General features: G+C 38.2%; 57 protein-coding genes, 8 tRNA genes, 2 pseudogenes and 1 riboswitch (1 of these 68 running past the window's edge). Of the genes and pseudogenes, 51 read left to right on the forward strand and 16 right to left on the reverse strand.

Translation table 11 applies throughout. The features are described from left to right. On the forward strand, positions 1-350 hold the 3' end of the coding sequence (locus R4Z10_RS01410; protein WP_338471465.1) for an ABC transporter substrate-binding protein. The gene continues 724 nt to the left of window position 1, outside the view; only the last 350 of its 1,074 coding nucleotides appear in the window; its start codon lies beyond the left edge, outside the window; its stop codon occupies positions 348-350. A 179-nt stretch (positions 351-529) separates the two neighbouring features. After that, on the forward strand, positions 530-811 hold the full coding sequence (locus R4Z10_RS01415) for a divergent polysaccharide deacetylase family protein (RefSeq protein WP_338471466.1): 282 nt from the start codon (positions 530-532) through the stop codon (positions 809-811). A 142-nt stretch (positions 812-953) separates the two neighbouring features. Here the strand turns inward: R4Z10_RS01415 and R4Z10_RS01420 are convergent, their stop codons facing one another. The 3 genes from R4Z10_RS01420 to mgtE form a co-directional block, all read right to left on the reverse strand. Then, positions 954-1,409: a DNA starvation/stationary phase protection protein gene (locus tag R4Z10_RS01420; RefSeq protein WP_338471467.1), complete on the reverse strand. Its 456-nt coding sequence runs from the start codon at positions 1,407-1,409 to the stop codon at positions 954-956. Between the two features lie 183 nt (positions 1,410-1,592). Then, complete coding sequence (locus R4Z10_RS01425) at positions 1,593-2,798, reverse strand: FtsW/RodA/SpoVE family cell cycle protein (RefSeq protein ID WP_338471468.1); 1,206 nt, start codon at positions 2,796-2,798, stop codon at positions 1,593-1,595. A 165-nt stretch (positions 2,799-2,963) separates the two neighbouring features. Continuing rightward, positions 2,964-4,322, reverse strand: coding sequence for a magnesium transporter (gene mgtE, locus R4Z10_RS01430; RefSeq protein ID WP_338473137.1), 1,359 nt, complete (start codon positions 4,320-4,322; stop codon positions 2,964-2,966). Between the two features lie 779 nt (positions 4,323-5,101). Here mgtE and R4Z10_RS01435 point away from each other — a divergent pair. From R4Z10_RS01435 to R4Z10_RS01505, 15 genes and pseudogenes are all read left to right on the forward strand, one after another. Then, on the forward strand, positions 5,102-5,872 hold the full coding sequence (locus R4Z10_RS01435) for a hypothetical protein (RefSeq protein WP_338471469.1): 771 nt from the start codon (positions 5,102-5,104) through the stop codon (positions 5,870-5,872). Positions 5,873-5,982: 110 nt separating this feature from the next. Further along, positions 5,983-6,172, forward strand: a riboswitch (cobalamin riboswitch). Positions 6,173-6,316: 144 nt separating this feature from the next. Beyond that, positions 6,317-7,285: an ABC transporter substrate-binding protein gene (locus tag R4Z10_RS01440; RefSeq protein WP_338471470.1), complete on the forward strand. Its 969-nt coding sequence runs from the start codon at positions 6,317-6,319 to the stop codon at positions 7,283-7,285. Further along, entirely contained in the window at positions 7,251-8,309 is a 1,059-nt protein-coding gene (locus R4Z10_RS01445) for an iron ABC transporter permease (protein ID WP_338471471.1), read from the forward strand. Before R4Z10_RS01440 ends, R4Z10_RS01445 begins: the two co-directional genes overlap by 35 nt. A 2-nt stretch (positions 8,310-8,311) precedes the next feature. Further along, positions 8,312-9,787, forward strand: a complete 1,476-nt coding sequence (locus R4Z10_RS01450) for an adenosylcobinamide amidohydrolase (protein WP_338471472.1) — start codon at positions 8,312-8,314, stop codon at positions 9,785-9,787. Beyond that, positions 9,784-10,764, forward strand: a complete 981-nt coding sequence (cbiB, locus tag R4Z10_RS01455) for an adenosylcobinamide-phosphate synthase CbiB (RefSeq protein ID WP_338471473.1) — start codon at positions 9,784-9,786, stop codon at positions 10,762-10,764. Before R4Z10_RS01450 ends, cbiB begins: the two co-directional genes overlap by 4 nt. Next, positions 10,721-11,806: a threonine-phosphate decarboxylase CobD gene (gene cobD / locus R4Z10_RS01460; protein ID WP_338471474.1), complete on the forward strand. Its 1,086-nt coding sequence runs from the start codon at positions 10,721-10,723 to the stop codon at positions 11,804-11,806. The genes cbiB and cobD overlap by 44 nt, the downstream gene beginning before the upstream one ends. Continuing rightward, positions 11,776-12,357: a bifunctional adenosylcobinamide kinase/adenosylcobinamide-phosphate guanylyltransferase gene (locus R4Z10_RS01465; RefSeq protein ID WP_338471475.1), complete on the forward strand. Its 582-nt coding sequence runs from the start codon at positions 11,776-11,778 to the stop codon at positions 12,355-12,357. Before cobD ends, R4Z10_RS01465 begins: the two co-directional genes overlap by 31 nt. Then, positions 12,354-13,088, forward strand: a pseudogene (locus R4Z10_RS01470) (cobyric acid synthase); the annotation flags it as partial. The gene R4Z10_RS01465 and the pseudogene R4Z10_RS01470, both read left to right, overlap by 4 nt. 221 nt (positions 13,089-13,309) lie before the next feature. Continuing rightward, a complete protein-coding gene (gene cobS, locus R4Z10_RS01475; protein ID WP_338471476.1) occupies positions 13,310-14,101 on the forward strand; it encodes an adenosylcobinamide-GDP ribazoletransferase in 792 nt (263 codons plus the stop codon). Continuing rightward, positions 14,059-14,682 (forward strand): histidine phosphatase family protein, encoded by a 624-nt coding sequence (locus R4Z10_RS01480; RefSeq protein ID WP_338471477.1) that lies wholly within the window; start codon positions 14,059-14,061, stop codon positions 14,680-14,682. Before cobS ends, R4Z10_RS01480 begins: the two co-directional genes overlap by 43 nt. Next, positions 14,634-15,071, forward strand: a complete 438-nt coding sequence (locus tag R4Z10_RS01485) for a bifunctional adenosylcobinamide kinase/adenosylcobinamide-phosphate guanylyltransferase (RefSeq protein ID WP_338471478.1) — start codon at positions 14,634-14,636, stop codon at positions 15,069-15,071. The genes R4Z10_RS01480 and R4Z10_RS01485 overlap by 49 nt, the downstream gene beginning before the upstream one ends. Before the next feature lie 14 nt (positions 15,072-15,085). Continuing rightward, on the forward strand, positions 15,086-15,700 hold the full coding sequence (locus tag R4Z10_RS01490) for a cob(I)yrinic acid a,c-diamide adenosyltransferase (protein ID WP_338471479.1): 615 nt from the start codon (positions 15,086-15,088) through the stop codon (positions 15,698-15,700). After that, positions 15,672-16,163, forward strand: a complete 492-nt coding sequence (locus R4Z10_RS01495) for an ECF transporter S component (RefSeq protein ID WP_338471480.1) — start codon at positions 15,672-15,674, stop codon at positions 16,161-16,163. Before R4Z10_RS01490 ends, R4Z10_RS01495 begins: the two co-directional genes overlap by 29 nt. Next, a complete protein-coding gene (locus tag R4Z10_RS01500; protein WP_338471481.1) occupies positions 16,160-16,888 on the forward strand; it encodes an ATP-binding protein in 729 nt (242 codons plus the stop codon). Before R4Z10_RS01495 ends, R4Z10_RS01500 begins: the two co-directional genes overlap by 4 nt. A gap of 210 nt (positions 16,889-17,098) precedes the next feature. After that, positions 17,099-17,767: a histidine phosphatase family protein gene (locus R4Z10_RS01505; RefSeq protein ID WP_338471482.1), complete on the forward strand. Its 669-nt coding sequence runs from the start codon at positions 17,099-17,101 to the stop codon at positions 17,765-17,767. A gap of 504 nt (positions 17,768-18,271) precedes the next feature. On the opposite strand, the gene R4Z10_RS01510 is transcribed toward R4Z10_RS01505, so the two are convergent. Next, entirely contained in the window at positions 18,272-19,117 is an 846-nt protein-coding gene (locus R4Z10_RS01510) for a nuclease-related domain-containing protein (protein ID WP_338471483.1), read from the reverse strand. 460 nt (positions 19,118-19,577) lie between these two features. Here R4Z10_RS01510 and R4Z10_RS01515 point away from each other — a divergent pair, with 460 nt between their 5' ends. The 5 genes from R4Z10_RS01515 (at position 19,578) to R4Z10_RS01535 (ending at position 26,208) form a co-directional block, all read left to right on the forward strand. After that, on the forward strand, positions 19,578-20,654 hold the full coding sequence (locus tag R4Z10_RS01515) for a D-alanine--D-alanine ligase (protein WP_338471484.1): 1,077 nt from the start codon (positions 19,578-19,580) through the stop codon (positions 20,652-20,654). A 37-nt stretch (positions 20,655-20,691) separates the two neighbouring features. Then, entirely contained in the window at positions 20,692-22,068 is a 1,377-nt protein-coding gene (gene murF / locus R4Z10_RS01520) for a UDP-N-acetylmuramoyl-tripeptide--D-alanyl-D-alanine ligase (protein WP_338471485.1), read from the forward strand. A gap of 392 nt (positions 22,069-22,460) precedes the next feature. Continuing rightward, a complete protein-coding gene (locus R4Z10_RS01525; protein ID WP_338471486.1) occupies positions 22,461-23,933 on the forward strand; it encodes a DEAD/DEAH box helicase in 1,473 nt (490 codons plus the stop codon). Positions 23,934-24,299: 366 nt separating this feature from the next. Beyond that, on the forward strand, positions 24,300-24,782 hold the full coding sequence (locus R4Z10_RS01530; RefSeq protein ID WP_338471487.1) for a PH domain-containing protein: 483 nt from the start codon (positions 24,300-24,302) through the stop codon (positions 24,780-24,782). Beyond that, entirely contained in the window at positions 24,775-26,208 is a 1,434-nt protein-coding gene (locus tag R4Z10_RS01535) for a PH domain-containing protein (protein WP_338471488.1), read from the forward strand. The genes R4Z10_RS01530 and R4Z10_RS01535 overlap by 8 nt, the downstream gene beginning before the upstream one ends. 26 nt (positions 26,209-26,234) lie before the next feature. Here the strand turns inward: R4Z10_RS01535 and R4Z10_RS01540 are convergent, their stop codons facing one another. Next, a complete protein-coding gene (locus R4Z10_RS01540) occupies positions 26,235-26,825 on the reverse strand; it encodes a rhomboid family intramembrane serine protease (protein WP_338471489.1) in 591 nt (196 codons plus the stop codon). 341 nt (positions 26,826-27,166) lie between these two features. On the opposite strand from R4Z10_RS01540, the gene acpS reads away from it, so the two are divergent. From acpS to R4Z10_RS01570, 6 genes are all read left to right on the forward strand, one after another. After that, positions 27,167-27,517, forward strand: coding sequence for a holo-ACP synthase (gene acpS / locus R4Z10_RS01545; RefSeq protein WP_338471490.1), 351 nt, complete (start codon positions 27,167-27,169; stop codon positions 27,515-27,517). A 138-nt stretch (positions 27,518-27,655) separates the two neighbouring features. Beyond that, a complete protein-coding gene (locus tag R4Z10_RS01550; protein WP_338471491.1) occupies positions 27,656-28,666 on the forward strand; it encodes an outer membrane lipoprotein carrier protein LolA in 1,011 nt (336 codons plus the stop codon). Positions 28,667-28,833: 167 nt separating this feature from the next. Further along, the gene (gene alr / locus R4Z10_RS01555; protein ID WP_338471492.1) at positions 28,834-29,991 is read left to right on the forward strand and encodes an alanine racemase; all 1,158 of its coding nucleotides are present in this window, start codon (positions 28,834-28,836) and stop codon (positions 29,989-29,991) included. Between the two features lie 271 nt (positions 29,992-30,262). After that, positions 30,263-30,544, forward strand: a complete 282-nt coding sequence (locus tag R4Z10_RS01560; RefSeq protein WP_338471493.1) for a YlcI/YnfO family protein — start codon at positions 30,263-30,265, stop codon at positions 30,542-30,544. 4 nt (positions 30,545-30,548) lie between these two features. Beyond that, complete coding sequence (gene ndoA, locus R4Z10_RS01565) at positions 30,549-30,899, forward strand: type II toxin-antitoxin system endoribonuclease NdoA (protein WP_019156408.1); 351 nt, start codon at positions 30,549-30,551, stop codon at positions 30,897-30,899. A gap of 1,363 nt (positions 30,900-32,262) precedes the next feature. Then, complete coding sequence (locus tag R4Z10_RS01570; protein WP_338471494.1) at positions 32,263-34,440, forward strand: Tex family protein; 2,178 nt, start codon at positions 32,263-32,265, stop codon at positions 34,438-34,440. A 51-nt stretch (positions 34,441-34,491) separates the two neighbouring features. On the opposite strand, the gene cmpA is transcribed toward R4Z10_RS01570, so the two are convergent. Beyond that, the gene (gene cmpA, locus R4Z10_RS01575) at positions 34,492-34,608 is read right to left on the reverse strand and encodes a cortex morphogenetic protein CmpA (RefSeq protein WP_338471495.1); all 117 of its coding nucleotides are present in this window, start codon (positions 34,606-34,608) and stop codon (positions 34,492-34,494) included. Positions 34,609-34,711: 103 nt separating this feature from the next. Here cmpA and R4Z10_RS01580 point away from each other — a divergent pair, with 103 nt between their 5' ends. The 14 genes from R4Z10_RS01580 (at position 34,712) to tsaD (ending at position 41,107) form a co-directional block, all read left to right on the forward strand. After that, positions 34,712-35,188, forward strand: a complete 477-nt coding sequence (locus tag R4Z10_RS01580) for a SprT family protein (protein WP_338471496.1) — start codon at positions 34,712-34,714, stop codon at positions 35,186-35,188. A 200-nt stretch (positions 35,189-35,388) separates the two neighbouring features. Beyond that, positions 35,389-35,463: transfer RNA gene (locus tag R4Z10_RS01585), tRNA-Asn, on the forward strand. Between the two features lie 3 nt (positions 35,464-35,466). Then, a tRNA-Ser gene (locus R4Z10_RS01590) sits at positions 35,467-35,557 on the forward strand. A gap of 11 nt (positions 35,558-35,568) precedes the next feature. Next, a tRNA-Glu gene (locus R4Z10_RS01595) sits at positions 35,569-35,640 on the forward strand. A 143-nt stretch (positions 35,641-35,783) separates the two neighbouring features. Beyond that, a tRNA-Asp gene (locus R4Z10_RS01600) sits at positions 35,784-35,860 on the forward strand. Positions 35,861-35,874: 14 nt separating this feature from the next. After that, positions 35,875-35,949: transfer RNA gene (locus R4Z10_RS01605), tRNA-Gln, on the forward strand. A gap of 109 nt (positions 35,950-36,058) precedes the next feature. Next, positions 36,059-36,141 (forward strand) — tRNA-Leu (locus R4Z10_RS01610). 48 nt (positions 36,142-36,189) lie between these two features. Continuing rightward, positions 36,190-36,263: transfer RNA gene (locus R4Z10_RS01615), tRNA-Gly, on the forward strand. Positions 36,264-36,278: 15 nt separating this feature from the next. Continuing rightward, positions 36,279-36,352 (forward strand) — tRNA-Met (locus R4Z10_RS01620). 211 nt (positions 36,353-36,563) lie between these two features. Beyond that, positions 36,564-38,357: a DUF4153 domain-containing protein gene (locus tag R4Z10_RS01625; RefSeq protein WP_338471497.1), complete on the forward strand. Its 1,794-nt coding sequence runs from the start codon at positions 36,564-36,566 to the stop codon at positions 38,355-38,357. Between the two features lie 104 nt (positions 38,358-38,461). Beyond that, complete coding sequence (gene tsaE, locus R4Z10_RS01630; RefSeq protein WP_338471498.1) at positions 38,462-38,914, forward strand: tRNA (adenosine(37)-N6)-threonylcarbamoyltransferase complex ATPase subunit type 1 TsaE; 453 nt, start codon at positions 38,462-38,464, stop codon at positions 38,912-38,914. Then, positions 38,911-39,612, forward strand: a complete 702-nt coding sequence (gene tsaB, locus R4Z10_RS01635; RefSeq protein ID WP_338471499.1) for a tRNA (adenosine(37)-N6)-threonylcarbamoyltransferase complex dimerization subunit type 1 TsaB — start codon at positions 38,911-38,913, stop codon at positions 39,610-39,612. The genes tsaE and tsaB overlap by 4 nt, the downstream gene beginning before the upstream one ends. A 17-nt stretch (positions 39,613-39,629) precedes the next feature. Beyond that, the gene (gene rimI, locus R4Z10_RS01640; RefSeq protein WP_338473138.1) at positions 39,630-40,079 is read left to right on the forward strand and encodes a ribosomal protein S18-alanine N-acetyltransferase; all 450 of its coding nucleotides are present in this window, start codon (positions 39,630-39,632) and stop codon (positions 40,077-40,079) included. Beyond that, a complete protein-coding gene (tsaD, locus tag R4Z10_RS01645; protein WP_338471500.1) occupies positions 40,079-41,107 on the forward strand; it encodes a tRNA (adenosine(37)-N6)-threonylcarbamoyltransferase complex transferase subunit TsaD in 1,029 nt (342 codons plus the stop codon). Before rimI ends, tsaD begins: the two co-directional genes overlap by 1 nt. Positions 41,108-41,468: 361 nt before the next feature. Here tsaD and R4Z10_RS01650 read toward each other — a convergent pair whose 3' ends face one another. Both R4Z10_RS01650 and R4Z10_RS01655 read right to left on the reverse strand, forming a co-directional pair. Continuing rightward, positions 41,469-41,663: a hypothetical protein gene (locus R4Z10_RS01650; protein WP_338471501.1), complete on the reverse strand. Its 195-nt coding sequence runs from the start codon at positions 41,661-41,663 to the stop codon at positions 41,469-41,471. 54 nt (positions 41,664-41,717) lie between these two features. Beyond that, the gene (locus tag R4Z10_RS01655) at positions 41,718-43,643 is read right to left on the reverse strand and encodes an ABC-F family ATP-binding cassette domain-containing protein (RefSeq protein ID WP_338471502.1); all 1,926 of its coding nucleotides are present in this window, start codon (positions 43,641-43,643) and stop codon (positions 41,718-41,720) included. Between the two features lie 181 nt (positions 43,644-43,824). Between R4Z10_RS01655 and moaC the strand changes: the two genes are divergently transcribed. Together moaC and R4Z10_RS01665 are read left to right on the forward strand one after the other, a co-directional pair. After that, a complete protein-coding gene (moaC, locus tag R4Z10_RS01660) occupies positions 43,825-44,319 on the forward strand; it encodes a cyclic pyranopterin monophosphate synthase MoaC (protein ID WP_338471503.1) in 495 nt (164 codons plus the stop codon). 26 nt (positions 44,320-44,345) lie between these two features. Next, the gene (locus R4Z10_RS01665) at positions 44,346-45,011 is read left to right on the forward strand and encodes a redox-sensing transcriptional repressor Rex (RefSeq protein WP_338471504.1); all 666 of its coding nucleotides are present in this window, start codon (positions 44,346-44,348) and stop codon (positions 45,009-45,011) included. Between the two features lie 16 nt (positions 45,012-45,027). Here R4Z10_RS01665 and R4Z10_RS01670 read toward each other — a convergent pair whose 3' ends face one another. Beyond that, a complete protein-coding gene (locus tag R4Z10_RS01670) occupies positions 45,028-45,234 on the reverse strand; it encodes a YdiK family protein (protein WP_338471505.1) in 207 nt (68 codons plus the stop codon). A gap of 38 nt (positions 45,235-45,272) precedes the next feature. Continuing rightward, positions 45,273-45,950 (reverse strand): type II CAAX endopeptidase family protein, encoded by a 678-nt coding sequence (locus tag R4Z10_RS01675; protein ID WP_338471506.1) that lies wholly within the window; start codon positions 45,948-45,950, stop codon positions 45,273-45,275. Between the two features lie 244 nt (positions 45,951-46,194). Here R4Z10_RS01675 and groES point away from each other — a divergent pair, with 244 nt between their 5' ends. After that, the gene (groES, locus tag R4Z10_RS01680; protein ID WP_338471507.1) at positions 46,195-46,476 is read left to right on the forward strand and encodes a co-chaperone GroES; all 282 of its coding nucleotides are present in this window, start codon (positions 46,195-46,197) and stop codon (positions 46,474-46,476) included. A gap of 50 nt (positions 46,477-46,526) precedes the next feature. Then, a complete protein-coding gene (gene groL / locus R4Z10_RS01685; RefSeq protein WP_338471508.1) occupies positions 46,527-48,155 on the forward strand; it encodes a chaperonin GroEL in 1,629 nt (542 codons plus the stop codon). A gap of 114 nt (positions 48,156-48,269) precedes the next feature. Here the strand turns inward: groL and R4Z10_RS01690 are convergent. The 4 genes and pseudogenes from R4Z10_RS01690 to R4Z10_RS01705 form a co-directional block, all read right to left on the reverse strand. Beyond that, a pseudogene (locus R4Z10_RS01690) lies at positions 48,270-48,422 on the reverse strand (site-specific integrase); the annotation flags it as partial. 798 nt (positions 48,423-49,220) lie between these two features. Then, on the reverse strand, positions 49,221-49,454 hold the full coding sequence (locus tag R4Z10_RS01695) for a hypothetical protein (RefSeq protein ID WP_338471509.1): 234 nt from the start codon (positions 49,452-49,454) through the stop codon (positions 49,221-49,223). A 100-nt stretch (positions 49,455-49,554) separates the two neighbouring features. Continuing rightward, on the reverse strand, positions 49,555-50,463 hold the full coding sequence (locus R4Z10_RS01700) for a glycine betaine ABC transporter substrate-binding protein (RefSeq protein ID WP_338471510.1): 909 nt from the start codon (positions 50,461-50,463) through the stop codon (positions 49,555-49,557). 593 nt (positions 50,464-51,056) lie between these two features. Further along, positions 51,057-51,248, reverse strand: coding sequence for a hypothetical protein (locus R4Z10_RS01705; RefSeq protein WP_338471511.1), 192 nt, complete (start codon positions 51,246-51,248; stop codon positions 51,057-51,059). Between the two features lie 363 nt (positions 51,249-51,611). On the opposite strand from R4Z10_RS01705, the gene R4Z10_RS01710 reads away from it, so the two are divergent. The 5 genes from R4Z10_RS01710 (at position 51,612) to R4Z10_RS01730 (ending at position 53,497) form a co-directional block, all read left to right on the forward strand. After that, complete coding sequence (locus tag R4Z10_RS01710) at positions 51,612-51,872, forward strand: hypothetical protein (RefSeq protein WP_338471512.1); 261 nt, start codon at positions 51,612-51,614, stop codon at positions 51,870-51,872. Next, on the forward strand, positions 51,873-52,004 hold the full coding sequence (locus tag R4Z10_RS01715) for a hypothetical protein (RefSeq protein ID WP_338471513.1): 132 nt from the start codon (positions 51,873-51,875) through the stop codon (positions 52,002-52,004). A gap of 278 nt (positions 52,005-52,282) precedes the next feature. After that, positions 52,283-52,507 (forward strand): hypothetical protein, encoded by a 225-nt coding sequence (locus R4Z10_RS01720; protein ID WP_338471514.1) that lies wholly within the window; start codon positions 52,283-52,285, stop codon positions 52,505-52,507. Positions 52,508-52,936: 429 nt separating this feature from the next. Beyond that, a complete protein-coding gene (locus R4Z10_RS01725; RefSeq protein ID WP_338471515.1) occupies positions 52,937-53,104 on the forward strand; it encodes a hypothetical protein in 168 nt (55 codons plus the stop codon). A 192-nt stretch (positions 53,105-53,296) separates the two neighbouring features. Continuing rightward, on the forward strand, positions 53,297-53,497 hold the full coding sequence (locus tag R4Z10_RS01730) for a hypothetical protein (RefSeq protein WP_338471516.1): 201 nt from the start codon (positions 53,297-53,299) through the stop codon (positions 53,495-53,497). Between the two features lie 1,007 nt (positions 53,498-54,504). Here R4Z10_RS01730 and gloB read toward each other — a convergent pair. Further along, positions 54,505-55,206, reverse strand: coding sequence for a hydroxyacylglutathione hydrolase (gloB, locus tag R4Z10_RS01735; RefSeq protein WP_338471517.1), 702 nt, complete (start codon positions 55,204-55,206; stop codon positions 54,505-54,507). Positions 55,207-55,549: 343 nt separating this feature from the next. Then, the gene (locus tag R4Z10_RS01740) at positions 55,550-56,956 is read right to left on the reverse strand and encodes a permease (RefSeq protein ID WP_338471518.1); all 1,407 of its coding nucleotides are present in this window, start codon (positions 56,954-56,956) and stop codon (positions 55,550-55,552) included. Positions 56,957-57,671 lie beyond the last annotated feature (715 nt).

The following is a 57,671-nucleotide window of genomic DNA, read 5'->3' on the forward strand; positions in this document are numbered from 1 at the left end:
ATATTATGTGGGAAAATGAAAAGTTGGATTACGTAGTCCCAGAGGAAGGGTCTAATCTTTGGTTTGATAATATGGTAATTCCAAAAACAGCAAAGAATGTTGAAGGAGCCCATCAATTTATTAATTTTATGTTGGATCCTGAAAATGCTGCCCAAAATACCGATTATGTTAGCTACTCTACTCCAAATAAGGCTGCACTTCAGTTTTTGGATGAAGAAGTAGTGAACGATGAACGATTTTATCCATCAAAAGAGTTAACCGAAAAGCTTGAGGTATATGAGGATCTAGGAAAAGAAATGCTTGCTTATTATAACGAACTTTATTTAAAGTTTAAAATGCATCGCAACTAATGAAAAGAGAGGGGATATTCACCTCTCTTTTTTTGTTTTTAAAATTTCGGTAAAAAAAATCGAGGGGGTGGGAAGGTATTGACCAGATTGTCGGTTAATTGCACCAAAACTAATCACATAGCCCCCCCATTTAGTGAAATAATACAAACTCATAATTTTGACGACTAATTAACCCAAACTTGAGGCAACTTAAAGCGGAAGAATTATCAATACCATATTTGGAAAACAATATTTTTTTTGATCATGTCTATACTGAACAGCATATATATAAACAAGCCTCCAGATTAATTGAAGAACTGGATGAAGATAAGAGCCTAATTGCGATTGGCCATGTTGGAATTACGGGTGATAAAGTTGTTACAGCCTTAAAAAGTTATATTCCTGAATATCAAAAACAGGCAGATATTGTACCGCTATCACTTTTGCTTCCTGGTGCTCAATTGCTAGAAAGCCCCTTATGATAAAGTGAAACTCCTTTAGTAGGGAGCGCTTATTACCGTTAATAATGTGGCAATCTTAGAGAACACAAAAAAGGAGTTGTGACTAATCTCACAGACTCCTTTTTTGAATTCCATTAAACTTATAGGAAGGGATTTCCAAGCATTATGCTTCTAAGTATGCATTAAGCATCCAAACATGCGTATCAATTTTTCCGATTAATCCGATAGCAAGATCGTTGGTGATGGTATCGCCTTCAGCATCTGTTAGTGCAGCCAATTCATTTAAGCTTTCTTTAATGGCTGTGTAATCTTTAACGAGTGTAGCAACCATTTCTACGGCTTTTGTTTCATTGGCTGATTCTTCGATTGTTGCTGCTTCTAAGTATTCTTTCATTGTAGCGATGGGCTGACCGCCAATGGCAAGTAGACGCTCAGCGACTTCATCAACTGTCAGTGCTGCTTCATTATAAAGTTCTTCAAATTTAGCGTGTAGTGTGAAGAAAGAAGGTCCTTTAACATACCAATGGAAACGGTGAAGTTTTGTATATAGAACGCTCCAGTTTGCAATTTGTAAATTTAATTCAGATTGAGTGGTTTTAGTTTGTACTGTCAAAGTCATGATTAATAACTCCTCCTTTGATATCTTATAGTCTTATTATATCAAATACTTTTTTAAAAATCAATACTAAATTATAATTATTTTAATTAAATTATTATTATAAATAAAAAAGAGAAGGCTGTCTCATAAACAAGGTGTTAAAACCTTATGAGACAGCCTTCTTCTTTTTAAACAAATGTTTGATTAGAAATTATGTTCGTGTGCCTTTGATTCTGTGTAAGTGTGATTTGATGAGAACATATAACTGCGATGATGGTAATGAATACTGTATACGAGCCCCATTGCAAACATGTTTCCCATAAGAGAGCTTCCCCCATAACTAATAAAGGGGAGGGGAATTCCAGTAATTGGCAATACCTGAATGGTCATGCCAACATTTTGAAATACATGAAACGCAATCATACTTATGATCCCAACGCAAATATACGTATTAAAAGGATCCTTTGTTTCTAATGCAGTTTTTGTTAGATGGTAAATGAGAAGAAAAAATAAACCTACAACAATGCTAGAGCCTAAAAAGCCATATTCTTCACCAATAACACTAAAAATAAAATCAGTGTGACTTTCAGGGATATACACTTTTCGATCCCCAAACCCTTTTCCGGTTAATTGACCTGAGCCAATAGCTTTTAACGAGTTAGATAAATGATAACCTGCGGCATGATTATTTGGATCAAGCCAAGCATAAATACGGTCAAATTGATAAGGCTTTACATTTAAGTATTTTTCTAAAATTTGTGGTGCCCAAATGACAAAATATAAAATAATCCCCATAAGGGCAATTCCTAATCCATAAATTGCCGTAATAATTTTCCATGAAATTCCTGAAACGAAAATGACTCCAGTCATAATTGCCAGCATGACAAGGGATGTTCCGAGGTCAGGCTGCATCATCACAAGAGCAATTGGAAGTCCTGTAACGAGTGCAATTTTGAAAAGTAATATAAAATCGGTCTTAAGTGTTCGATTTAGGATTTTCTCATTATGGCCTTGAACCGTTTTACTTAAGGCGATAATAAGAAAAACCTTCATAAATTCGGATGGTTGAATCGAGCCGATTGGAAGTTGAAACCAACTTTGAGCTCCATTTATTCTCGGTGTGAATGCAGTAACAGGGGAAACAGCCAAAATGAGCAATAGCAAGATGCCAAATCCGTAAATAATCCAAGTAAGCCCTTTTAATTGATCACTGTCAAAATACATCACGACCGCAATAATCCCTGCGCCAACTGCATACCAGAAAATTTGTTGGATCAAGAAGTTGGTCTCACCATATTGTCCTGAGGCTTGTCCGCTGTATATCGCAACACAACTTACTAGAAAAAATAAAAATAATAAAAGGGTTAAGGACCAATCGAATCTCTCAGCCACTTTATTTTTATTTTCCATAAATGTTCACCTATTTCTTCCCTAATCAAGGATAAAAATATAATCGTATGATTCTTATTAACAGACTAGCAGAGAATTCCTTTTTCGACAATATATTTAACGTTCTAACGACGCGTTAGGTTTCACTTTTATTAATAGAAAAAAAGACACAAATAGAATGTGTCTTTAAATTAAATAATAGATAAAAGCAGTTGCAATTCCAAAATAGATAATTAATGAGAAGATATCATTTAACGTAGTAATAAGTGGTCCTGATGCCACAGCAGGATCAATTTTCATTTTATAAAGACATACTGGGATAATCGTTCCGGCTAAGGTACCGATGATAAGAGTAAAGAATAGAGAGGCACCTACAACAAGGCCAAGGATCGCGTTTCCTTGCCACACATATGCAATAATCGAGATTAATATCCCGCAAGTTAAACCAATAATTAGCCCAACTTTGAACTCTCGCATGACAACTCGAAAAATGGCTTTTTTATCAAGATCGTCTGTTGCTAACCCTCGTACGACTACGGCCAATGATTGGGTACCCGTATTTCCAGTCATCCCTGAAATCATCGGCATGAAATAGGTAAGAGCAACCACTTGCTGCAATGTTTGCTCATAGCCACTTATGATACTTCCTGAGATGAGTCCGATAAATAATAACAAGATCAGCCAGGGGAGACGACGATAGGAAGCAACAAAGGCTTTTGTATCAAAGTCAATTGCTTTACCTGAAGCAGATAATTTTTCAATATCTTCATTTGCCTCTTGAATGACAACATCAATGATATCATCGACGGTAACAATTCCGACTAACACTTGTTCATCGTTAACAACAGGAATGGCAAGAAAGTCATAGCGTCCAATCAGCCTGGCGACTTCCTCTTGGTCAGCGATGTCAGGCACAGAAATAACCCGTTCGTACATAATGTTATGGATCCTCTGGTTGGCATCAGCCAACAGCAAGTCACGATAGGAGACAACGCCCACAAGCTTTCGGTGCTGATCGACTACATATAAATAATTAATCGTTTCAGCATACTCTGCAAAACTTTTTAGCTTTTCAACTGCATCTCTGACTGTATAATAATCACGGATCCACACAAATCGGTTTGTCATCATCCGCCCAGCTGTTTCAGGAGGATAGTTGAAAATGTCCTGAACGATTTGGGACTCTTCCTCTTTCATCCCGGATAACAAAGCTTCCATTTTTTCAGGTGATAATTCATCCAATAGGGAGGCTAAGTCATCGTTATCCATCTCATCAAGAACTTTATTTTTTCGATCAATCCCGAGACGATTTAAGACATTTAGCTGCTCCTCCGGACTTAACTCTTGGATGAAGTCGGCTAGGACATTGATCTTTAAGTGAAGGAGAAAGCGAGTTCGGTGCTTTTCGGGTAAGTCTTCATAGATTTGGGCAATGTCATAGGGGTGCAATTCTTCCAATATGGCATCTAAGTCTTTTTGTTTATTTTCTTTTAAAGCCTTAATAATTTGAAGTGTAATTTGATCCTCGGTTAAATTGTGAATCATAATACTTCTCACTCTCCTTCCACCGAAAAAAGTTTATTCCTAATCTAGTATAAACGTACAGTGCTTCATCGCTTATTATAATGAAAAAGTAATTTAATTTAAATGAAAGATTTTAAAGCTTTGTGAAAAAGTAAAGAACAGTTATATAAAATATGCATGTCTTTAATAAAGGGGACGTAATAAATACACATTTTTTTATTAATTATTACAAAGGAATAACATTATTCACAGATGTAAGATATTTTCCCTTTAATCTGCTATTATATAAGCATGATATAGTGAAAATAGAAATTTCTTTATAAAACTTCATTCAGCAAACTTTTTTTGTGCTGAGAGGCTGCGATAAACACAGGAGTCCCTATCTCGATTAATGGGGTGTAGAAAAGCTCTCTGATTTAGCAAGGTTCATATTTCGTCGCTGAATGAAGTTAAGCCTCCGGCGGATGCCTCGGATTTTTTAGTAATTTTCCGCGTCTTAACGGCAGTAATCCCCCTACCTCGAGTTAATCACATAGTGAAAGGTAGGAATTAAAACTGCCAGTAAAGATCCGAAAGTTTACACATGTCTATGTAACCAGCATTTCTGCTAGCCTCGATGTACCGTCACTGGGAAGAACCCACATGGTTGGGAGTTTCACTTTATTGAGCGTGCTCGGCGACGGGCAGGACGTCCTCCTAGTGAAGCTAGAAATAAGGATGTGGAGTTCTGTAGCGTGATAAAATTCGAGTGCAAATTCGACGGAGCGAATTTGACTTTAACGTATTCGGGGGTCCTGTTGTTGAGAAGGAATCGGAAACAAGATGTTATTTACGTCCATTTAAATGAAAAAAACCGTTTTGTTTTATCTTCAGGGATTTTTTTTAATGAATTTGTTCAAGCCTTGAATGAATCGATTAATCATATTCTTTTACTTAAACATCGGTTTGACGACGCTGATTTTAATCTACATACCTTGCTTGATTATATTCCCCAAAAACGGGTGATGAAACTTGCAGGTGAGGACGTGTCCCAATACGGTGATTTTTGCTGGATCGACTTTGAGGAGATGGAAGGGCTAGATGAAATTCCCGGACAAGTGTTAGCTGAATTGCTCTATCTTGGCCATATGAAGGAACCTCTACGTGCTCCGTTTTATAATTATTTAGGAAATCGTTTTACCTATTTAGCAATAGATGATGGATGGTTTAATAAAACGTATTACCGGAATTTAAATGATTTTTATCGATTGCTAGGCGAATTAATTCCGATGAAATTGGACGTAATTAAACCGGATAAAAGTCTCTTAGGGTTAAAAAGAAAAAAAGTCTACCCTGTAGTCGACCAGCACCTCCTTCATTCATTAAAGGGATACATGAGTGAAGGCATGGTCTTGTCCTTAAGAGAAATTGTTCAAAATCGTCATCGAATCGAGATTCCAATGTGGGTCATTGGTGACTTTTCCAACATGGATGATATGCATGAGGAATATGAAAAAAATCGTAAACGCTCATGTGATGCCAAACTGATTTTTGATAAAAAGTCAAATGAATGGAAAATTCGCTCTAGTTAATCCGACAAAATTCGAGCCGTTTTGAAAAAGCTACTACCTATTTTATTATAGCATGCTATAATGTTTAATAATGAACGAAACAATTTCATACGAAGAATTAGGTGTCTTTGGGAAAGGAGAGAGGCTTTGGCCTTTCTGCTTTTCTGTTCACAAGACTTAAAAGGGAAGTTGGTGAAACTCCAACGCGGTCCCGCCACTGTAATTGAGAGTAACCTGCATAACCACTGTACAAGCTGTATGGGAAGGAGCAGGGAACGATGACCAAGAGCCAGGAGACCTGCCTTATTCTTGCACCAGAAACAACCTACGAGGATAGGCAGGTGTATGAACGACTAATTATACATAACTATAGTCTTTCTGCATCTCCGATACGTTAGGGGATGCTTTTTTGTTTTTCAAAAATAAAAAGGCATGTAATAAATATTAAAAAAAGGGGAGAGTATTTTGAAGAAACTTTATGCACTATTATTCACATTCCTTCTGTCAATCGGTATCTTGGTTGGCTGTGGGACAGGAAATGAAGCAGAAACCAATGAAGGTAAACAAGAATCACAACAAGATCAACAGGAACAAACAAAAACTTCCGAGTTTCCGGTAACAATTAAAGATGCCTTGGATCAAGAAATTGTTATTGAAAAGAAACCAGAAAGAATTATTTCACTGATTCCGAGTAATACGGAGATTGCCTTTGAATTAGGACTTGGGGACGAAATTATTGGGGTAAGTAATTTTGATAACTATCCCGAGGAAGCAGCAAAAAAGGAAAAGATTGGGGACCAAACTCTTAACCTAGAGAAAATTTTTTCTCTTAAACCAGATTTAATTCTTTCACATCATTCAGCAATGGGTGTTTCTTCTGAGGTCATCCAGCAATTAAAGGATGCAGGTATTACGGTTCTAACTGTAAATGATGCGAAGACGTTTACTGAAGTGTATGATTCAATTGAATTAATTGGGAAATCTACAGGTACGAGTGAAGAAGCGGAACAATTAGTTTCCGATATGCAAACAAAACTAGAGGAAATCCAAGGGAAAACGGCTGATATTAAAGAGAAGAAAAAAGTTTATGTAGAAATTGACCCTACTCTTTTTGCTGCTGGTAAAAATACATTTATTGATGAGATGCTAACACTAATTAATGCAGAGAATATGGTAACAGAACCTGATTGGCCACAATTAGATCAAGAAGCCATTATCGCAGCTAACCCAGATGTCATTATTACTACCTATGGGGGATATATTGAAGGTGCAGGGGATCAAGTTTTAAGTCGTGAAGGCTGGCAGGATATTAATGCAATTAAAAATAAGCAGGTGGTTGATGTAGATTCAGACAAAGTGACCCGTCCTGGCCCTCGTATTGTTGAAGGAGTAGAGGAACTTGCAAAAGCAATTTACCCGGAAGTTTTTAACTAATAAATGGATTGCTTATCCCATTGCAGGAGCCATTTTCCTTGGCTCCATGCTATTAGCGATTTCAATTGGTACAGTTCAGGTACCGATTTTTGATATCATCCAAATTTTGGGTGCTGAAATTTTTCGTTATTCCACGAGTCACATTGACCCAATGTACACGAATATCGTTATGAATATTCGCTTACCACGAGTGATATTGGCTGGTTTAGTAGGGGCGTCTCTTGCAATTGCAGGGGCCGCCTTTCAAGGTTTATTAAGAAATCCTCTCGCTGACCCTTATACACTTGGTGTTTCATCAGGTGCATCTGTAGGTGCAGTGCTTACCATCTTCTTAAATATTTCACTACCCATCATCGGAGAATTTACATTGCCGTTTTTAAGTATCATCTTTTCCTTTTTAACGATTCTAATGGTTCTCCTATTTGCACAGAAAATTGAACGCTCTATGAAGGTAGAAACAATTATTTTAACTGGGATTATTTTTAGTTCATTTTTAGGGGCTTTTATTTCATTAATGATTGCGTTAACGGGTGATGAACTCCGTCATATCATTAGTTGGCTGCTAGGAAGTGTGTCGATGAGAGGTTGGGATTATATTAAAATCATTTTACCATTCTTTATCGTTGGCACGCTCTTGCTACTTGTAAATGCGAATGAACTAAATGCAATGTCGTTTGGTGAAGAACGGGCCCAGCATTTGGGGGTAAATGTTCAAAGACGTAAAATGCTTGTTTTAACGGCAGGATCTATTTTAACAGGCGCTGCAGTGGCGGTTTCAGGGGCAATAGGCTTTGTTGGTCTTGTCGTTCCACATTTAACTCGGATTTTATGGGGACCTGATCATAAGCATTTATTGCCTTTATCTTTGCTAACAGGAAGCGGATTCTTAATGTTAACGGATTTGGTAGCAAGAACGATCATTTCCCCTGTGGAACTACCCATCGGGGTCATTACCTCATTAATGGGAGCACCTGTGTTTGCAGCTATATTAATAGCACGTAAAAGAAAGGAAAGGAGGGGATGAGGATGATTGACATTCAACATTTGTCCGGAGGTTACGGAAATGAAAATGTACTTTCAAATGTGACATGTCAAATTCGAAAAGGTGAACTTTTTGGCATCATCGGACCAAATGGCAGTGGAAAAACGACCCTTTTAAAGATGATGAGTGGAGTCCAGGCTTTTAATGACGGAGAAATTTATGTGAAAGGTCAGTCTTTAAAAAAATACTCTGCTATAGGGCTCGCTAAGGTGATAGCGGTCTTGTCTCAACATAGCTCTGAATCTTTCTCCTATAGTGTCAAGGAGACCGTTTCATTAGGTAGGTACGCCCATCAAAAGGGATTCTTCAAAGAGTGGAGTAAAGACGATGAGGATATTGTTCAAGAGGTAATGAATTGGACAGGGGTTGCTTCCTTGCAGGACCATCCGATTCAACTTCTTTCTGGCGGAGAAAGGCAACGTGTTTTCCTTGCCCAAGCCCTTGCGCAGGAACCCGAAATTCTCCTTCTTGATGAACCAACCAATCACCTTGATTTATCTTATCAGAAAGAACTGCTTGATTTATTGAAAAAGTGGACCCGTGAAAAGTCATTAACGGTAGTTTCTATTTTTCATGATTTAAATTTAGCTGGTTTATATTGTGATCGGTTAATACTTCTTGAGAATGGCAAGATCAAGCGTTACGATGAACCGAATGAAGTGTTAAAGCAAGAAATTATTGAAGAAGTATACCATACAAAAATTGAAAAGCACCCCCACCCAAAGGTACCGGTACCACAAATGGTTCTTCTTCCAGAAAGTGGACTTATAGAGGGAGAGGAAAATATAAATGACACTTATTTAACGGTTACAACTGAATATATTGTTTTGAAAGCACCATCGCCCCTTCGAACCATGTCATCCGGTGTGATCGGCTCTGGAACAGGCTGGCATGACACTTTTGTCAATAGACATGTGGATAAAAACTATCACTGCAACAACCATCGAGAAGAAATGGCGAACTATTTAAGAAAAAGTGGCTTCGAACCATCCCAAACGGTCGGGATGATGACGGCAGTTGTAACAGAGGATGTTGTATCAAAGGTTTACGAGGAAAACGGCTGTTCCATACTAGTTGTGGTGACAGCAGGCGTGGGAAATGCGGTTGATGTATCTAAAAGTTATGAACAAAACTTTGACATCCAACAACCGGGTACCATTAATACTTGGGTATTTGTGAATGGAAACCTAACAGAAGAGGCTTTCATCCAAAGTATCATGACTGCGACGGAGGCAAAGGTAAAGGTGTTACAGAAACTAGAAGTAAAGGATCCGAGAACGGAAACGCTTGCTACTGGAACTTCAACAGACAGTATCCTTATTGCAGCCATTCAAAAAGGGAAGTCTTTTGAGTTTGCGGGTACAATCACACCCTTAGGTCGTTTAATTGGTAAAGGTGTCTATCAATGTACAAAAGAAGCCATTCAGAAAAGCAATCGTAGAAAAGAAGGCTTACGATGATTGGACACGTATTAGCAATCACACTAGCTCTTATCATTGATCGGTTCATAGGTGACCCACCTTCATGGCCGCATCCGGTTAAATGGATGGGGTCATTAATCTGTATTCTAGAGAAAAAGTGGAATCATGGTTGGAACCGTAAATGGAAAGGGATTATGATGGTTCTGTTTGTTTTACTTTCCATATTCTTACCTGCCATATTCATTTGTGCGATATCTTATAAGATTCATTTTGTCGTAGGAATACTTGTAGAGAGCATCCTTATTTCAACAACGATTGCCCATAGGAGTCTAAAGGAAGCAGCCATGGAGGTTTTTACCCCATTAAAGCAGACAGACATCGGGCAAGCTCGCCTTAAACTCTCTTATATTGTTGGTAGAGATACAGACCAATTAATGGAAAGCGAAATCGTCCGTGGGACCGTTGAAACGGTTGCTGAAAATACGAGTGATGGAGTCATTGCTCCTTTATTTTGGGCATGGATTGGAGGCGCCCCATTGGCTTTGCTTTATCGGGCTATTAATACTTGTGATTCAATGGTTGGCTACAAGAATGACCGCTATTCGGACTTTGGTTGGGCTTCTGCCCGTCTAGATGACTTTATGAATTTGATTCCAAGCCGATTAACCGGATTTGCGATGCTGCTGTCCAATCGTCCTTTTAATAATCGTACGAAACAAGCTTGGGAGATTCTGTTTCGGGATGCGAAAAAACATCCAAGCCCAAATAGTGGCTGGTGTGAAGCAAGTGCTGCTGCACTTTTAGGCGTTCAACTTGGCGGCATGAATACATATAAAGGGATCGTGTCAAATCGGGCATTAATGGGCGACCCTGTGATTTCTCTTAGTAGAGATCATATTCTAAAAATGAATCAGATCTTAACGCGAACAACATTAATGTGTTTACTATTCTTATGGCTTGGAGGTGTTTTGATTGTTATGGCCAGCACATGGATCAAATCCGCATTATTTATATGATGCAGCCGGACTAAAGCAACCAGATCGAGTCATTGATTTTAGTGCCAACATTAATCCGTTCGGTTCCCCAACTTCTGTTAAGGAAAACTGGGGAAAGTTATTTGAAGGGATTGAAACCTATCCTGATCCGCAAAGTACTTCATTGAAAAAGAAGCTTGCTCATTTTGTGAAGATCGATGAAAAGCAAATATTAATTGGAAACGGTGGCTCTGAAATCATCAGTTTGATTGGGAGATGGTTAGCCGGCAAAAAGGTGATGATTGTTCAGCCTGCTTTTTCAGAATATGAAAGAGTATGTGCAGGGAATGGTTGTGAGGTTTCCTATTTTCACTTAACAAAGGATTGGAAAGTAGACTTTGATTCTTTTAAGGATAAGTTGGTGGATATAGATGCCGTTTTTTTCTGTAATCCGAATAATCCAACGGGAGTATTTTTCAACAAGAAGATGATCGAGAGAATTTTAGGAGAATGTCAAAAACATGATTGTTATTTGATTGTTGATGAGGCTTTCTATGACTTTGTTGCCGATTACCAGTCGCTCGTACCTTTCCTCAAAGATTATTCAAATTTACTTTTAATTAGGTCGATGACGAAGATGTACGCCATCCCGGGCCTACGATTAGGGTATATGATGGCAAGTCCCGCTCTCGTTGAAACACTTTCAACCTTTCAATCCCATTGGAGTGTGAATAGCATGGCAATGAAAGTGGGAGAACTGTGTTTAGCGGAAGAAGAATATGTTCATCATGCGATTCGATTTATGGACTCACAGCGAGAGTACCTTTTTTCCTTTTATAAAAAGAATGGATTCCAAGTGACCGATTCGAAGGTAAACTTTTATTTGTTAAAAGATCTTGAGCTAGACGACCAAATCCCCTTGTTCCGATTTTTACTGGAAAAGGGAATCGTTCCCCGACATACATTCAACTTTCCCGGCCTAGAGGGAAGATGGCTGAGGTTCGCAATTCGGACAACGGAGGAAAATCAGCAACTTTTGGAGGCGATGCAAGAATGGCGCAGCATTCACCCATCATCTTCATAACGGGCGGGGTTCGAAGTGGGAAGAGCAGTTTCGCGGAAAAGCTAGCGGGGGAACAATCGAGGATGGAGCCTTTTGGGCAACTCCATTACATTGCCGCCATGCAGTCCTCGGATGAGGAAATGAAGCAAAGAATCCGCGTTCACCAAAATGAACGCTTGCACAGTGATCTTGTTTGGACAACGTGGGAAAAACCAACTTCTATCGGTGAGCTTGCCGGAAACTTTGGAGAGAAGGATGTCGTTTTGCTCGATTGTTTAACGACATGGCTGAATAATGAATTGTTTTTTGAAATGGATGGTTGGAGAGATGATGCTTATTTAAGCCAACTCTTTGAAACCATGTGGGATGAGATGATTTCCATTAGTCGGAAAGTGAAGACCTTCATTATTGTAAGCAATGAAGTCCTTTATGAACCGATCGAATCGAATGATCTTGTCTTTGTTTACAGTTCTTTGCTCGGAAAATTGCATCAAAAAATAGTCGCCCAAGCACGTCTTGCTTATTTAGTAGAGGGGGGGATTCCGATCGTAATGAAAGGAGATATAAAATGAAAGGTGTGATGATTCAAGGCACAGCTTCAGATGTTGGAAAAAGTTTAATTGTTACAGCGCTGTGCCGGCTTTTTTCTGATGAAGGGTTCAAAGTGGCACCCTTTAAATCGCAAAATATGTCCAATCATATTTATTTGACAGCTGAAGGTTTGGAAATTGGACTTGCCCAAGGGATTCAAGCAGAAGCCGCTCGAACGAAAGCAACGGTTTGGATGAGCCCGATTTTGCTAAAGCCTCGAACAGACCAGGTTTCAGAGGTGATTTTATTAGGAAAACCAATAGATTCCTTGTCTGGAAAAGGATATCGTGAATCCTTTTATGAAAAGGGGTTAGAGGTGATTGGAAAGGCAATCGAACAACTTAAAAAAGAGTACGAGCTATTGATTTTAGAGGGGGCTGGGAGTCCGGTTGAAATGAATCTGAAGGATCGAGAACTGGTGAATATGAAGGTTGCACAAATGGCAGATGTACCTGTGATATTAGTAGCGGATATTGATCGAGGGGGGATTTTTGCAAGCCTTGTTGGAACGTTAGAGTTGCTGACTCCTGAGGAACGCAGGAGAGTTAAAGGAATCATCATCAATAAATTTCGTGGGGACATAGAGTTGTTTAAAGATGGGGTAAGGTGGATTGAGGACAAGACAGGGATCCCTGTTGTCGGTGTCCTGCCTTATATTCATAACCACATGATTGATCCTGAGGATTCCTTTTCCATTGACGAGTTAGGAAGGGAAAGTTCAGCAAGTGCTTATCAAGCTTACAAGGATACGGTGGAGGCTCCCGGCGGAGGCCACAGATTTACGAAGGAAGCGGACTCGATCAAACCTGGGAGCAATTGCACCAAGGCGCATTTGATTGATAGTCGCTATGACAAACTAGCTACCGAAATGGGAGCCCACTTGGATTGGGCTGAAATTAAGCGGATCATTTGGGATGGGGAGATTCTTTCGTCATGAAGATGGTAAAAGGTCTTGTAATGTGCATTCAATTCTTCACGAGTATTCCCATTCCTTATGAAGTGCCAATGGATCGAATACATATCAATAAAGCAGTTAAAATGTTTCCGGTGCTAGGAGTGTTACAAGGAATCCTTTATAGTGCGTTCCTTTATGTTTTGTTACAATGGACCCCTCTTTCACCACTAGCCATCGCGTTTTTCGTTTGGTTAGCATTGATTATCATCACAGGTGGAATTCACCTAGACGGGTGGATGGATTGTAGTGATGCCTATTTTTCTTATCGTGATCAGCAGAAGCGGATTGAAATTATGGCAGATCCAAAAATCGGTGCGTTTGGTGTCCTATCCGTTATTGTGCTATTGAGTGCAAAGTTTTTATTTATATATGAAATTGTGTTGCGGTTTAATGATAATACTTTTTTACTGATTATCTTGATCCCGTTTTTAGGAAAAGTTGTAATGGGGATGTTGTTGTTGAACATAAAGTCTGCTAAAGAAGAGGGGCTTGGTTCCCTGTTTAAAGAAGCGGCATCACAAGGATCGCTTTGGATTTATCCAGTATATGTGGTCATGTTGGGCCTAATTATATTTTTGATAGGGTTAAAAGCGATGAGCGGATTTCTACTGTTAGTTCTGGCAGCTTTAGTATTTTTTATCGTGATCTCAAGGAAAATTGTTCGCTGGTTTGGTGGAATTACAGGGGATGTATTAGGCGCATCAGTGGAAGGGGTGGAATGCTTATTATGGATGACCGTGTGGTTGTGGCATTATTTCGTCACGGGTTAACCGAACTAAATAAACAGAAGACCTATATGGGGTGGACAGATGAACCGATTTGTGAGGAGGCTAAAGAAAGCTTAACCGCTTTACAACCAAATCCATACCAAGTTGTGGTCACAAGTGACTTAATTCGCTGTTTGCAAACGGCCGCTATTCTGTTTCCAGAAAAAGACCCCATCCCTTTTCTAGAGTTTCGTGAAATGAATTTTGGCCCTTTTGAAAGAAAACGGTATGAAGAGTTAGCAGGCGATCCGCGATATGAGGAGTGGATAAGCAGTCATTTTGAAAGCAACGTTCCAGGTGCCGAAACTTTTACCGATTTTACGCAGCGGGTCGAGAACGGCTGGACAAACCTATCCACTTTGGTAATGAGGGATAAGGTTGATTCATTGGCAGTTGTCACTCATGGAGGTGTTCTTCGATATTTATTATCAAAATTTGCACCGACTGAAAAGAGTTTTTGGGAATGGCGGGTTCCTCATGGAAATGGATTTGAATTTGTATGGCCAAATCGGGAGACTTTCAGGAGGGGTGAACGATGCACTTTGTTACGGGAGGTGCTTTTAACGGAAAATCAGCATGGGTAAGGGCATATAATCAATTAACCCAAGAGAATTGTCAGTGGTTTAGTGCCTATCACTGTGATCCAATTCCCGTTGATTTTGACCAAGTGACGACGGATTATCTCGTCTTAGAAGGGATTGAACGGTGGATTCGGGAAGGGTTACAAGGTAGCAGTGGTGACGAAGTTCAGGAAACGTGGCGTGGGCTTTTGAGGCAATTGGAAAATTGGGAAAGCATGGATGGAAAAGGAAGTGTTATTTTAATTGGAACGGATATAACAAAAGGAATTGTTCCGCTAGAGCGGGAAGACCGCTTGTGGCGTGATGTATGCGGTCGAGTTTTCCAAGCAGCAGTGTCAAGTTGTGGGCGGGTTGATGTAATTTGGTATGGATTAAATAAACGATTGAAGTGAAAGGGGCAAATGGGATGAAAATTTATACGCGTACTGGGGATAAAGGTCAAACAAGTATTATCGGAGGAAGAGTAGATAAAGATCATATTCGTGTTGATGCTTATGGGACGATCGATGAAGCCAATGGTTTTGTAGGGCAGGCCGTAACTCAGTTACAACCAGACCTCTTTCAAGATCTACTAGACGATTTGGAAAAGATTCAACATGAACTATTTGATTGTGGCGGTGACTTGGCCAATGTGACGAAAAAGCATATCCCAAAATTGACGGAAGAAGCCATTACTTACTTAGAAGAGAGAATTGATGCTTATACTACTGAAGCTCCAGAGTTGGAAAAGTTTATTTTACCAGGGGGAAGTCCTGCAGCAGCAACGCTCCATATTGCCCGAACAGTAACAAGAAGAGCGGAGAGGTTAGTGGTTACCTTGATGAAAGAGGAAGCTCAATTATCTGCTTTGCCACTGCAATATTTAAATCGATTATCGGATTACTTTTTTGCCGCAGCAAGGGTTGTTAATTTTCGCCAAGGAGTAAAGGATATCGAGTACATTCGCAGTGCATCGGTTTTTCGCGACCGAACTAGAAAGGATAACAAGGAAGATGAACATAAAGAAAATCAGTCTAATTAGTTTATTTATCGCCTTATGTGTGGCAGGTGCATCGATAAAGATACCTGCCGTTGTGTCGAGCGTTGCATTGGACATGGTTCCTGCATTAGTCGGAAGTGTGATGTTGGGGAGCCTTCCTGGTGCGACGATCGCTTTTATTGGACATTTATTGTCCGCTCTTTTTGGTGGGATGCCAATGGGACCGTTACACTTGTTAGTCGGTCTTGAAATGGCAGCGCTAGTTTGGTTATTTGCAATCTTTTATAAAAAAGGCTATCGATTATTAGCCAGTGTTTTATTTGTAACGGGGAATACAGTTTTTGCCCCTCTACCGTTTTTATTTTTAATAGGAAGCGGCTTTTATGTAGGTTTGATGCCATCCTTATTCATTGGTTCTGTATTTAATACAGGGATTGCGCTGATTTTAGCACCGCGTTTAGCCCGTTTTTATGAAGGTCGGTTTCAAAAGGAAGCGGTAAGATGAAACGGGATGTTTCGCTCGTTCCATTTAGTGATGAAGCGATCCTTGTTATTGCTGCTGATAATAGTGGTGGAATCGGTTTGAAAGAACAGGATGCTGTTAGGACTCCATATGAAGTCGTTTCATATTACAATTTCAGAGTTGCAGCTATGGAGTGTCTAGCGGCAGGCGGGCAGCCCTTTTCGGTTGTGATTCAAAACTTTTGCCATGAGGATGCATGGGATGCTGTGGTGGCGGGGGTTGATAAAGGGTGTACTGAGATTGGGTTAGATGATGTAATGGTTACAGGAAGTACAGAAAGCAATTTTTCATTACATCAATCCGCACTTGGAATGATTGTCATGGGGAAACGGGTGACGTCTTATCAGGAACCAATCGTTACCTTAGAAGGGTGGAAACTAGCAGTCATTGGTTTACCGTTAGTTGGGAATGAGGTTTTAGAAACACCGGAAAATATTGTGCCTCTTTCCCTTTTTTATGAGTTAAGTCAGTTGGATGATGTAGTTCTGTTACCAGTCGGATCAAAAGGCATTCTATATGAGCTGAAAAATATGCTTGATGATAACGATTTGGCGGCAGATCAATTAAAATGTGATATGGATGTGGAGAAAACGGGAGGGCCATCAACCTGTGTACTTATAGCTTTTCGTCCTGAACTTGAATCTCTCTTGATGGAAATGTGTGAAGAGCTCTATCATTCAATTGAAATTGTTTTATCCGACTCTTAACGGGGGGAAAGCTTTCACCTCCATGAGTTGGTAGTAGATAGAAGATAGTAGGAGATCTAACTGTCGTAAAGATCCGGAAGTTGAACATAGACTTAATACGCCTTCAGAAATATCTGTGGGACCAGTGTGCTGTAGGCCTCAACATAACCAAGGTGGAGATTAAAAAAACCGGCCACTATGGAAGTTTCGTTATTAAGAGGAGGGTGTAGAATGCTAACTTTATATATTGTGCGCCATGGGGAAACGGAATGGAATCAAGAAGGTCGAATTCAGGGTCGCTTGAATTCTCCGCTAACAGAAAAAGGAAAGCGGTATGCGCAGTTACTTGGAGAGCGCTTGAGGAATGTGGAGTTTGCAGAGGTGATTACGAGCCCAAGTGAGCGAACCCTTGAAACGACAGAGATTATCCTTCAAGGTAGAGACCTGTTGTACCAAAAGGATGGGACGATCATGGAAATGGATATGGGTCCATGGCAAGGCCTGACAAAGACAGAGATAGTAGAAAAGTTTCCAGATGATTATGATTGCTTTATGTTACGGCCAAACCTTTATCAGAATGAAGGGGCAGAAACTTTCATAGAAATGTATAAGCGGGCAGAGAATTTTCTAGATACGGTGAAAAAAAGGGAAGTGACTGGAAATCTATTAGTTGTCTCACATGGTTTGTTTATTAAATCATTGTTTTTAGTCATAAAAGGAATTCCAATCAAGGATTTCTGGACAGAACCAACTGTTAATGGAACCAGTCTATCGGTTGTTAAGATAGAAAGTGCGAAGATGGAGATTGTGTTTAAAGGGGATATGAGCCATATTAAGGAAAAGAGCGACCGTAGTCCCAATCGTGAGCACATACGGACAGAAGTGGTGTCAAAAGAGTGATTGTAGTCCGAATCGGGGTCTCATATGGACAGAAGTGGTGGCAAAAGAGTGATTGTAGTCCGAATCGGGGTCTCATACGGACAGAAGTGGTGTCAAAAGAGTAATTATAGTCCGAATCGGGGTCTCATACGGACAGAAATGGTGGCAAAAGAGTGATTGTAGTCCGAATCGGGGTCTCATACGGACAGAAACGGTGGAAAAATAGTGATTGTAGTCCGAATCGGGCCCTCATACGGCCAGAAGTAGTGGCAAAAGGGTGATCGTAGTCCGAATTGGGCCCTCAAACGGCCAGAAGTAGTGGTAAAAGGATGATCGTAGTCCGAACCGGGCCCTCAAACGGACAGAAGTAGTGGCAAAAGGATAACCGTAGTCCGAATCGAGCCTTCATACGGACAGATACGAGATCCAAAGGATAACCATAGTCCGAACCGAAGTCTCATACGAACAAACTAAGTGGAAAACTAAGATCCTTTCCGAATACAATATCAATAAGGAAAGAATAGACTATTCATAATAGGTGTCCCGTGTAGTACCAATTGAAGTATAATGTTTCTTTAAGATTCTTCGAATGGTCTTTTGGTTTAATTCTGTCTGGCACCAATCATAAACCATATTTGTAGTAATCTTTATATCCGGAAACAGCAGCCTTAATTCTTCGGTATTACGTAAAATAGCTAGTTCGATCTTTTCTTGATATCCGCATTTTTTACAAGAAAAGATATTGTTGTTTAAAAAAACAAAAAAACATTTACAGTTACTGCAATAAATGCCTTTTTGCAGTTGGTCATAATTGTAATTGGGTATGGATTCAAATGGATTTTTAGATTGATGCAGGGAGAGTAATGTTTTGGCCAACTTAGTATGCCCGTCATTTAACTTAGAGGGCGAATGATTAATTTCGTTAATATACCGATTTAGCTGGGTTGGAAGAATGAAGGGTTGGTTCATTGGAGCTTGATATAAGGTGAATTCTGGATTAACAAATATAACTAAGGAATCAATTAGGTAATTACAGTGGAGATTGTTGAGTAGTTGACGAAATAGCGTGGTACTTCTTTTTAACTGGTCTATAGGATTCTTATATTCTCGTTTGGATTTTACATTAAAAAGCTTGTCTTGTTCTAAATAACAATCACCTTGAAAATTTTTAATATCGAAGAGGTGAATCAATCCTTGTGAAATGATTAGTGAGTCTATTTGGAGATAGGAGTTGTTCACTTCAAACAGCAAGTCATTTAGGAAGTATCTTTCTTCTTTAATGTTTTCCGATAATTTATCGAATAACAACTCTCCTTCATATCCTTTTTCAAGGTTAAGATAGTAGAATTTTTCTTTATCCGATAAATTCATCCTTGTGTTTAGAAATCGTAGAATTCTTAACTCTTCTGATTCTGTTCTTTTTTTCAGGATCATATGCAACACCTAGCCTTTCTCTTTATAGGTCTATTGTACATAAGATCGTTTCCAAGAATGTGTCTATTTTGTTAATGATTTAGTCATTTAAAATAAGTATAATTCAGGTGAAACAGGTTTCGGTTGGGCGCATTTATACATACTTTAAGGATAGAGAAAACGACTCAGTTTCCGCTTTCTTTTCTAAAAAAAATCATACCTATATATTACAATATACATTCCTATCCCGTTTCATTAAGTGGTAAAATGAATGAATGTGGAAACAAACGACATTTCTATCGTAAAGGGATTTAAAATCTCGGCAGATGGTTAATGAGACAAATAGAGCTTATCGAGCAGCCATTGCTTGTCACTATCATAGTGGCTCTTGTAAAGACAGATAAATGGAGGTTTTAGAATGAAAACGAAACTAGGTTTATTATATGGCGGTAAATCAGCTGAACATCAGGTATCGCTCCGGACGGCATTAGCGGTTATTCAGGCTTTAGATTATGAAAAGTTTGATATCTTTCCGATTTATATTACCGAAGATGGAGAGTGGATTAAAGGTTCTCAATTAAAAAGTGTGGCTCAATCAGTGGACGAATTAATCTTTGAACAAGCTGAATCTCAACTAGGAACCCAATTATCCTCAACATTATTTCAAACAGAAGATGGCCAAGATAATCTTGATGTTATTTTTCCGCTCCTTCATGGTCCGAACGGGGAAGACGGAACGGTTCAGGGATTTCTAGAGTTATTAAATATTCCTTATGTAGGGAATGGGGTGCTCGCTTCCTCAGCAGGAATGGATAAAGTAATCATGAAAAATATCTTTGCTCAAGCAGGTCTGGAGCAAGTTAACTATGTTTCTTGCATTAAAAGGGTGTGGGAACAAAACAATCAACGAATATATGACGATGTTGAGGATAAGATAGGATATCCATGTTTTGTTAAACCTGCCAATCTTGGTTCAAGTGTAGGGATAAGTAAATGTACAAACCGCGATGAACTTGATCAGGCTTTCCAAGAGGCTTTTCAATTTGACCGTAAAGTGATTATTGAAGAAGGGGTAGTTGCAAGAGAAGTGGAGATCGCTGTTCTTGGAAATGATGATCCTAAATGTTCAATTGCAGGTGAAATTGTACCTAAGAAAGATTTCTATGATTATAAGGCAAAATACGAAGATAATGATACGGCCCTTATTATTCCAGCTGAAATAAATGAATCAGAATATGCCAAACTTAGTGAAATGGCCGTAACAGCCTTTAAAGCACTTGACTGTTCTGGACTAGTGAGAGCTGACTTCTTTTTAACAAAGGATGGGAAGGCCCTTATTAATGAAGTGAATACCATGCCTGGATTTACACCCATTAGCATGTTCCCGCTTCTTTGGAACCATACTGGATTAAAATATCCGGAATTAATTGAACGCCTTGTTCAATTAGCCATTGAAAGACATGAAGAAAAGCAAAGTATTAAATACACATTTTAACGATGATGTTTGTAACTCTGATAAGAGGTGTGAATAGGTGATTAAAAGAACATTACAGCAGATTCAGGAAATGATTGAAATCGAAAATAAGATTGAGTCTTTTCTAGAAGTAACCATTCAAGGGGTAACGATTGATTCTCGCAAAATCGAGCCTGGTAACTTATTTGTTCCTTTCAAAGGAGAACATTCAGATGGGCATCGTTATGTAGAAGATGCCTTTCAAAAAGGTGCGGCTGCCGCTTTGTGGCAAAAGGATGTGCCGAACCCACCAGAAAACTTGCCCATACTGATTGTGGAAGATACATTAACCGCTCTGCAGCAATTAGCAAAAGGTTACAGAGATGAGTTGGATGTTAAAGTAGTAGGAATCACCGGTAGTAATGGAAAAACAACTGTGAAAGACATGACAGCAAATCTTTTGTCCTTACAATATAAAGTCCAAAAGACTGAGGGGAACTTTAATAATCATATTGGAATGCCGCTAACCATTCTGTCTCTCGAGGAAGATACAGAAGTTGCTGTACTTGAAATGGGCATGAGTGGGAAAGGTGAAATTGAACTCCTGACTAGGTTGGCTCGTCCAACAGTTACCGTGATTACGAATATCGGTGAGTCTCATTTACAGGATTTAGGATCAAGGGAAGCGATCGCGGATGCAAAGTTAGAAATTATTCAAGGTCTCCAAAAGGACGGACTTCTCGTTTATACGGGAGATGAAGTCCTTTTAAAAGAACGCCTTGTCGACTATGATGGTCCTGCTGAGAAAAAGACGTTTGGGCGTAGTCGTCACAATGATTTATATCCTGTAGAAATTACCGGTAATCGAGGCGGAAGTAAGTTCAAGGTAAACGATGTCGATGTCGAATTTGATTTACCTGTTTTAGGAGCTCATAATGTCTTAAATGCAATGAGCGCAATGCTAGTGGCTCGTTATTTTAACATCCCATTTGAAAAAATGAATGATGGATTCCGACATTTAAAATTAACGAATATGCGAATGGAATTAGTAGAAGGGAAAAATGGGGAGAAAATTATTAATGATGCCTATAATGCAAGCCCCACTTCTATGAGAGCCGCGATTGATCTTATTTCCAACATGCCTGATTATCAACGAAAAATCATTGTTTTAGGTGATATGCTTGAATTAGGCGATCAAGAAAAGGCATTCCATTTTGAGATGGGGAAGGGACTAGACCCAGAAAAAATTGATTATGTGGTTACATTTGGCCCACTGGCTTCGCACATCGCTGAAGGAGCAAAATTGAATTTTCCGTTGGAACGTGTACACCCATTTTCAGAAAAAACAGCTTTAATTGAGGAACTGAAAAAATTAACTGACAAAGAAACAATCATTCTTGTTAAAGCCTCAAGAGGAATGAAACTTGAAGAAGTTGTTTCAGCGTTACAAAAATAAAAAAGTGCTGTCTCCAAAAAGAACAAGTCATGTAAGAGCAGTATCAAGTGGTCAGATTACAAAGTTTGATGTCTCAAACTGGACCTTTTATAGACTTCGTTTCTAGGGGACAGTTTCTTTCGTATTGTTGCAAATACGTGAAAATACTGTTAAAATTAACCTCAAAGTGCCAATGAGAATTTCTTTCGATCCAGACATACTCCAATTGGAGAATGTCTTTTTCACTTTTTACGTCTATTATTAGCGTTTGAGATTTTTTAGAGAAAACTTCAAGAAGGTTTGTACTACAATTTACAACTTTGTCTAGCATTTGGCGCATGCGTTTTTATATAGGCTCGGGAGAAATGTTCTAGCCACTTTTACATTGTAACAATTAAAGGAGATTGGATAATTTGAAGAAGTTTGAAGAACTAGGTATAAGTCCAGCCACATTAAAGTCATTAAAGCGAATGGGTTTCGAAGAAGCGACCCCGATTCAAGCAGAGACGATTCCACTAGGGTTGGGAAATAAGGACTTAATCGGTCAGGCACAAACAGGAACGGGAAAAACGACCGCATTCGGCGTACCAATGATTGATAAGATCGACTACACCAAGGATATCATTCAAGGGATTATTATTGCACCAACGAGAGAACTTGCGATTCAAGTATCAGAAGAGTTGTATAAAATCGGTTACGGAAAGAGAGCAAGGGTGTTATCCATTTATGGAGGGCAGGATATTAATCGTCAAATTCGTGCACTAAAACGACCTCCTCATATCATTGTAGGAACGCCTGGTCGTCTCCTAGACCATATTAACCGAAATACACTTCGACTGGACCATGTGAAAATGGTTGTTTTAGATGAAGCCGATGAAATGTTAAATATGGGATTCATTGAAGATATTGAAGCGATTTTAGCTAAAGTACCTGAGGAACACCAAACCTTACTTTTCTCAGCAACTATGCCAGGACCGATACAACGAATTGCTGAACGATTTATGAAAGACCCACAAGTTATTCGTGTAAAAGCGAAGGAAATGACGGTTTCATTAATTGATCAATATTATATTGAAATCCAAGAAAAAGGGAAATTTGATGTACTCACAAGACTACTTGATATTCAATCCCCTGAACTTGCGATTATTTTCGGGCGGACAAAACGTAGAGTCGATGAGCTTTCAGAGGCATTGAATTTACGCGGGTACAACGCAGAGGGAATTCATGGAGATTTAACTCAAGCGAAGAGAATGTCGGTTTTAAGAAAGTTTAAAGAAGGTTCAATAGATGTATTAGTGGCAACAGATGTGGCTGCACGTGGATTAGACATTTCTGGAGTAACACATGTATATAACTTTGATATTCCGCAGGATCCTGAGAGCTATGTTCACCGAATTGGACGTACAGGACGCGCTGGGAAGGCAGGTGTAGCGATTACTCTGATTACACCTCGTGAAAAGTCTTACTTACATGTGGTAGAAAAAACGACAAGAAAGAAAATGGAGCGGATGGAGCCGCCAACTTTAGATGAAGCATTAGAAGGACAACAAAAGGCTGTAATGGAGAAAATAGCTCAAACGATCGAGTCCAATAATCTCCAATACTACAAACAAGCAGCAAATGAAATGCTAGAAGATCATGATGCAACATCAATCGTAGCAGCTGTCTTAAAATTATTGACGAAGGAACCTGATACAACACCTGTACAACTTACGGAAGAAAGACCACTTCCAATGAAACGGGATCGCAAATATGATGATCGTAACAAGCGCGGGTATGACTCGTATAAAGGAAAGAGGGCCCCTATGAAATCTCGTCAAGGCCATAGCAACAATAAACGATCCCATAACACACAATATAAGTCAAAATCAAATAGCTACCGCTAATAACTATAGTATATCACTGTAATAGTGGTATACTTTTTTTGTAATGTATAGATAATTGAAATAAATTTAGAATTATCAGGCTTTAACGGGCAGGAAGACCTCCAACTTCAAGGTTCTGAGTAAAATAAAAGAAGATAGGTGGAGGCAACTGCCTGTAAAGCCCCGGAAGTTAATCTGCTACTCCACAAGAGGGAGGGTCCTCACAGGCTAAATACGCCTACGGCAATGACTGCGTGACCAGCTTGCTGTTGGCCTAAAGCTTTCCATCAGTGGGGGATGAAAGAAAACGGAACCCCCCAGTGGATAGAAGTTTCACTTTATTACGTAAGAAACAATAACGTTAAAAAATAGACTAAGGAGGATGTTATGTTACCTCAACCACCACAAAATAGGATTTCAAAAAGGGCTTTACCTGTTTGGCGAATAACAGGAACGATTATTACTTTATTTTTGCTAATATTATTAGCTGGCTTCATTTTCTTAAGTAACTTATTTAATTGGCCAATTTGGATTAGTATTACCGCTATTATATTATTCCTTCTATTTGCTTATATTGACATCTATCTAGTACCAAAATTACGATGGAAACATTGGCGGTACGAAGTTCGTGAGCAGGAGATAGAAATTCAAAGTGGCATTTTTGTTATCAAACGTACGCTTGTCCCAATGGTTCGTGTACAGCATGTTGATACAGAGCAAGGGCCGCTTTTACGAAAATATAATCTGGCCACTGTTACAATTTCGACCGCAGCCACGGTTCATGGAATTCCTGCAATAGATGTTGAAGAAGCTGAAGAGATGCGTCATGCGATTTCGAGGCTGGCAAGGGTGGCTGAAGAGGATGTCTGAGCCAAGGAGACTTCACCCTGTCGCTGCTGTGATTAGTTTCTTGAAGAGTTTGAAGGAGGCAATTTTACCACTTGTTCTCGTACTCTTTTTTGGAGGCAATGGTTCTGGATTTGGGATTTGGCAGGTATTGGCTTTCACCGTTTTTATTTCAGTCGCATTAATCGGTGGGATTTTATCATGGTTGCGCTTTACATACCGAGTAGAAGAAGGCGAACTAAGAATTGAATCTGGATTGTTTGTCAAAAAGAAACGCTACATTCCGTTTGAACGAATTCAAAGCATCGATTTTTCAGAAGGGCTTTTACAACAAGCCTTTGGACTAGTAAAGGTAAAGATTGAAACAGCGGGTTCAAGTAGTCCTGCGGAGCCAGAAGCGGTTCTAACGGCAATTAAAAAGTCGGAAGCCTTGGCAATACAAGAGGTTCTAACTTCAATTAAATATAGTGACAAAGCCGAGTTGACTGAAGAGGAGCCAATAGAACAGGAGATCATTTATAAAATGACACCTGCTCAATTGGTTTTACTTTCATCGACCTCTGGTGGAGCAGGAGTCGTCATTTCCGGTGCAATTGCTTTTATTTTGCAATTTGATGAACTGATCCCATTTGATTTCGTTGTAAAGGAATTTCAAGGACTGATTGCAAATGGGGTTGTTTTTATTAGCATGATCGTTTTCCTTGTCTTATTATTTGCTTGGATTGTTGCGGTTATTGGGACAATGTTCAAGTATGCAGGATATACGGTAAAGAAAGTGGAGAATGATTTAATCATTACAAGAGGTCTGTTAGAAAAGCGTCAATTGACGGTCCCGCTTAATCGGGTCCAAGGAATCATGATCAGTGAAAATGTCGTCAGGCAGCCGTTTGGACTTTGCTCGGTTTTCTTGGAGAGTGCGGGTGGGTCATTAGAGAAGGACGCTACGGCAAAGGCGTTGCTGCTTCCGATCATTAGAAAAAAAGAAGCGGCAAATTTATTATCACGATTATTAGACGATTATCATTTTACTCCTGAAATGGCACGGGCACCAAAAAGAGCATTAAGGAGATATTTATTTAGAGGATTAATTTTTCCGGTGTTGATTATTGTTGTCTCACTCATCTTTTTTAGGCCCTGGGGTTATTTATCCCTATTTATCATTCCACTTGCTTTGTCTTGGTCCTATTTAAAGTATAAAGATGCAGGCTGGAATGTACAGGGACATCAATTGACCCTTATGTTTCGAGGAATTGTGAAAAATACAATTTTTATGAAAAAGAATAAAATCCAATCGTTATCGATTCAAAATAGTTATTTTCAAGAAAAACAAGCATTGGCAACTGTTGATGCTTCGATTATTTCAGGGATCGGGGGATCTGGTGGAACGGTCGTTGATCTTGAAAGAGAAGATGTTCAAGCGATTTACCAGTGGTATAAGTATAACGAATAGTTTGATCATAAAAAAAGAGGCTTGGATTAGCCTCTTTTTCTTAATGTAAGTGCACCAATGAGGAATCCTGAAATAAATCCAAACAAGTGGGCGATCACATTGATATTTGACTGAAGGAACGTCATGATAATACTAATGACAGCAATTGTTACAATCAGTTGTCTATTATTACTTGTGAGAAGTTGTTTACGAAACACGGTGATGCTAAGATACATACCAAATAAACCAAAGATGGCCCCACTAGCACCGACATGGATGTAAGTAATGGGCTCAATTAATAATGTAGCTATATTGGCTGAAATACCGGTAATGAGATAAACAGCAGAGAACCTAAATTTGCCGAGAATTCGCTCCAATCCGGGCCCGAATAAAATTAACGAGAAGCTGTTAAAAAGAAGATGGGTAAATCCACTATGAACAAAAATGGGAGAAATCAGTCGCCACCATTCACCAGCCCAAATATATAAATTAACACCGGCCAGCTGGTCAAACCAGAACGAATGGGAGAAGAACGGCAAAGATGCTAGTAAAAATAGAATGACTTGAACGGCAATTATAATGGAAACAACGGGATAATAGCGAATAAACTCTTGGAAACTTTCCGTTCTAGTAAACATAAATTCCTCCTGTTTCTTATGGTAAACCAATCATACCATAGACAAATTATCAGTGACTACAAATGTAATACGACCTTTATACATAACTATGGAAAAGACAGATACAAGTATGTCTAAATTTTTAACAGGCTTAATGGACAGTAAGACACCCCTCTTCAAGATTCTATGGAATATAATAGAAGATAGGTGGGGGATCAACCACTCGTAAAGCCCCTGAAATTGAACAGACTAAATTGTCTGCGGCAACATCTGTTTGAACAAGCTGCAGGCCTCGGCTTTCCATCAGTAGGCATAGAAAATTCCTGCTGATGGAAGTTCACTTACATGAAAGGGTGATGAACATGATTACGGGAATAGGACTTGATATCGTTGAGTTGAACCGGATTAACAAAGTCTCTGAAAGACATCAAAAATTTGTAGACCGGATTTTAACTGCAAAAGAGAAAGAAAAATATGAACGTCTCACTCAACAACGGAAAATTGAATTTTTAGCAGGGAGATTTGCTGCTAAAGAAGCCTTTTCCAAGGCAATGGGGACAGGGATTGGAGAAGAACTTTCTTTCCTAGATATAGAAATTGAAAATGATGAGCGAGGGAAACCAATCGTAGTGAAACCAATCAAACATGGAGTTCACCTATCCATTACCCATAGCTCCGAATATGCAGCAGCACAAGTGATTATAGAAAGTTAAAAGCCAACCTGAAATAACCGTGAATGAGCTCGTCATATTCTCCAAGTTTGTCTCATATATTCATTAATGCATAGGAGAGATAGAAGCTAATTGCTTATCTTTCAGTCTACATGAAATGAGACAAAAGGGGTTGAAGGAATGAGGAAAAGGTTATTCATGTTGATGATAGGGATGATCGCGATCCTTGTATTATCTGCTTGTGGTCCAAAATCGCAAGGAGATGTTGTAAGTGAACTTGATAAAAAGCAACAGGAATTATCAGGTTATAAGGTGAAAGCAAAGATGACTCTTCAAATGGGAACAGATCCCCATGAATATGACGTGGAGATTTGGCATAAAGATCCCGAATTTTACCGAGTAAATCTTCAAAATACGTCAAAAGAACAAAATCAAATGATTCTTCGCAATGAAGAAGGTGTCTTTGTTTTAACGCCTGCACTAAATAAAAGCTTTAAATTCCAAAGTGATTGGCCACAAAATAGCAGCCAAGCTTATTTATATGAATCTCTAATTAAGGATATTGTGGATGACAAAGAAGCTAAGTTCAAAGAGACGAAAGAACATTATGTTTTTGAAACAAAAACTCGTTATCAAAACAATAAAATGCTCCCATATCAAGAAATAACGTTGAATAAGAAAGATTTATCTCCTGTATCGGTTAAAGTAATGGATTCTGACCGAAATTCGCTCGTAACGGTAGATTTTTCGGACATGGACTTTAAGGCTACATTTGAAAAAAATGACTTTAATATGCAAAAAAATATGACAGGGGCTACTCTAGATAAAACGGTGATGGCTGATGTGAAAGACAAAGACTTCTCAGTCCTTTATCCTGAAGAAATCCAAGGTGCATCACTAGTCGGAGAAAAAGCAGTAGAAACGGAAGAGGGCAAACGTGTTGTTTTAACATATGAAGGGGAAAAGTCCTTTACTCTCGTTCAAGAAAAAGAAACCGTAATGCCTGCTACAGCTGGCCCAACTTATATAACAGGAGAGATTGTAGACCTTGGCTTTACATTAGGAGCTCAAACGGAAAATAGTTTGACTTGGACTGTAGATGGGGTGGAGTTCATGATAGCTTCTAATGACTTATCTCCTCAGGAAATGGTCGAGATTGCCCGAACGGTTCAAGCAGAGCCCGTTAAATAAATACCACTCACTATGAACAGACTCTTATTAAAGGGTCTGTTTTTTTACGATATCAGCCCTAAGATGAATTTCAATAAGCCCTTATAATTTGATTGACAACCTAAAACAAACATTTGATAATCGAATTAAGTAGACTTTTGTCAATTGAAGGGAGGGTTTCATGGAGGATGGAATTGCAGCCATTTTATAGAGATACATGGGTAGAAGTAAATCTAGATCATATCGCTTATCATGTACAATCATTAAAACAAATCTTGCCTGAGGATGTAAAAATTTTTGCGGTTGTGAAAGCGAATGGATACGGCCATGGAGATGTACAAGTAGCACGTACGGCAATACATGCAGGAGCGAACTTTTTAGCAGTGGCAACATTAGATGAAGCTGTTGCGCTTCGTCACAAGGGAATAACTGTTCCAGTATTAGTGCTAGGAGCGACACGACCACAAGATGCCCCTTTAGCAGCGAAACTAAATTTAACGTTAACCGTTTTTCAGCTCGAATGGCTAGTCCAAGCAAATGAAATGCTAAACAATGAGAAGCGTTTACGTGTCCATTTAAAAATTGACACGGGTATGGGAAGAATTGGCGTTAAGACAGCGCAAGAAATCAACGAAATCGAAGCATATATAAATGGGCATCAGGCATTTTATTTAGAGGGAACATTTACTCACTTTGCACAAGCTGATTCGTTAGACAAGTCCTATTATGACCAGCAATTATCTGATTTTAAAAGGTTATTAGAAAGTTTTAGGCAACTACCTGAGATTATTCATTGTAGTAACTCAGCCGCATCTCTTCGCTTTCCAGAAGGCCACTTTAATGCGGTTCGATTTGGAATTTCGATGTATGGATTATCCCCTTCTTTAGAAATCGAACAAGAACTACCTTTTCCACTAAAAGAAGCACTATCGCTTAAAACGAGATTAACGCATGTGAAACTCATCCATAAAGGCGAAAAAGTAGGATATGGCTCGACTTATGAAGCGAGTGGTGATGAATGGATTGGGACTTTGCCAATTGGTTATGCAGATGGGTGGATACGGAAATTACAAGGTCAAGAGGTTTTGGTAGAAGGACATAGAACCCCGATTGTTGGTCGTGTTTGTATGGACCAAACAACGATCAAACTACCAACTTCACTACCTGTTGGTACAGAGGTAACCCTTATCGGCTCACAGGGATCCGAACTTATCTCCGTGAATGAGATTGCTCAAAAATTAGAAACAATTAATTATGAAGTAACATGTATGGTATCAAATCGAGTTCCGCGCGTATATATACAAGGTGGGAAAATTGTGGAAGTCTCAAACGGGTTGATTTCTTAATCATTTTTTTATAAAGTTATCATGGCAATCAGTTATTAAAAAGATTAAACGATGTTCCAAAAAGTAGTACTCAAAACTATTATTAAAGAGGACAAAAGGAAAAATTAAACATTTTTACCATGAATCAGGCGTATGTATGCATAAAAGATGTTTTTTTTGGACGATAATAACTGGGAGTGACTAATTAAACTTTCCATTGAAGACAAATAATGATATTATTAAAAATGGTAGATAGTGAATTGGTGTGTATTGATGGTGGAGGTGTGCAATTGTGTCTGAATCAAGTATCACGACAGAGATAATGGTAAAATTACCGCAACATCTATTAAGTGAATTAGACGGATTTGTAAAACAGGAAAATGTAAATCGTAGTGAATTTATTTATCAAGCTACAAAAGCGTACCTGCGTGAACGGAAAAAAAGACAAATTCGCGAATCTATGAGACGGGGCTATATGGAAATGGCCAAAATAAATTTGACGATTGCATCTGAAGCATTTCAAGCAGAATATGAGGCAGAACATACTATTGAACGTCAAGTAAGCGGGGGATAATCCTTTGATTGTCAAGCGTGGAGACGTTTATTTTGCGGACCTATCCCCAGTAGTTGGTTCTGAACAAGGCGGGGTGCGCCCTGTACTCGTCATTCAGAATGATATTGGGAATCGCTTTAGTCCCACAGTAATTATAGCAGCGATCACAGCACAGATACAAAAAGCTAAGCTGCCTACTCATGTTGAAATTGATGCGAAACGTTATGGTTTTGAAAGGGATTCGGTCATTTTACTTGAACAAATTCGAACCATAGATAAGCAACGCTTAACAGACAAAATCACCCATCTCGATGATGAAATGATGGAAAAGGTAGATGAGGCACTGCAAATCAGCCTAGGTCTTATTGAATTTTAATAATCAGTGAAAACGTCCACTAATTAAACTAGGAGGACGTTTTTTATTTTTTCAATAAGCTTCCGGGTTAGAGCAGATTGAAAAAAGGTTGTGGAGTCTGAAGCAGGCATGAGTTCGGACAAGAGGCTGTAGGAAAAAGGTTTTTGAGTCCGAATGAGGTGCGTGTTCGGACAAGAGGCTGAGGAAAAAAGGTTTTTGAGTCCGAATGAGGCATGGATACGGACAAGAGTCTGTAGCCAAAAGGATTTGGAGTCCGAATAAGGCATGGATTCGGACAAGAGTCTGTGGGAAAAAGGCTTTTGAATCCGAATGAGGCGTGGATACGGACAAGAAGCCGAAGACGAAAGGATTTGGAGTCCGAATAAGGCATGGATACGGACAAAAAGCTGTAGGAAAAAGGTTTTGGAGTCCGAATGAGGCGTGGGTTCGGACAAGAAGCCGTAGCCAAAAGGTTTTAAAGTCAGAATGAGGCATGGATTCGGACAGTAGACCGTAGACGAAAGGTTTTGGAGTCAGAATGAGGCATGGATACGGACAAGAATCTGTTGAAAAAAGATTTGGAGTCCGAATGAGGCGTGGTTTCGGACAGGAAGCCGAAGACGAAAGGATTTGGAGTCCGAATAAGGCATGGATACGGACAAGAAGCTGTAGGAAAAAGGTTTTTGAGTCCGAATGAGGTATGGATACGGACAAGAGTCTGTAGCCAAAAGGATTTGGAGTCCGAATGAGGCATGGATACGGACAGGAGGCTGAGGGAAAAAGGTTTTGGCGTCCGAATGAGGCATGAGTTCGGACAAGAGGCTGTAGGAAAAAGGTTTTTGAGTCCGAATGAGGTGCGTGTTCGGACAAGAGTCTGTAGCCAAAAGGTTTTTGAGTCCGAATGAGGCGTGGGTTCGGACAGGAAGCTGTAGATAAAGAGTTTTGGAGTCCGAATGAGGCTGGGTTTCGGACAGGAGTCCGTAGATAAAGGGTTTTGGAGTCCGAATGAGGCATGGATACGGACAAGAAGCTGTAGGAAAAAGATTTTTGAGTCCGAATGAGGCATGGATACGGACAGGAGGCTGAGGGAAAAAGGCTTTTAAGTCCGGATGAGGCGTGGTTTCGGACAGGAAGCTGTAGATAAAGAGTTTTTGAGTCCGAATGAGGCGTGGTTTCGGACAAGAGTCTGTAGCCAAAAGGATTTGGAGTCCGAATAAGGCATGGATTCGGACAAGAAGCCTTAGAAAAAAGGTTTTAAAGTCCGAAACAGATACAAGTTCTGAAATTGGGGAAACAATCTATTTCTTTTCTTAACAAGCAATTAGGCATAACGGAAATGAATTTGTTAAAATAAACAATAAACATACCATTGGAGGCTGTTTCATTGGAAAAAACAATCGATAAGCAAGATGCCATGTTTCAATTGATCGCATCGGAACAATCAATCAACATAAAACAAGTGAAAAATGTGATTTCGATGCTTGAGGAAGGCAACACAGTTCCTTTTATTGCCCGTTATCGTAAAGAACAAACAGGCTCATTAGATGAAGTGCAGATTCGTGACATCATGGAAAGAGCTCAATACATAAAAAACCTCGAACAGCGGAAGGAAGAAGTGATCCGTCTGATCGAAGAACAAGGAAAATTAACACCTGAATTACAACAAAGCATCACAAAGGCTGTAAAGTTACAAGAAGTTGAGGACTTGTACCGACCTTACAAGCAAAAGAGACGTACAAAAGCAACGGTGGCTAAAGAAAAAGGATTAGAACCATTTGCGAACTGGCTATTAACCTTTCCAAAACAAGGTTCATTAGATGATGAAGCTAGTGAGTATTTGTCTGAAGAAAAAGGAGTAACGAGTATAGAGGATGTTATTGCAGGTGCTAAGGATATCATCGCAGAAATGGTTTCTGATGAAGCAGAAGGACGTAAATGGATTCGACGAGAAACACACGCAAAAGGGGTCATAGAGTCATCCGTAAAAGACGCTGAAAAAGATGAGAAAAAAGTCTATGAAATGTATTATGAATATGAAGAGCCTGTAAGCAAAATCGTTCCACATCGAATTCTTGCTTTGAATCGAGGAGAAAAAGAAGAGATCCTTCGTGTTAATATTAAAGCAAATGTAGAATTCATTCTTCAATATTTAGATAAAAAATGGATAAGAGATCAAAACTCGTATGCTGCACCTATTGTAAAAGAAGCGATTGAAGATGGCTATAAACGTCTTATTCAGCCATCTATTGAAAGGGATATACGGCATGAACTGACTGAAAAGGGTGAGGAGCAGGCGATTCATATCTTTTCAGAGAACTTAAGAAATCTACTGCTTCAACCTCCGTTAAAAGGGAAGGTTGTATTAGGTGTAGACCCTGCTTATCGGACAGGCTGTAAGTTAGCAGCGATTGATGAAACGGGAAAAGTATTAGACATTGGTGTTATTTATCCACATCCACCTGTATCAAAAAGGGACGATGCAATGAAACAGTTTATCAATATGCTCAATCAATACAAGGTTGAAATGGTGGCCATTGGAAATGGTACTGCATCGAGGGAAACTGAACAATTTGTAGCGGATATTCTAAAGGAATTATCAAAAGAAATTTATTACTTAATTGTAAATGAGGCGGGCGCTAGTGTTTACTCAGCTTCTGAAATTGCAAGAGAAGAGTTTCCTGATTATCAAGTTGAGGAAAGAAGTGCCGTATCCATCGCTCGTCGTCTTCAAGATCCACTTGCTGAGCTTGTTAAGATTGACCCAAAATCAGTAGGGGTAGGTCAATATCAGCATGATGTTTCGCAAAAACGATTATCGGAATCTCTAACATTTGTTGTTGAAACAGCCGTGAACCAAGTAGGAGTGAATGTAAATACAGCATCACCATCCCTTTTACAATATGTATCTGGTCTTTCAAAAACGGTGGCTAATAACATTGTTAAGAAAAGAGAAGAGGAAGGCAAATTTACATCAAGAACTCAACTGAAGAAGATCCCGCGTCTTGGGGCTAAAACTTATGAACAAGCCGTCGGATTTCTAAGAGTTATAGATGGAAAGGATCCATTAGACCGTACTGCTATTCACCCGGAAAACTATGATGAAGTAAAAACATTATTAAAGTCACTTGGATTTTCGGCTTCTGATCTAGGTACGGATGCGTTAAAAGAGGCTTTGGCTAAAATCGATATTAATGAGACCGCCGAGCAATTAAATATAGGCGAAATCACGTTAAAAGATATAATTGATGCATTAACAAGACCTGAACGGGATCCTCGTGATGACTTACCTGCACCATTATTGAAAAAGGATGTCCTTCAATTAGAAGATTTGAAAGCAGGAATGGAATTACAGGGAACGGTCCGCAATGTGGTAGACTTTGGAGCTTTTGTTGATGTAGGCGTCAAACAAGATGGGCTTGTTCATATTTCAAAATTAAGCAACAGATTTGTCAAACATCCATTAGACATTGTCTCAGTTGGGGATATTGTAACTGTTTGGGTGGATTCTATTGACACGAATAAGGGCAGAGTGGCATTAACAATGCTTCCCCCTAATCAATAAATCATTGCTGGGTCATTGTCCTATTGTGTGTTGAATAGGACAATGATCTGTTTATTTATTCATGTTGGTTTTCTGATAGAAAAACCAACATTGATTTAACAATTTAACCTGATAGTAATTTTTTTCGTAGAATGCTTTTTGGATTTGGTTTTTTAACCAAGTAGGCATCGTTTTACCTCCTTGATGAAACATCTAAGTAAGTATCTTTATTCTATGCATTAAGGGGTTGTCAAGTTACCAGTAAAATGTAAATAAAGGAGCATAGGGTGAAGTGGATAACGAACAACTACAGAAATTAGTAGAAAAGATATCTCTTGAGGCTTTTGGTAAACCTTTTCAGCATAAAGCCGTATTTAATCCAAGATTAAGAACAACAGGCGGCCGATACTTATTACAATCACATAATATTGAAATGAATAAAAAGTATTTGGATGAGTTAGGAATGGAAGAACTGGTCGGTATTATTAAACATGAACTATGCCATTATCACCTTCACCTTGAAGGAAAGGGATATCAACATCGTGATAGGGACTTTAGGCAATTGTTACAAAAAGTAGGAGCTCCAAGGTTTTGTTCTCCTCTTCCAGCGAATGTAGTAAAAAGGCAGCAAAGAAAGATCCTGACATATATTTGCAAAAGTTGCCATCTCGTTTTCTCTAGAAAAAGAAGAATAGATACAAAGCGATATGTATGTGGACGCTGCCGCGGAAAATTAGAGCTTAAGGCTATTGATCATTCTGGTGTATGATGATATATTCCTTAACGTAAACAAGTAATGAAAAAATAGCACCTTAATGCTTGACTTTATAATAAAGCATAAATATAATAGAAAGAGTCGTAACATGAGAATGGCTTAGACAAGTTTTGTATGCTAGCTCAGTGAAAACTCAGCAAGAAGTTTTTGCAGCCAAAACTATAATCTACTTTTAGGAAGCCATTACTTATTATTCCGCAGTAGCTCAGTGGTAGAGCAATCGGCTGTTAACCGATCGGTCGTAGGTTCGAATCCTACCTGCGGAGCCATTTGGGGAAGTACTCAAGAGGCTGAAGAGGCGCCCCTGCTAAGGGTGTAGGTCGCGCGAGCGGCGCGAGGGTTCAAATCCCTCCTTCTCCGCCATTATTCATAATGGCCCGTTGGTCAAGCGGTTAAGACACCGCCCTTTCACGGCGGTAACACGGGTTCGAATCCCGTACGGGTCATCATAAAAGCGGAAGCGCCTTGCACACCCCCGACAAGCACAAGACGAGCCGGCATTGAAGATTGCTCTTTAATCTTCTTGACGGATTGGCTTGTGACCTCGAGGGGGTAGGCGCTGCAGCTAGACGATAATTTTTTATAGAATGGTCCGGTAGTTCAGTTGGTTAGAATGCCTGCCTGTCACGCAGGAGGTCGCGGGTTCGAGTCCCGTCCGGACCGCCATTATTATTGAATAATGGGCTATAGCCAAGTGGTAAGGCAACGGACTTTGACTCCGTCATTCGTAGGTTCGAATCCTGCTAGCCCAGCCATTTTTTTCTTTATAAGGATTAAATTCTAGAGTATTCCTTATCTCTCTCCATAATTTACCATTGTAATTAAAATAATATCTATGGTAACATATATTATGTCATTGATTATGCGGTCGTGGCGGAATGGCAGACGCGCTAGGTTGAGGGCCTAGTGGGGGCAACCCCGTGGAAGTTCGACTCTTCTCGGCCGCATCAATTAACTACTGATTTTATGACTTAGGAATTTATTTATATCCTTATGCGGGTGTAGTTTAGTGGTAAAACCACAGCCTTCCAAGCTGTTGATGAGGGTTCGATTCCCTTCACCCGCTCCATTAGAATAATATTATCGCGGGGTGGAGCAGTCCGGTAGCTCGTCGGGCTCATAACCCGAAGGTCGCAGGTTCAAATCCTGTCCCCGCAATCACAAAAAGGTGGTTATACCGTTAATGGTATAACCACCTTTTTGTTTTGACTAGTTGAAGCTAGTATGGCTATAGACAAATATATAAATAAGGTGTAATTTAAAATTGAGGGAACCTCTTTTAATCTACACCTTATATTTGTAGATAGTGTTACAGAATGAATATTATAAGAATAATGCTGCATAAAAACAGATGAAAGAAGGGAATGAAATGAAACTCTTACGCTTTTTTAAAGACCGTCTAAGAGGCCTAACGGTTGCTGTAACGCGCTTTCCTCTTACAACCATCTTTCTGATCTTTGCAGTCATGATTAATGCAATGGACATTCAGAGTGATAAAGATCTTTCAAAAATTTTGCTAACACTGATCGTTGGTGTGTTTCTAAGTGCCGTTTCTCAAGTAAGTTATGAACGTTTTTTTATAAAGACGACCATACGCTACATCTTAATGGGAATCGTGCTTATTCTTACAGGTGGGTATTACCTAATTATTATGCCTGCACCAACCTTAGGATTGGAAATGACCATACGGACATCAGTGGCTTTATTTGCCCTCCTTTTCACTTTTATTTGGATTCCTGTAAATAAAAGTAACGGTAGGATTAATTTTAATAACAGCTTCATGATTACCTTTAAGTCTATTTTTAACTCATTGTTTTTCTCCGGTGTACTCTATATTGGATTTGCGATCATTATTACAGCAATTGACCAGCTTATTTTTTCGATCGATTATAAAACGTATTCGCATGCGGCCAATTTGATATTTATCCTATTTACTCCAATGTACTTCCTGTCACTCATTCCGATTTTTCCTGGAAATCAAAATCAAGATCAAGAAAAGGTTAAGCATCAAACGGACAGGATTATTAAACTGTCTAGCCCTCCGAAGTTTTTTGAAATTTTAATATCCTATATTATCATTCCATTGATCGCGGTTTTTACGGTGATATTACTGATCTATATCTTACAAAACATTGGTGGGGAATTTTGGAGAGATAATTTACTAGAACCGATGATTGTAACTTATTCGATTACCGTCATCGTTGTCTACTTATTAGCTAGTGAAATTGAAAATAAATTTACGTTGCTTTTTAGAAAGATTTTACCTAAAATTCTTGTCCCTATTGTTTTGTTTCAAATGATTTCATCGATTCTTAGTTTAAGTGACACAGGCATTACCCATACCCGCTATTATGTAATCTTGTATGGATTGTTTGCAGCCATTGCCGGGGGATGTTTAAGTTTTTTACCTGTTCGACAAAATGGAATTGTAGCGGCTTTGTTGATTCTATTTTCTCTGTTTTCCATTCTTCCGCCTGTTGATGCTTTTACAATAAGCAAATCAAGTCAAATAGAGATAGTGGAAAAGGTTCTAGTTGAAAATAATATGCTGGAAAATTATACGATTCAACCAAATGGAAATATCACCAATGAGGATAAAAAAATCATTACAGGGGCCATGAACTATTTAAGTATGATGGATTATGACAAGGAAATCGAATGGCTGCCAAAGGATTTTAACTTTTATGAAGACTTCTCTGAGACATTTGGGTTTAAAGAGTATTATGGACGGGATGAAAACAATGAATATGTATATGTCAGCCTAGAGCCGAATGTTTCTATACCAATCACCGGCTATGATGTTTTTGTTAACTCGAATATTTACTTTTACCATAATGAAAAGAATACAGATGACAATGTCGTTTCATTTGATAAAAATGGAGAGGCGTATACTCTGATGAAAGAGGGATTAGAAGACCAAGTCATTTATAAAGTATACAACGCAGAAAAAGAAAGAATCATCGAATTTGAAACAAAAGAAATTTTTGATAAGTACTATGACTATCAAACAAGTAAGGAATTCTTGGCAATTGAAGAGGCTACCTTTATGGTGGAAAACGAATATGCTTCTATAAAAGTGATTCCGTATAGTGTAAATATTGATAAAACGAGTGATGCATCAAGTTTTATGATGGAGTTATATGTATTTGTACAAATAAAATAGGTCTAGGGGTTGGGTCAAACCCAACCCCTAATAGTTTCGTTTGTTTTTCTCTTTTATGGGTGCTAATATGAAAAGATATAGTAAGAATATAGGTGATGGGAATAATGGAATTTGAATGGACATCTAATCGTGTAGACGAAACTGTCGATTTTTCCAAACATCTAGCGTCTCTTCTGCAACCAGGAGATGTGATTACATTAGAAGGCGATTTAGGTGCAGGAAAAACTGCTTTTACAAAAGGGTTGGCCCTTGGACTAGGAATAAAGCGAAATGTGAATAGCCCTACTTTTACAATTATCAAAGAATATCAGGGAGCAATGCCTCTTTATCATATGGATGTATATCGTTTAGAAGATTCGTATGAGGACCTAGGCTTTGATGAGTATTTTGAAGGTGACGGTGTGACAGTAGTGGAATGGGCTCATCTAATTGAGGAGCAACTTCCGAAAGAACGATTGAATATTATTATCTATCATGGGGGCGAGGATACCCGTAAATTTGTATTCAAACCGATGGGGAAAAGATATGAGGATTTATGTAAGGAGATTTTTTCATGAATGTGCTAGCTTTAGATACATCAAATTATTCACTCGGGATTGCCCTTGTTAATGAGGATAAAGTAATCGGTGAATATATAACAAATATGAAAAAAAACCATTCAGTACGTGTGATGCCTGGTATAGAACGACTTTTGGATGATTGTGATATGAAACCAGCTGATATAGATAAGATTGTCGTAGCAAAAGGTCCGGGTTCATATACAGGAGTAAGGATTGGTGTAACAATTGCTAAGACATTAGCTTGGACATTGAATATTCCGTTAGTCGGTGTGTCAAGTTTGGAAGTTTTGGCTGCTGGGGTGGGACGGCATTTTGATGGATATGTATCACCTTTGTTTGATGCGCGCCGAGGCCAGATTTATACAGGACTTTATCGTTTTGAAAAGGGAAAAATTCAATCGGTTATGCCCGATCAAATTCTTCTTTCTGTTGAATGGGCCGAACAGTTGCGAGAGCTAGACAAGAAGGTTCTATTTGTTGGGGGAGATATTGACATTCATTTAGATGGCATTCGACAAGCTTTAGGCGATAAGGCTGTTGCAGCAGGGATAACAGAGCATAATCCCCGTCCAGCTGAGTTGGCTTTACTTGGGCGAGACAAACCAGCTGAAGATATTCATGCCTTTGTTCCGAATTATATACGTCTAGCAGAGGCTGAGGCTAAGTGGATCCAATCACAAAAAGAGCGGCAATAGGAATGGAAGAGGTCAGAATGGAATTAACAGTTACATATAGAAGGATGGAGATTGAAGATCTCGATCAAATTATGGTAATTGAACATGAATCATTTACAGTGCCTTGGAGTAAAGAGGCTTTTTTCAATGAACTGACGAAAAATAAGCATGCACTATATACAGTGGCAGTCGTTGAAGAACGAGTAATAGGTTATTGTGGGGTGTGGCTTGTCCTAGATGAAGCACATATAACAAATATTGCAATTCTTCCTGAGTATCGTGGAATGAAAATTGGTGAATCGTTAATGCGGAATGTGATTGAAACAGCGATAGAATATGGGGCTAAAATGATGACACTAGAGGTACGCGTTTCAAATCATATAGGTCAATCACTTTATCGGAAGTTTGGTTTTCAAGCCGGTGGTTTACGGAAAGGCTATTATTCAGATAATCATGAAGATGCATTAGTAATGTGGGTGAACTTTTAATGGAAAAAGATGTACTGATAATGGGAATTGAAACAAGCTGTGATGAAACATCTGTTGCGATTGTGAAAAATGGCAAGGAAATTCTTTCAAATATTGTTTCATCTCAAATTGAGAGTCATAAACGCTTTGGTGGGGTTGTACCTGAAATTGCGTCTCGACATCATGTTGAACAGATTACAATTGTGCTAGAAGAGGCGATGAAAGAGGCGGGGGTTTCTTACAAGGATCTCGATGCGGTGGCTGTAACGGAAGGTCCAGGTCTTGTGGGTGCACTATTAATTGGTGTTAATGCTGCAAAGGCGGTAGCTTTTGCCCATGGTATACCACTTATAGGTGTTCATCATATCGCAGGCCATATTTATGCAAACCGACTAATAAAGGAAATGGAATTTCCCTTATTATCTCTAGTCGTTTCTGGTGGTCATACCGAATTGGTTTATATGAAAGAACATGGTCACTTTGAAGTAATCGGAGAAACGAGGGATGACGCCGCTGGGGAGGCATACGATAAGGTTGCTAGAACGCTGAAGATGCCTTATCCAGGGGGCCCTCATATTGACCGTTTAGCAGCGCTGGGAGAAGCAACTATTGATTTGCCTCGCGCTTGGCTTGAGGAAGGGTCTTATGACTTTAGTTTTAGTGGATTAAAGTCAGCAGTTATCAACACTGTCCACAATGCCGAGCAACGTGGTGAAAAGATTAAACCTGAAGATTTGGCAGCGAGTTTTCAGGCGAGTGTTGTTGAAGTGTTAGTTACGAAAACAATCAAAGCAATTAAGGAATATCCTGTGAAACAAGTACTGCTTGCTGGAGGAGTTGCAGCAAACAAAGGCTTGCGTACGGCCTTAACAGCAGCATTTAATGAGGTAAATGATATCGAATTGATTATTCCTCCATTAAGTTTATGTGGAGATAATGCGGCGATGATTGCTGCAGCAGGAACCGTATTGTTTGAAAAAGGACATCGTGCAAAATTAGCTCTAAATGCAAATCCAGGTCTAGAAATAACATTATATAATGATCAGTAAAGCTCCTATGTCAATAGGAGTTTTTTTCTTGGAAAGAAGGTCATAGGCTTGCGAACTTGTAGTGTGAATTATGTGAAGATTTTGGACTTATCAACAGGTTTTATAGTATAGCCTGTGGAAATGTCAATAACTTCAACAAAATTTGTGGATAACCATAATATTCTGTTGATATTGTGGATAAGATTGTGCATAACTGTGGATTATGTGGAAAAGCGTGTGGAAATCAGGAATGTTAATAAATAAACTGTGAATAAATTTGTGGAAAAGGTATGTGGATAACTTTTATGGTTGGTAGGATTTTTAAAAAAATAAGGCTGTCTTAGAAGGATATGGATCTCCATCAGACAGCCTTAGTGAGCCATTATTTTCCGGCGATTGCTCTAATTCCTTTATAAATAAGATAAAGAGAACAAATTAAAATCGCTAAAACACCAATCGTTTGTGTAACTGGAGCCATGCCAGATAGGAAAGTAAGATTTAATGGGACCTTTATTAATGCATAACCCGCGATAATGCCAGCCGGCATTAAAAGAATGAGACGATCCGTGTTGTTCATCCTCCCTTCTGTATAATATATTACAGAAGGGAAGAAATGAACATAAAGGGAACATTATTCTTCGGACAGCAAAGTCCATTCTTCCATTAAATCCTCAATTTCTTGCTTTGATTTCTCTACTTCTTCATTAATCTCAAGTGACTTTACATGGTCTTGAAATACTTCAGGATCACAAAGAAGTTGTTCATGGTTATCCACAGCTTGTTCGAGTTCTTCAATACGGTTTTCAATCTGTTCGATTCTTCTTTGTCGTTGTCTCTCTAATTTTTTCGCTTCTTTATCTTGTTGATACGTAGTCTTTTCAGAAGTAGAAGGATTGGATGGCTTTTCTGTTTGAGTTGTTTCAAGTGCTAATAATTCTTCTTGCTCCAATTTCTTTTCTACATAATAATCATAATCTCCTAGATATTCGTTCACACCTGTAGCATTTAACTCTACAACACGTGAAGCAATTCGGTTAATAAAGTATCGGTCGTGGGATACGAATAAAATGGTGCCCGGATAATCGATTAGTGCATTTTCAAGAATTTCTTTACTATCAAGATCCAGGTGGTTTGTTGGCTCGTCCAGAATTAATAAGTTAGCCTTTTGCATCATTAATTTCGCTAATGCTAAACGGGCCTTCTCACCGCCGCTTAAAGATGAAACAATTTTTAATACATCATCCCCAGAAAATAAAAAGTTACCGAGAACGGTTCGGATATCTTTTTCGTTTTTCAGCGGATATTCATCCCAAAGCTCCTGAAGAACGGTCTTGTTTGAAGTTAAATCTGCCTGTTGTTGGTCGTAGTAGCCAATGGTTACATTCGTTCCGATCCTAATATCCCCATTTAAAGCAGGGAGCTTTTCTACAATGGTCTTTAATAATGTAGATTTACCCACTCCATTTGGTCCAACAAGTGCGATACTTTCGCTTCTAGTTATTCTGAGGTTGATATCTTTAGAGACAGCTTCGGTACCATAGCCGATCGAAAGGGATTGAATCGTAAGGACCTCATTACCAGATTGTTTTTCAATATCAAAATGAAAAGAGGCTGACTTTTCATCACCTAATGGTCGATCCATTAGCTGCATTCTATCGAGTTGTTTGCGCCGACTTTGTGCCCTCTTTGTTGTTGATGCCCTCGCAAGATTGCGTTGGATAAAGTCTTGTAGCTTTGCGACTTCATCTTGCTGTTTTTCAAAAAGTTTCAGATCTCTTTCATAGTTTACAGCTTTCCTTTCTAAATAAAAGCTGTAGTTGCCAGGATATTTTGTAATTTGGTTTCGTGAAATTTCATAGACACCATTGACGACTTTATCAAGGAAATAACGGTCGTGGGAGACGATTAGAATGGCCCCTTCATAACTTTGTAAGTATTGCTCAAGCCAAGATAATGTCTCAATATCCAAGTGGTTCGTAGGCTCATCGAGAATTAAAATGTCGGGCTTTGATAATAATAATTTACCAAGGGCAAGTCTTGTCTTTTGTCCTCCGCTTAAAGTAGAAATTTTGGTATTATAATCGAAAGTATGGAAGTTTAAACCATGCAGAACCGAGCGGATATCTGCCTCAAATTGGTATCCACCATTGTCTTTAAATTGAACTTGTAGAAGATCATATTCTTTTAGAATTTTTTCGTATTGAGTATGATTTTCTATTAGAACTGGATCCGCCATTTTTTGCTCGAGGGTTCTTAGCGATTTTTCTTGATTTCGTAGATCCTCGAAAACGGAAAGCATTTCGTCCCATATGGATAAGCTTGACTCAAGCCCAGTATCCTGAGCTAAATAGCCAATCTTTACCTCTTTTGGCTTGATCACTTCGCCTGTATCATAGGATAATTGACCAGCCATTATTTTGAGAAGGGTGGATTTTCCCGCTCCATTTCTACCCACGATTGCAATTCGATCACGAGTTTGAACTTCAAGTTTTATATTTGACAAAATGATGTCTGCACCATAATATTTACATAATTGGTTTATTTGCATTAAAATCATGTTCTTTATTCACCTCTATATTAATAGATTAACCGATTCGTGAATTTGCAGCAATATTCAGCGGAACATCCCAGGAATGGAAGTAGTAACTATTTGATTAAAAAAATCTTATTGTGAAATAGAATACAAATTAAAGGACAACTTAAAATAAATAGTGTATCATTTGAGAAGAGGTGAAATTATGGCGGAGTTTACTCATTTTAATAAGCAAGGTAGAGCGAAAATGGTGGATGTAAGTGACAAACCAGAATCATTTCGAACAGCAATGGCCCTATCAAGTATTACCGTCAGTCAAGAAATTTATGATAAAATAACAAATAATCAAATGAAAAAAGGGGATGTATTAGCTGTTGCCCAAGTAGCGGGTGTAATGGCTGCCAAGAAAACATGGGATATTATTCCTATGTGTCATCCTCTATCCTTAACAGGAATTGATATTGACTTTTCATGGGAAAACAACGAGGATGAGTACATCCTTCATATTGAAGCATCTGTGAAAACAAAGGGTAGCACAGGTGTAGAGATGGAAGCCTTAACTGCTGCCTCAGTATGTGCATTAACCGTGTATGACATGTGTAAGGCTATTGATAAAGGGATGATCATCGGAAGAACTTACCTAGCTGAAAAAACCGGTGGTAAAAATGGCGATTTTAAAAGACAAGATAAAATTAAATAAGTAGAGTAGTGGAAAGGGGGGTATTTATGGCAAATGACGCAACGAAAATACCACAAGCAACTGCGAAGAGACTACCATTATACTATCGATTCTTAACTAATTTAGCTGCATCTGGTAAACAAAGGGTCTCATCAGCTGAATTAAGTGAAGCAGTAAAAGTAGATTCAGCTACGATTCGGAGAGACTTTTCTTATTTTGGTGCATTAGGTAAGAAGGGATACGGCTACAACGTTCAATATTTATTAAACTTTTTCAGAAAAACATTGGATCAGGATGAATTGACAAAGGTTGCTCTGATTGGTGTTGGAAATCTGGGCACCGCTTTTTTAAATTATAATTTTATGAAAAATAACAATACTAAGATAGCTATGGGATTCGATGTATCGCCTGATAAAGTTGGAAGATCGATTGGAGATGTGCCGATCTATCATATGGACGATATTGAAAAAGTAATTGAAGAACAGGGAGTAGAGGTTGCCATTTTAACCATTCCTGCACAAGTTGCTCAACCTGTAACTGACCGGTTAGTAGAAGCAAAGATTAGAGCGATCTTAAACTTTACGCCTGCACGATTAACGGTACCTGCTAATGTTCGTGTTCATCATATTGATTTGGCGGTCGAGTTGCAAGCACTTGTCTACTTTTTAAAGCATTATTCATCCGATGTAGAAGAAGTAAAAAATGAAGAATAAAAAAATGAGCCTTATTTTACGGCTCATTTTTTTGTTTTTTCATTCTAAAGTGTGCTCGTATTAGTCGGAAGCCTGAACCAAAGTCAAAGGTTGCTAGAATGACTAATAATATAGAAAAAAATCCCCATTCACCATCCGTATTCACATTTTGAATAGCGAAAAGGGTGAAAATAATTCCAAGGACAACATAAATGATGCCCGAAAACAATGGTGTTTGTCTCAATTTTAATCCCCCAATAATGGTTTCAACCTTGTCCCAATTTACAACTGCCCCATTAAGTTAGGATTAAGTTGCATAATTACTACAATCGTGTTCATTGCAACGTGTGTAAAAATCGGTACAAGAATTTGTTTTGTTTTAACATAAAGAAATGCAAAGGTAAAGCCCATCGCCCCATATAGGATTAAATGTTCTGGCTCCCCATGTGCAAGCGAAAAAATAAGAGAGCTGATTAAAGCAGCTAAAAAGAAATTAAGCTTCTTATATAAAGAACCAAATAAAATCTTTCGGAACACGATTTCTTCCAATATCGGTCCAATGATCGAGGTAATGATAATGACGAGTGGGGCAGCTTGAATTAATCCAACGATTTGTTGGGTGTTTTCAGATCCCATTTCAATTCCAAGCGCCATTTCAATCGTTATTGCAATAGATTGTGCAAAAAAGGCTAGGAAAATTCCGCTAATCCCCCAAAAGATAGATTGAAGTGGTATAACCCCTTGTTCATTTCTTATAGGATGAATTTCTTTTCTTAAATGAAACAAGATGAAAACGAAAGCGATGCTAAAACTTATTAATAACCATGATGTGACTGCACTTCCCGGGCTCATCGAATAGCCAAACATATTACTGAAAAAGAGGAGCAGTGGTGATCCAATGATTCCAGATAAATGCATTCCTATGTAAATAATTAGAATGATTCCGTATTCTCTTTTCAAAATAAAGTTCTCCTTTAATCAAGCACTTCTTTACTATTCTATCAATAAAGGTTGTCGTTATTCAAATTAGAACAATTGGGTTTGAAAGATAAAAAATATGTAAAGAATATTTTTGTGAAAATTTACATCGTCTGACTTGCAAAAAATAACAGAATTGATTAATATAATAATTGTGTTAGCACTCAGTTGTGTCGAGTGCTAATAAAATAAAAAATTACATAAATATTTGAGGAGGTTGTTTCAATTGTTAAAGCCACTAGGTGATCGCATTATCATTGAACCAATTGCATCTGAAGAAAAAACAGCAAGCGGTATTGTTTTACCGGACAGTGCTAAAGAAAAACCGCAAGAAGGTAAAGTTGTAGCTGTAGGAGGCGGCCGTGTACTAGATAATGGTGAGCGCGTTGCTATCGAAGTTTCAGTTGGTGATCGCATTATCTTCTCAAAATATGCTGGTACTGAATTGAAGTATGAAGGTACTGAATATTTAATCGTACGTGAAAATGACATTCTAGCTGTTATTTAATAATGATACTTGGTTTATAGACTATATCAAATTTTAGGAGGTTATTCATTATGGCTAAAGATATTAAGTTTAGTGAAGACGCACGCCGCGCGATGCTACGTGGAGTTGACGCTTTAGCGGACGCAGTAAAAGTAACTCTTGGACCTAAAGGACGCAACGTGGTTCTTGAGAAAAAATTCGGTTCTCCATTAATTACTAACGATGGTGTTACGATTGCTAAAGAAATCGAATTAGAAGATGCTTTCGAAAACATGGGAGCAAAATTAGTAGCAGAAGTAGCTAGTAAAACTAATGACATTGCTGGGGACGGTACTACGACTGCAACAGTTCTAGCTCAAGCGATGATTCGCGAAGGACTTAAGAACGTAACAGCAGGAGCAAACCCAATGGGTATCCGTAGAGGAATGGATAGAGCGATCCAAACAGCTCTTGAAGAATTAAAATCTATTTCTTCACCTATTGAAGGAAAAGAATCTATTGCACAAGTTGCTTCTATCTCTTCAGGTGATACAGCTGTTGGTGAGTTAATCGCTGAAGCTATGGAACGCGTTGGAAACGACGGAGTTATCACAATTGAAGAATCAAAAGGCTTTGCAACAGAATTAGATGTTGTAGAAGGTATGCAATTTGACCGTGGATATGCTTCTCCATACATGGTAACTGATTCTGATAAAATGGAAGCAGTTCTTGATAATCCATACATTTTAATTACTGACAAGAAAATCTCTAGCATTCAAGAAATCTTACCGGTTCTTGAGCAAGTTGTTCAACAAGGTAAGCCATTATTATTAATTGCTGAAGATGTTGAAGGTGAAGCACTTGCTACATTAGTAGTAAACAAACTTCGTGGAACATTCAATGCGGTAGCTGTTAAAGCTCCTGGATTCGGTGATCGTCGTAAAGCGATGCTAGAAGATATTGCTACTTTAACTGGTGGTCAAGTGATCACTGAAGATCTTGGTTTGGATCTTAAATCAGCTTCAATTGAACAATTAGGCCGCGCTGCAAAGGTAGTTGTTTCCAAAGAAAACACTACAATTGTTGAAGGTTCTGGTGACAGTGCACAAATTTCTGCACGTGTAAACCAAATCCGTGTTCAATTAGAAGAAACAACTTCTGAATTTGATCGTGAAAAATTACAAGAACGTCTAGCTAAATTGGCTGGTGGGGTTGCAGTAGTTAAAGTTGGTGCTGCAACTGAAACAGAATTAAAAGAGCGTAAACTTCGTATTGAAGATGCTCTAAACTCTACTCGTGCGGCGGTTGAAGAAGGAATCGTAGCTGGTGGAGGAACTGCTTTAGTAGAAATCTACAAAAAAGTAGCTCAAATTGAAGCAGAAGGTGACGAAGCTACTGGTATTAACATCGTATTACGTGCGATCGAAGAGCCAGTTCGTCAAATTGCTCAAAATGCGGGTCGTGAAGGATCTGTTATCGTTGAGCGCTTAAAGAACGAAAAACCTGGAGTAGGCTTTAACGCTGCTACTGGCGAATGGGTAAACATGGTTGAAGCTGGAATCGTTGACCCAACTAAAGTTACTCGTTCTGCACTTCAAAATGCAGGTTCAGTTGCTGCAATGTTATTAACAACTGAAGCAGTAGTTGCTGACAAGCCTGAAGAAGGCGGAGCAGCTATGCCTGACATGGGCGGAATGGGTGGAATGGGCGGCATGATGTAATAAGCCGCTTTACCCCTTGATATATAAGGGTTTTATGATAGAAGAAAGATAAATGCTCATAATTTTGCTCATAATGAGTGATTAATGTTTATCTTTTAATATAAAACTCTTTTATTAGAGAAGGTCTTTCATCAGTTTACTGAACTGGTGGGAGGCCTTTTCTTCCATATTAGCAGTCATATGAGCATAAATATTCATTGTCGTGTTAATATCTGTATGTCCTAACCGTTGTTGTATTTCTTTTACTCCGACGACCGCTTCTGTAATATTTCTATGGAAGCGGTTATTTTTAATTTTATTTACCCATTAATATTATCTTGGAAAAGGAGTGTCTTATCTCCTTCTTCAAAGATATCGTACTTTTTAATATGCTCCCCATACGTTCCTTTATCTTCTAAATTGAAGTTATATTTTAATGTTGACACGCTAAATAAATGTATGTTGAATTTAACACTTATTAGATGTTTATTTGGTCAAATCAGGATTTCTGTAAAAGTACTATAGATAAGGGTTTGTTCAAACTGCTTTATCTAATAATTACTCATATTATTTAAATACATAAAAGAACGTAATTTACTTGATATTTTGTGATGAAGCATAGCTTCATGGATGCTAAGGTACGAGGCTTCAATAAAGAAGAGTCACTTTTCTTAATCAACAATCGGGCCAGATTGTTGAGGAGGTAGTTTAGCATTAATAGTGGTGAACCATATCATAAGTAAATGAGGCTTTTTGGTTGGCTAGGAAGGATAAAAAAATACCCTCTAAATCCTTTTTCATTCATTATACGAATCTAGAGGGTTTGCTTCTTTTGTTCTGTGTAGTCAATGTGGCCAGGAAGAGAAATCCCAAAGATGTACTTAAAAACTAGCACATAATAAATGTTTACATTTACATCTATATTTCAATTCTATTAAAACCTACGGAAGTGATACTTCCTATAGTGCAATATTAGGTTATTTATCTGGAGTGAAGGACTCCATTAATAAAGGACAAAGGGTTGAGAAACTTATCCCTTTGTCCTTTATTTAAGATGAAGTAGTTACATGTTAAAATTATAAAGGCTTATCCACCATCAACTGGCAATAGTTGTCCTGTAATAAACTTAGAAGCATCACTTACTTGAAATACCATAACGGGACCAAGGTCTTCGTCTGGAACTCCATAATTACCTCCAAGTAGAATTTCTTTTTGATGTTCTTTATCCATTTCTTCTAAATGTTCAAATGTTAGACGAGAATGATCATCTCTGGTCCAGATTGTTAATCCGCTTGGAAAAGTAAAAACAAACCCACTCATAGCAAGATTTTGGTACACAAAAAACGCTAAAGATAGATTGAGGGTTTGGTAGGTAAATAACCCTTGGAGTTTGAATCATCTCAATTGTATTTATGGGTGGTTACTCTTTTGGTTCTAAATCTTCAATAGAATCAATATTCATATATTCAGGAACAACAAAACCATTTTGCAGACCATCCAAGTTTGGACCTAAGTCAACAAATTCACCTTCGTAACGATCATATAAATGTCCTTGTGTTATTGGTAATGCTGGAGCAACTGTTGCATCAACATTGCCACCGGCAATAGCTTCAAATAAAATTGCTGGATCGACTTCTGTTACTGTAACATCATAGCCATAATCGGTTAATACTTGTTCAATAACAGCTGCAGATGCTTGCTCTGCTGCCCAAGGCATTGAAGCAATTTCGATTTCTTTGCCGTCTACTTCTTCGATATTTTCAGTCCACTCATCGACTTTATCCTGATTATCTTCTATCCAGTTGGAAGCAGCAGTTTCAACATCAGAATCTTCCGCTTCATACATTATTTGTTCCACATCATCTAACTCCCAGTTAAATGCATCAAGTAGTTTATAAGCGTTCGGCATGTCTTCTTCTAAGCCTAAACGTGTAATTGTATGGGCAGATTCAACCTCTCCCATAGTAACCTCTGGGTCATCTAATATTTTCAAGTCGTATTGGATAAATTTATAGTGTGGTATCCAACCGGTAACAATAATTGGCTCTTCATTATTTATCGCATCAGCCAATTGTGCGAGCATTCCTACTGTTGAACTTTCTTCAAGCTCCCAGCCATCAAGATTATCGTAAGTCTCAAGCGTATTATATGCTGCTTCTGTAACGCCTGCACCAGGCTCAATACCTGTGATTGTGTAGTTTACTTCTTCACTATAATTAATGTCTCCTTCAGTCTCTGCTGAATTTTCTTCTATTGAACCATCATCACATGCAGCGAGAAGAACAATTAAGGATATCCCCACTGCTAACAATGATTTTAATGAGTTCACGAATAATCACAACACCTTTCTAAAGTTCTTCATTTGGTACTAAATTTTCAATAAGATCGAAGCCCATCTATACTTGGAAGAACATATATCATGCACCATAGTCACCTTCATTCTTCTCAGAGCCATTGGTATTGGTAACCAAGCTTATAATGATATGAGCAGCAAGACATTCAAAAATGACTGCTGAATCGAATTAAGTCAATTCAAAATCCGTCAATATCTGCATTAGTTTAATTTACATCTACTCAGAACCAGGCGAACCTGATTCCTTAATTTCATCTCTACCATCTAGCGAGTATCGTAAGTGCTAAGATTCCCTATTGTATAGAATATCTTTAATGATTTTAAAAATTATAGTACCATCTCCAAAATACTCTATTACTCTATTAAGTGAAAATTATTTATTCACTTACTACTTAGGCTAGCACAAAGTATAAATATAAGCAAAGTACCATCATATGGAGTCAGGTGTGAAGAGTAAATTTATGTTCTACATTGTTTCATATCAAAATTCACTTATCCACAAAAGTAAAGAAATACCATATGTACTTTCTATTATCTAAGAGTATACAAGTCCAATTTTAAATAATTAACTATAAAGTGATAATGCCCCAATATTTTCCGTTGATTCGGAATCGTTCAAAGCTACGCTTTTTAAGAAGTTCCTTAATCATATAAGTACGAATTTCTCCTAATTTTTCTGGATGTAAGCGAGATAAGAAGTTGTTGATGGTGTCGTAATGAGGTAATTCTTCCAACTTCACATCTCCATAGAAAAGGTTCATACCCTATAACAAGTGAGCCACAATAATAATAAAAGTTAAGTCTTTGGTTTCAAGAGGCTTCTAAAGTCTCTTACTATAAACTTTGCGCTCCTGTAGGGTTTGATAGAGTCGAAGTAAATCGAGAAATCACCTCATTGTTTTCGGGTGTAATAATTCTACGCTATATTAATTGACAAAATATTACGATACCATATACATTTATTTATTAATTAATAAATAAAGTATTAAAGGATGATAGTATTGGTGGTACATAAAGATAAAAGGGAACTAATTATTGAAAATGCTTTAGTGGTTTTCGTAGAGAAGGGATATTATAAAGCAACGACTGCGATGTGGCGAAGGCTGCAGGAGTGACACAGCCATATGTGTTTCATTTTTTTTGAAAACAACGAGGAATTATTTAAGACAGTCATTGATCGTGCGTTTAGCTGTATTTATGACACAATTTCGGAAGTTAAAGCACCTGCTGATCAATTAATCCAAAAGATGGGCAGTGGGTTTAATCAAATCATACAAGCTCATCGTGATGAGGCGTTGATGGTCATGCAGGCTCATGCTATATCAGGTTTTGGCATTCGAGAACGTGTTCGCAATTTGTTTCTTAAAAGTTTTGAATCCTTATAGTTGAAATTTGAAAGAGCAGGAATACCTAATGCAAAAGAGACAGTATCTCATTTTATTTGCACAGGTTTTCTTATTACGGTTGCAGAGGTATTGGATTTGCCTCAATTAACTCATGGAAAAGGGATGGAGTGAGGAGGTTCTAAAAAGGGAGTAGTTACTGCTGACTATACAGTTTTTTCGAATAAAATATCCTTTTGAACGTCCGTTGCTCATAATAGGGATTCGCTATGCGTTTATATCTTTCTAGCAGCTAATATTGCTGGAATATGGATGATTTTGCTCCAAGACCGATTTACAGGAGATGTGGGAAATCTAATCGTACTACATGGAATAGGCTTTCATGCATTACAAACATTAATCTTTTCAGGATGGCTTTTGGAAAAAGTTCAATTAAATGAACATATAAAAAATTGCTAATCCATTATGGTAGTATCTCTTGGACGCTATCGATTATACTAATAGGTTTCCAAACTGCATTAGATCGAACTGTACTTGAACTAACCACACTACCTATTATTTCCAGTATTTTGTTGCCCGTTTGGCTTGGTACAGCGATTGTTGCATCTGTTCTTTTTATAAAAGGTTGGAGAACAAATGCCTTGAAAACAAATTATATTTCCTCTAATCAGGGATAAATTTAAAATAGAGTTATTAAGATGTTGATTTTTTTCCTAAACCTCATTTAGATTTGTTACGGTTAACCATATCATAAATTAATGTCAAGGATATTTAGTACCAAGGTTTAATATTCGTTATTCAGCAATCGGGCGAAATTCTGCAACAAGAAGTGCGCTCTTCTTAATGAATCGGGCCAGATTGTTGAATTAACAAGAATAAGACAAGGGAGTGAAATAAGTGAGGAAATTATTTTTAATAATGTTTTTAGTTCTAGCAACCTTATCAGCGTGTACGCAGCAAAAATTAAGTTTTGGCGAGGTGGATAAGGTTCCGAAAAAAGTAACTGAAGTAAAGTAATAGATCCTGATGCTCAACTTCAAGTGATTAACAGAAGCGGCAAAATATATTATATTGTTTTTCATTCTCAAGAACAAGTTGAAGCCAGTTTGGAAACGGTGGATACGATAGCACTTGTTAAGTTAGATGAAATGGATTCAAAAGATGATGAAGTAAGGCAATATATATATTCTTTAACAACTGATCAGTATCATGACACAATAGATATTAAGGTTAATGGTGAATCCAAGTCTTATCCAGTGACTATTATAGACTAACGGGCGCAATTCTTGAAAAAGAATTGTGCCCTCTTTAGCTATAGGGCCATTATCTTGAATAAACTTTTAAAAGACTGGATTAGTTATGATACGGTAAATCTGAAAACTATGAATGTTTTTTAATTATAATTGAAGGAAAAGACCGAACTTTCTTGAAGAAATTAGAAGAAAAGGTTTGAAAAGGTGAAAATAATGATTGATAAAATTAATGCACTACCTGAAAAGATCGGATTTGGAATTGGTTTAACATTAATATTAGGTGTTCCATTATTGTTATTTTTCTTCTCTTTTGGTATTTGGACTACGATGATAGTTGAAGGTATTGTTTTCTTTGTAGCTACTCTATTGATACTAAGTGCGGCTGATAAAAGACATCGTGATAAGAAAAAGTAACGATTTTATACATTTGCGATTATTTCATTATAGGGCGCTTTTCTTCAGTTAACCTTTGAAACGATCTTCCGTAATCAGGCGCATTCTTGCAACAAAGTTGCAATCTTTTAACAGAAGAGGTGATTGAATAGTCTTACGTAATTTGAAATAATCATTTTTAAGTGAAAAGGCTATTCATCTAGTAATGATCTGAAAATGAATATTGTATAAGCATCTGACAAACGACAGATGCTTATTTTATTGTTAAAATGTCTCACCTTTATAATATATTTGATAAATTTGCGAATTTATTGTTACCTTTTTACTTTCGATCCGTTTTATTAGTGAAGGAGGAGCAGATGAAGGGAAAATCTTGATGACATTTATAAAATCTATTTTCATGAAATCTATCGCTTTCTCCTTTCTCTTTGTCATGACCACCATCTGGCTGAGGATCTAGTCCAAACCCGATAAATCAGGCTTTTAGTAAATCATTTTATTCCCAGTTTCTTCATATTTAATATATAAATAAAAGAACGTAAATAATACGGTTTATTGCCTTCCAATTAAGGAAAAAGGGTAAGGCAAATTGCCCTCCAAAGATCATAAAAATGCTCATAGTTTTGCTCATAGAATTTATTTGTTCAGTTTTAAAATATTTTAAACGGAGGATAGAAAGCCTGTAAAATCAATGATTCTATAATTCTATTTTCTTCTATTTAATAACTTGATGAATGGGCGGAATGATGTAAATCATCCCCAATAAACGCTGATATGATATATTCAACGTTTGGTGAGGCTTCTGTGGGGGGGGGAGTAGTAAAACCCCACAGAAGCCTCACATTCATTATAATGACAGGCTCCTCTAGTAAGAGGGGTTTGAATTCTTTTATTATTTCGCAAAATCGAAGAGCTCTCTCCTAAGTTAAATAAACTTAGGAGAGAGCTCTTTTTGTTATTTATCATTCAGCAAAAAGCAACCCAGTAATTGTTTTGAACTCCTTTTCTACACTCCGACTCGAATTCCCTTAGAAATCATCACGGGCGTTGCGTAATTTGATAAAGTCCTCCAATGTTTCCGCTTGTAGAAAGAGGTTAATTTCCCTCTCCCTTCCGATCGTTGTCGGGAGTGTTATCTGTTCTTTTGCACGCAATTCCCGGACTTCTTTCAATGCTTTGGAAATTTTTTTATTATCAGGCAGCGTATCGTATGCAAAACGTAAATTAGTTTCGGTATACTCGTGACCAGGGTATACATTTATATCATCATCCAAGCGCTTAAATTTCTGCAAGGATTCATATTGAGCTGCGTAATCGCTGGTAAAAACCCGACCGCATCCTGCTGAAAACAAGGCGTCTCCACAAAAGAGAGCATCTCCCATTAAAAAACTGATATGGCCATGCGTATGACCTCCCGTTTCAAAGACTTGAAAAGTTTGGCCCAACAAGTTAAAGGAGTCCCCTTCCGCTACAATACGATTTGCCAAGGCCTCCGTTTCTTTTGGTCCATAAACAGGGCTTTCCGGATGTCTCGCTACAATCTCCTGTACCCCGCCGGTATGATCTTCATGCTTATGCGTTAAAAGAATGGCGGCCAAACGAAGCTGCTTTTCCTCGAGAAAATCAAGGACACCTTTCGCTTCTCCTGGATCAACTACAACTGCCTCTGTTTCATCTTGAATGCACCATATGTAATTATCAGAAAAGGCTTTGATTGGATGAATAATCACCTTACGATTCCCCCTCTTTTCGTAATCTGATTTGCGGCTTGGAGACTATTTTTCCCCCCTTCCGCTGACACTGACAAATTTTAGTTTACCTCACTATCATAACATGGAGATTATTAATAAACATAAAAGAGATCAATCTCCACTGTCGAGTGAATGCTTATATTTTGTCAACATGAAGTTTTAGCTTTTCATGAGTCGAGTAAACTTGTAGGAAGCTTCTTTTTTCATCTAAAGTTAAATTTAAGACCACCCTACCATAATGGTGGATGGTCTGTTTAAAAATAACGAAATATCAGAACGATTTCTGAAAGGAATGTATGCATTAGTAACAAGAGTGCTTTTCTTACCTTATATAATCCTCTTTCGGAATATCGTTAGCTTCTTCTATAACGTAGTATCTTCCTTTTGTATAGACAGCTATAATGAGTGTGATTATTGCAGCTAATATCGAAGCAAAAAAAGCAGCAGTGCTTCGTAAAAATTCTCCCATAAACCCTAATGCCGCTATGGTTCCTAGGCCACTAGCAATGATTAATGATCCGACACCTACAGGATTCCATTTATGCAAGTATGATTGTCTAGCTTCGTAATAGCCTGGACCAATTTTTAGGATTTTTTTAATAAGAACAGCATCTGTTACAAGAATTGCAGCCCAGGTTAAGAGGAAAACACCTTGGAAGGTCATCGCTAATTCCAAGTGATTTACAATACCACCAAGCATTAAGAAAATTGCTGAAACACCTGTTACAACTACCCAAACGCGTCGTCCTGGTGTGAAATTAAAAATATTTTCAAAGAACGAAGCTAGAGATAAAGAACCACTATAAATATTTGTAACATTAATTCTAATTTGAGTTAGCATCGTAAATAATGCTCCCCACACACCAAGTAGAAGTACAATGTAGACACCTGGGTTTGGCTCTCCTTGACGAATACCAAACCAAATCCCAAGTCCTCCCATGACGCCAAAACAAAATATTTGAGGAATAAATCCAATAGCAAAGATGCCAATTTTCGTATCCTTTGGTTTCAAAAAGCGGGCATAATCAGTGGCTAGAAGTGGAGTTAGTCCCATAATTCCATGCTGCATTCCGATACAAAATAACAATGCTGTTCCGCCCACCTGAACTCCATCCGGCAGATAAGTCCAGAAGTTACCTTCGTATACGGAGGGGGTGATTAAATTCATTATTATAGCAGCTATTAAAAATATAAAAAATATGGGTAATGACCATTTCTGTAATTTATCTAATTGCTTAATTCCAAACCAATTGAGAGGAATTACGATGGATCCAAAAAAGACGATTAGCACCCATTCTGGAATAATAGGTAAAAAATGGTGTACTGCTGCTACAAGAATCATTCCTTCTAATGCACAATACATAATAAAATTAGTCGCATAAATAAATGAGGTTAAAGATGCTCCGATATAACCAAATCCACCACCTCTTGAAAGTAGATTGACGCTCATACCGGATTTAGCTGAAAGATAAGCAATGTATGTGCTTAGGATACCAGCAACAAGAATAGCATAAACAGCAGAGATAATTGCATTTAATGCTCCGTATTTTAGTGCCATAACACTGCCCATTTGAAAGTAAAAAATAGCCGTAGCGATACCAAAAGTAATATTTGTAATACTAAGCCATCCCATAATCCTTTTGTCGCGAGGAACTCTATCTAAGGAGTAGTCCTCACCATTGTTGGAATCTGTATTGTCTTTAGTTGTATGGGTAGTATCCAACTTCATCTCCCTTTCTGTAAAGTATACGTTAGTCAAATAACATACAAAGTATTACTAATCTGTCATGACAATGAGGTACAAGTCATCGAGATCAGGGTTTTAGAAGAGTAAAAAAATGGCATAGTCTGCCGAAGCGTTTGTTATCTTGGATCACAAAAAGCACCTAAAATTCCTTATGAAGAAAAGAATTATTAGAAGGGGATTCTTATTACCTTGAAAAAAATAAAATACAATTACTAGCAAAAAGAAGGTACTGTATAGTAATTATTTTTAAGGATTAAAAAGGTTGATGCTAACCTCTTTTTATACTCACCTATTTTAAGAAATCTAATCAAGTTATTTCACTAAGCTAATAAATAATAAATTATTATATATTGCAACATACTCCATTAAAAATGATAAATTTTTAAGTAAAGGATGTCTCACCTTAGATTTAATACAAATTTCCAAATATCGTAATACTTACTCCTATGGTTAAGGAATTACATAACCGCATCTAACGGGCGGTATGATGTAATCTGATTGAAACTGGTAAGCTGTTGCTCTCTTTTTTTTATGTATTGGTTTTGTATCGCTGGGCGATATAAACTTGTAAATTTATCAAAAAACCTTCACATTTAATAGAAAAGGAAGTATTATAGCTAGATAATATACAATCAAATGGAAAAGCTTTCTTTTTAAGGAAGTGGCTGAAGAAGATTGCAAAACCCCACTGTTAGAG

It is taken from the genome of Niallia sp. XMNu-256, assembly GCF_036670015.1.
Classification (GTDB): Bacteria; Bacillota; Bacilli; order Bacillales; family Cytobacillaceae; genus Bacillus_BD.

Coding starts and splice junctions, on each gene's coding strand:
- R4Z10_RS01495 (WP_338471480.1), top strand. CDS start 15,672: ATGAACATAAAGAAAATCAGTCTAATTAGTTTATTTATCGCCTTATGT.
- R4Z10_RS01500 (WP_338471481.1), top strand. CDS start 16,160: ATGAAACGGGATGTTTCGCTCGTTCCATTTAGTGATGAAGCGATCCTT.
- moaC (WP_338471503.1), top strand. CDS start 43,825: ATGGCGGAGTTTACTCATTTTAATAAGCAAGGTAGAGCGAAAATGGTG.
- R4Z10_RS01665 (WP_338471504.1), top strand. CDS start 44,346: ATGGCAAATGACGCAACGAAAATACCACAAGCAACTGCGAAGAGACTA.
- R4Z10_RS01710 (WP_338471512.1), top strand. CDS start 51,612: ATGTGTTTCATTTTTTTTGAAAACAACGAGGAATTATTTAAGACAGTC.
- R4Z10_RS01505 (WP_338471482.1), top strand. CDS start 17,099: ATGCTAACTTTATATATTGTGCGCCATGGGGAAACGGAATGGAATCAA.
- R4Z10_RS01740 (WP_338471518.1), bottom strand. CDS start 56,956: ATGAAGTTGGATACTACCCATACAACTAAAGACAATACAGATTCCAAC.
- R4Z10_RS01490 (WP_338471479.1), top strand. CDS start 15,086: ATGAAAATTTATACGCGTACTGGGGATAAAGGTCAAACAAGTATTATC.
- R4Z10_RS01480 (WP_338471477.1), top strand. CDS start 14,059: ATGGATGACCGTGTGGTTGTGGCATTATTTCGTCACGGGTTAACCGAA.
- R4Z10_RS01705 (WP_338471511.1), bottom strand. CDS start 51,248: ATGAACCTTTTCTATGGAGATGTGAAGTTGGAAGAATTACCTCATTAC.
- R4Z10_RS01485 (WP_338471478.1), top strand. CDS start 14,634: ATGCACTTTGTTACGGGAGGTGCTTTTAACGGAAAATCAGCATGGGTA.
- tsaE (WP_338471498.1), top strand. CDS start 38,462: ATGGAATTTGAATGGACATCTAATCGTGTAGACGAAACTGTCGATTTT.
- R4Z10_RS01510 (WP_338471483.1), bottom strand. CDS start 19,117: ATGAATTTATCGGATAAAGAAAAATTCTACTATCTTAACCTTGAAAAA.
- groL (WP_338471508.1), top strand. CDS start 46,527: ATGGCTAAAGATATTAAGTTTAGTGAAGACGCACGCCGCGCGATGCTA.
- R4Z10_RS01695 (WP_338471509.1), bottom strand. CDS start 49,454: ATGAGTGGGTTTGTTTTTACTTTTCCAAGCGGATTAACAATCTGGACC.
- rimI (WP_338473138.1), top strand. CDS start 39,630: ATGGAATTAACAGTTACATATAGAAGGATGGAGATTGAAGATCTCGAT.
- R4Z10_RS01625 (WP_338471497.1), top strand. CDS start 36,564: ATGAAACTCTTACGCTTTTTTAAAGACCGTCTAAGAGGCCTAACGGTT.
- tsaD (WP_338471500.1), top strand. CDS start 40,079: ATGGAAAAAGATGTACTGATAATGGGAATTGAAACAAGCTGTGATGAA.
- R4Z10_RS01650 (WP_338471501.1), bottom strand. CDS start 41,663: ATGAACAACACGGATCGTCTCATTCTTTTAATGCCGGCTGGCATTATC.
- R4Z10_RS01535 (WP_338471488.1), top strand. CDS start 24,775: ATGTCTGAGCCAAGGAGACTTCACCCTGTCGCTGCTGTGATTAGTTTC.
- tsaB (WP_338471499.1), top strand. CDS start 38,911: ATGAATGTGCTAGCTTTAGATACATCAAATTATTCACTCGGGATTGCC.
- cobS (WP_338471476.1), top strand. CDS start 13,310: ATGAAGATGGTAAAAGGTCTTGTAATGTGCATTCAATTCTTCACGAGT.
- R4Z10_RS01450 (WP_338471472.1), top strand. CDS start 8,312: ATGATTGACATTCAACATTTGTCCGGAGGTTACGGAAATGAAAATGTA.
- acpS (WP_338471490.1), top strand. CDS start 27,167: ATGATTACGGGAATAGGACTTGATATCGTTGAGTTGAACCGGATTAAC.
- mgtE (WP_338473137.1), bottom strand. CDS start 4,322: ATGATTCACAATTTAACCGAGGATCAAATTACACTTCAAATTATTAAG.
- R4Z10_RS01530 (WP_338471487.1), top strand. CDS start 24,300: ATGTTACCTCAACCACCACAAAATAGGATTTCAAAAAGGGCTTTACCT.
- R4Z10_RS01655 (WP_338471502.1), bottom strand. CDS start 43,643: ATGATTTTAATGCAAATAAACCAATTATGTAAATATTATGGTGCAGAC.
- R4Z10_RS01420 (WP_338471467.1), bottom strand. CDS start 1,409: ATGACTTTGACAGTACAAACTAAAACCACTCAATCTGAATTAAATTTA.
- R4Z10_RS01550 (WP_338471491.1), top strand. CDS start 27,656: ATGAGGAAAAGGTTATTCATGTTGATGATAGGGATGATCGCGATCCTT.
- R4Z10_RS01515 (WP_338471484.1), top strand. CDS start 19,578: ATGAAAACGAAACTAGGTTTATTATATGGCGGTAAATCAGCTGAACAT.
- cbiB (WP_338471473.1), top strand. CDS start 9,784: ATGATTGGACACGTATTAGCAATCACACTAGCTCTTATCATTGATCGG.
- R4Z10_RS01425 (WP_338471468.1), bottom strand. CDS start 2,798: ATGGAAAATAAAAATAAAGTGGCTGAGAGATTCGATTGGTCCTTAACC.
- R4Z10_RS01465 (WP_338471475.1), top strand. CDS start 11,776: ATGGCGCAGCATTCACCCATCATCTTCATAACGGGCGGGGTTCGAAGT.
- R4Z10_RS01730 (WP_338471516.1), top strand. CDS start 53,297: ATGATTGATAAAATTAATGCACTACCTGAAAAGATCGGATTTGGAATT.
- cmpA (WP_338471495.1), bottom strand. CDS start 34,608: ATGCCTACTTGGTTAAAAAACCAAATCCAAAAAGCATTCTACGAAAAA.
- alr (WP_338471492.1), top strand. CDS start 28,834: ATGGAATTGCAGCCATTTTATAGAGATACATGGGTAGAAGTAAATCTA.
- R4Z10_RS01540 (WP_338471489.1), bottom strand. CDS start 26,825: ATGTTTACTAGAACGGAAAGTTTCCAAGAGTTTATTCGCTATTATCCC.